This window comes from Bacillus sp. JJ664 (assembly GCF_036962205.1).
GTDB lineage: Bacteria > Bacillota > Bacilli > Bacillales > Bacillaceae_G > Gottfriedia.
Genome location: NZ_JBALMS010000051.1, coordinates 54,817 through 112,487 on the forward strand (window position 1 = coordinate 54,817; position 57,671 = coordinate 112,487).

At 33.8% G+C, this 57,671-nt stretch carries 45 protein-coding genes and 1 pseudogene (1 of these 46 running past the window's edge); 35 read left to right on the forward strand and 11 right to left on the reverse strand.

The features are described from left to right. Nucleotides 1–24 precede the first annotated feature (24 nt). Nucleotides 25–993: an agmatinase gene (gene speB / locus V7056_RS09525; RefSeq protein WP_499701377.1), complete on the reverse strand. Its 969-nt coding sequence runs from the start codon at nucleotides 991–993 to the stop codon at nucleotides 25–27. 381 nt (nucleotides 994–1,374) lie between these two features. On the opposite strand from speB, the gene V7056_RS09530 reads away from it, so the two are divergent. From V7056_RS09530 to V7056_RS09550, 5 genes are all read left to right on the forward strand, one after another. Then, on the forward strand, nucleotides 1,375–2,721 hold the full coding sequence (locus tag V7056_RS09530; protein ID WP_499701379.1) for an APC family permease: 1,347 nt from the start codon (nucleotides 1,375–1,377) through the stop codon (nucleotides 2,719–2,721). Between the two features lie 361 nt (nucleotides 2,722–3,082). After that, nucleotides 3,083–4,345, forward strand: a complete 1,263-nt coding sequence (locus tag V7056_RS09535) for a Glu/Leu/Phe/Val family dehydrogenase (protein ID WP_499701572.1) — start codon at nucleotides 3,083–3,085, stop codon at nucleotides 4,343–4,345. Nucleotides 4,346–4,366: 21 nt separating this feature from the next. Beyond that, a complete protein-coding gene (locus V7056_RS09540; protein ID WP_499701381.1) occupies nucleotides 4,367–4,654 on the forward strand; it encodes an SAV0927 family protein in 288 nt (95 codons plus the stop codon). Nucleotides 4,655–4,689: 35 nt separating this feature from the next. Continuing rightward, on the forward strand, nucleotides 4,690–4,938 hold the full coding sequence (locus tag V7056_RS09545; protein WP_499701383.1) for a biotin/lipoyl attachment domain-containing protein: 249 nt from the start codon (nucleotides 4,690–4,692) through the stop codon (nucleotides 4,936–4,938). A 251-nt stretch (nucleotides 4,939–5,189) separates the two neighbouring features. Beyond that, on the forward strand, nucleotides 5,190–7,325 hold the full coding sequence (locus V7056_RS09550) for a sigma-54 interaction domain-containing protein (RefSeq protein WP_499701385.1): 2,136 nt from the start codon (nucleotides 5,190–5,192) through the stop codon (nucleotides 7,323–7,325). A gap of 54 nt (nucleotides 7,326–7,379) precedes the next feature. On the opposite strand, the gene V7056_RS09555 is transcribed toward V7056_RS09550, so the two are convergent. Further along, complete coding sequence (locus tag V7056_RS09555) at nucleotides 7,380–7,514, reverse strand: hypothetical protein (protein WP_499701387.1); 135 nt, start codon at nucleotides 7,512–7,514, stop codon at nucleotides 7,380–7,382. A gap of 261 nt (nucleotides 7,515–7,775) precedes the next feature. Here V7056_RS09555 and V7056_RS09560 point away from each other — a divergent pair, with 261 nt between their 5' ends. From V7056_RS09560 to V7056_RS09585, 6 genes are all read left to right on the forward strand, one after another. Continuing rightward, nucleotides 7,776–9,269, forward strand: a complete 1,494-nt coding sequence (locus V7056_RS09560) for an aldehyde dehydrogenase family protein (protein WP_499701389.1) — start codon at nucleotides 7,776–7,778, stop codon at nucleotides 9,267–9,269. 25 nt (nucleotides 9,270–9,294) lie between these two features. Then, the gene (locus V7056_RS09565) at nucleotides 9,295–10,668 is read left to right on the forward strand and encodes a putrescine aminotransferase (RefSeq protein WP_499701390.1); all 1,374 of its coding nucleotides are present in this window, start codon (nucleotides 9,295–9,297) and stop codon (nucleotides 10,666–10,668) included. A 97-nt stretch (nucleotides 10,669–10,765) separates the two neighbouring features. After that, complete coding sequence (gabT, locus tag V7056_RS09570) at nucleotides 10,766–12,133, forward strand: 4-aminobutyrate--2-oxoglutarate transaminase (protein ID WP_499701392.1); 1,368 nt, start codon at nucleotides 10,766–10,768, stop codon at nucleotides 12,131–12,133. Between the two features lie 36 nt (nucleotides 12,134–12,169). Then, nucleotides 12,170–13,591: an NAD-dependent succinate-semialdehyde dehydrogenase gene (locus V7056_RS09575; protein WP_499701574.1), complete on the forward strand. Its 1,422-nt coding sequence runs from the start codon at nucleotides 12,170–12,172 to the stop codon at nucleotides 13,589–13,591. Between the two features lie 138 nt (nucleotides 13,592–13,729). After that, nucleotides 13,730–14,914, forward strand: coding sequence for a CaiB/BaiF CoA transferase family protein (locus tag V7056_RS09580; RefSeq protein ID WP_499701394.1), 1,185 nt, complete (start codon nucleotides 13,730–13,732; stop codon nucleotides 14,912–14,914). Between the two features lie 13 nt (nucleotides 14,915–14,927). Continuing rightward, on the forward strand, nucleotides 14,928–16,145 hold the full coding sequence (locus V7056_RS09585; RefSeq protein ID WP_499701396.1) for an acyl-CoA dehydrogenase family protein: 1,218 nt from the start codon (nucleotides 14,928–14,930) through the stop codon (nucleotides 16,143–16,145). A 53-nt stretch (nucleotides 16,146–16,198) separates the two neighbouring features. On the opposite strand, the gene V7056_RS09590 is transcribed toward V7056_RS09585, so the two are convergent. After that, nucleotides 16,199–16,684, reverse strand: a complete 486-nt coding sequence (locus tag V7056_RS09590; RefSeq protein ID WP_499701398.1) for an Lrp/AsnC family transcriptional regulator — start codon at nucleotides 16,682–16,684, stop codon at nucleotides 16,199–16,201. A gap of 224 nt (nucleotides 16,685–16,908) precedes the next feature. On the opposite strand from V7056_RS09590, the gene V7056_RS09595 reads away from it, so the two are divergent. The 10 genes from V7056_RS09595 to chbG all read left to right on the forward strand — a co-directional run bounded on the left by V7056_RS09595 (nucleotide 16,909) and on the right by chbG (nucleotide 27,631). Beyond that, a complete protein-coding gene (locus tag V7056_RS09595; RefSeq protein ID WP_499701400.1) occupies nucleotides 16,909–17,823 on the forward strand; it encodes a DMT family transporter in 915 nt (304 codons plus the stop codon). Nucleotides 17,824–18,075: 252 nt separating this feature from the next. Then, nucleotides 18,076–18,783, forward strand: coding sequence for a M48 family metallopeptidase (locus V7056_RS09600; RefSeq protein ID WP_499701401.1), 708 nt, complete (start codon nucleotides 18,076–18,078; stop codon nucleotides 18,781–18,783). Nucleotides 18,784–19,272: 489 nt separating this feature from the next. After that, nucleotides 19,273–21,216: a ribosomal protection-like ABC-F family protein gene (gene abc-f / locus V7056_RS09605; protein WP_499701402.1), complete on the forward strand. Its 1,944-nt coding sequence runs from the start codon at nucleotides 19,273–19,275 to the stop codon at nucleotides 21,214–21,216. 305 nt (nucleotides 21,217–21,521) lie between these two features. Then, on the forward strand, nucleotides 21,522–21,926 hold the full coding sequence (locus tag V7056_RS09610; protein ID WP_499701404.1) for a DUF1761 domain-containing protein: 405 nt from the start codon (nucleotides 21,522–21,524) through the stop codon (nucleotides 21,924–21,926). A gap of 261 nt (nucleotides 21,927–22,187) precedes the next feature. After that, nucleotides 22,188–23,117 (forward strand): DMT family transporter, encoded by a 930-nt coding sequence (locus tag V7056_RS09615; RefSeq protein WP_499701406.1) that lies wholly within the window; start codon nucleotides 22,188–22,190, stop codon nucleotides 23,115–23,117. A gap of 283 nt (nucleotides 23,118–23,400) precedes the next feature. After that, the gene (locus V7056_RS09620; protein ID WP_192603882.1) at nucleotides 23,401–23,706 is read left to right on the forward strand and encodes a PTS sugar transporter subunit IIB; all 306 of its coding nucleotides are present in this window, start codon (nucleotides 23,401–23,403) and stop codon (nucleotides 23,704–23,706) included. A gap of 21 nt (nucleotides 23,707–23,727) precedes the next feature. Further along, on the forward strand, nucleotides 23,728–25,044 hold the full coding sequence (celB, locus tag V7056_RS09625) for a PTS cellobiose transporter subunit IIC (protein WP_499701408.1): 1,317 nt from the start codon (nucleotides 23,728–23,730) through the stop codon (nucleotides 25,042–25,044). 218 nt (nucleotides 25,045–25,262) lie between these two features. Then, a complete protein-coding gene (locus V7056_RS09630) occupies nucleotides 25,263–25,586 on the forward strand; it encodes a PTS sugar transporter subunit IIA (RefSeq protein ID WP_499701410.1) in 324 nt (107 codons plus the stop codon). A gap of 12 nt (nucleotides 25,587–25,598) precedes the next feature. Next, nucleotides 25,599–26,930: a 6-phospho-beta-glucosidase gene (locus tag V7056_RS09635; RefSeq protein ID WP_499701412.1), complete on the forward strand. Its 1,332-nt coding sequence runs from the start codon at nucleotides 25,599–25,601 to the stop codon at nucleotides 26,928–26,930. Further along, entirely contained in the window at nucleotides 26,927–27,631 is a 705-nt protein-coding gene (gene chbG, locus V7056_RS09640) for a chitin disaccharide deacetylase (RefSeq protein ID WP_499701414.1), read from the forward strand. The genes V7056_RS09635 and chbG overlap by 4 nt, the downstream gene beginning before the upstream one ends. Nucleotides 27,632–27,770: 139 nt before the next feature. On the opposite strand, the gene V7056_RS09645 is transcribed toward chbG, so the two are convergent. The 4 genes from V7056_RS09645 to V7056_RS09660 all read right to left on the reverse strand — a co-directional run bounded on the left by V7056_RS09645 (nucleotide 27,771) and on the right by V7056_RS09660 (nucleotide 34,998). Continuing rightward, nucleotides 27,771–30,797 carry an efflux RND transporter permease subunit gene (locus V7056_RS09645; protein WP_499701416.1) on the reverse strand — a complete coding sequence of 1,009 codons (3,027 nt, stop codon included), beginning with the start codon at nucleotides 30,795–30,797 and terminating at the stop codon, nucleotides 27,771–27,773. A gap of 252 nt (nucleotides 30,798–31,049) precedes the next feature. Beyond that, a complete protein-coding gene (locus tag V7056_RS09650) occupies nucleotides 31,050–32,387 on the reverse strand; it encodes a (Fe-S)-binding protein (protein ID WP_499701418.1) in 1,338 nt (445 codons plus the stop codon). After that, complete coding sequence (glcD, locus tag V7056_RS09655; protein ID WP_499701420.1) at nucleotides 32,384–33,796, reverse strand: glycolate oxidase subunit GlcD; 1,413 nt, start codon at nucleotides 33,794–33,796, stop codon at nucleotides 32,384–32,386. The genes V7056_RS09650 and glcD overlap by 4 nt, the downstream gene beginning before the upstream one ends. A gap of 86 nt (nucleotides 33,797–33,882) precedes the next feature. Continuing rightward, nucleotides 33,883–34,998, reverse strand: coding sequence for a CdaR family transcriptional regulator (locus V7056_RS09660; RefSeq protein ID WP_499701422.1), 1,116 nt, complete (start codon nucleotides 34,996–34,998; stop codon nucleotides 33,883–33,885). 354 nt (nucleotides 34,999–35,352) lie between these two features. On the opposite strand from V7056_RS09660, the gene V7056_RS09665 reads away from it, so the two are divergent. After that, nucleotides 35,353–37,065, forward strand: a complete 1,713-nt coding sequence (locus tag V7056_RS09665) for an ABC transporter ATP-binding protein (protein ID WP_499701424.1) — start codon at nucleotides 35,353–35,355, stop codon at nucleotides 37,063–37,065. Between the two features lie 92 nt (nucleotides 37,066–37,157). Here the strand turns inward: V7056_RS09665 and V7056_RS09670 are convergent, their stop codons facing one another. Further along, on the reverse strand, nucleotides 37,158–37,937 hold the full coding sequence (locus V7056_RS09670; RefSeq protein ID WP_499701426.1) for a nitroreductase family protein: 780 nt from the start codon (nucleotides 37,935–37,937) through the stop codon (nucleotides 37,158–37,160). Nucleotides 37,938–38,537: 600 nt separating this feature from the next. On the opposite strand from V7056_RS09670, the gene asnB reads away from it, so the two are divergent. Continuing rightward, complete coding sequence (gene asnB / locus V7056_RS09675) at nucleotides 38,538–40,445, forward strand: asparagine synthase (glutamine-hydrolyzing) (protein WP_499701428.1); 1,908 nt, start codon at nucleotides 38,538–38,540, stop codon at nucleotides 40,443–40,445. Between the two features lie 180 nt (nucleotides 40,446–40,625). Here the strand turns inward: asnB and V7056_RS09680 are convergent, their stop codons facing one another. Then, entirely contained in the window at nucleotides 40,626–41,042 is a 417-nt protein-coding gene (locus V7056_RS09680) for a YhfM domain-containing protein (RefSeq protein WP_499701576.1), read from the reverse strand. 208 nt (nucleotides 41,043–41,250) lie between these two features. On the opposite strand from V7056_RS09680, the gene V7056_RS09685 reads away from it, so the two are divergent. From V7056_RS09685 to V7056_RS09700, 4 genes are all read left to right on the forward strand, one after another. Then, nucleotides 41,251–41,514: a hypothetical protein gene (locus V7056_RS09685; protein WP_499701430.1), complete on the forward strand. Its 264-nt coding sequence runs from the start codon at nucleotides 41,251–41,253 to the stop codon at nucleotides 41,512–41,514. A gap of 356 nt (nucleotides 41,515–41,870) precedes the next feature. After that, nucleotides 41,871–42,326: a helix-turn-helix domain-containing protein gene (locus V7056_RS09690; protein ID WP_499701577.1), complete on the forward strand. Its 456-nt coding sequence runs from the start codon at nucleotides 41,871–41,873 to the stop codon at nucleotides 42,324–42,326. Between the two features lie 506 nt (nucleotides 42,327–42,832). Further along, a complete protein-coding gene (locus V7056_RS09695; RefSeq protein ID WP_499701432.1) occupies nucleotides 42,833–44,959 on the forward strand; it encodes a HelD family protein in 2,127 nt (708 codons plus the stop codon). A 234-nt stretch (nucleotides 44,960–45,193) separates the two neighbouring features. Continuing rightward, the gene (locus V7056_RS09700) at nucleotides 45,194–45,664 is read left to right on the forward strand and encodes a DinB family protein (protein ID WP_499701434.1); all 471 of its coding nucleotides are present in this window, start codon (nucleotides 45,194–45,196) and stop codon (nucleotides 45,662–45,664) included. A gap of 164 nt (nucleotides 45,665–45,828) precedes the next feature. Here V7056_RS09700 and V7056_RS09705 read toward each other — a convergent pair whose 3' ends face one another. Continuing rightward, nucleotides 45,829–46,752, reverse strand: a complete 924-nt coding sequence (locus tag V7056_RS09705) for a bifunctional helix-turn-helix transcriptional regulator/GNAT family N-acetyltransferase (protein WP_499701436.1) — start codon at nucleotides 46,750–46,752, stop codon at nucleotides 45,829–45,831. Between the two features lie 192 nt (nucleotides 46,753–46,944). On the opposite strand from V7056_RS09705, the pseudogene V7056_RS09710 reads away from it, so the two are divergent. The 8 genes and pseudogenes from V7056_RS09710 (at nucleotide 46,945) to cydC (ending at nucleotide 57,068) form a co-directional block, all read left to right on the forward strand. Continuing rightward, nucleotides 46,945–47,505 (forward strand): annotated as a pseudogene (locus tag V7056_RS09710) (GNAT family N-acetyltransferase). A 195-nt stretch (nucleotides 47,506–47,700) separates the two neighbouring features. Then, nucleotides 47,701–48,411 (forward strand): spore cortex-lytic enzyme, encoded by a 711-nt coding sequence (sleB, locus tag V7056_RS09715; RefSeq protein WP_499701438.1) that lies wholly within the window; start codon nucleotides 47,701–47,703, stop codon nucleotides 48,409–48,411. 12 nt (nucleotides 48,412–48,423) lie between these two features. Further along, nucleotides 48,424–49,764, forward strand: a complete 1,341-nt coding sequence (gene ypeB / locus V7056_RS09720) for a germination protein YpeB (protein ID WP_499701440.1) — start codon at nucleotides 48,424–48,426, stop codon at nucleotides 49,762–49,764. A 180-nt stretch (nucleotides 49,765–49,944) separates the two neighbouring features. Next, nucleotides 49,945–50,820 carry a YitT family protein gene (locus tag V7056_RS09725; RefSeq protein ID WP_499701442.1) on the forward strand — a complete coding sequence of 292 codons (876 nt, stop codon included), beginning with the start codon at nucleotides 49,945–49,947 and terminating at the stop codon, nucleotides 50,818–50,820. Nucleotides 50,821–51,211: 391 nt separating this feature from the next. Continuing rightward, nucleotides 51,212–52,606, forward strand: a complete 1,395-nt coding sequence (locus tag V7056_RS09730; RefSeq protein WP_499701444.1) for a cytochrome ubiquinol oxidase subunit I — start codon at nucleotides 51,212–51,214, stop codon at nucleotides 52,604–52,606. Further along, on the forward strand, nucleotides 52,603–53,616 hold the full coding sequence (gene cydB / locus V7056_RS09735; protein WP_499701446.1) for a cytochrome d ubiquinol oxidase subunit II: 1,014 nt from the start codon (nucleotides 52,603–52,605) through the stop codon (nucleotides 53,614–53,616). Before V7056_RS09730 ends, cydB begins: the two co-directional genes overlap by 4 nt. Next, nucleotides 53,616–55,319: a thiol reductant ABC exporter subunit CydD gene (gene cydD, locus V7056_RS09740; protein WP_499701448.1), complete on the forward strand. Its 1,704-nt coding sequence runs from the start codon at nucleotides 53,616–53,618 to the stop codon at nucleotides 55,317–55,319. The genes cydB and cydD overlap by 1 nt, the downstream gene beginning before the upstream one ends. A gap of 12 nt (nucleotides 55,320–55,331) precedes the next feature. Next, the gene (cydC, locus tag V7056_RS09745) at nucleotides 55,332–57,068 is read left to right on the forward strand and encodes a thiol reductant ABC exporter subunit CydC (RefSeq protein ID WP_499701450.1); all 1,737 of its coding nucleotides are present in this window, start codon (nucleotides 55,332–55,334) and stop codon (nucleotides 57,066–57,068) included. 289 nt (nucleotides 57,069–57,357) lie between these two features. On the opposite strand, the gene V7056_RS09750 is transcribed toward cydC, so the two are convergent. Then, a protein-coding gene (locus V7056_RS09750; protein ID WP_499701452.1) for a hypothetical protein crosses the window boundary here: on the reverse strand, nucleotides 57,358–57,671 show its 3' portion. 136 nt of this gene lie beyond the right edge of the window; 314 of the gene's 450 nt are visible here — the last part of the coding sequence; its start codon lies off the right edge, out of view — the gene reads right to left on this strand; it ends in the stop codon at nucleotides 57,358–57,360.

Genomic DNA, 57,671 nt, shown 5'->3' on the forward strand with positions numbered 1-57,671 from the left:
TCCTTTTTCTTATTGAAAGTTAATCTATTCAGTTGTTGATTGACTGATGTCTTTATTTGCCTGTTGATTCAAATTCAAAGCTACAAGACTAGCAAAATCATGAATGATTGTTGCAGCTAATAATGATGTGATTTGTGACGGATCATATGGGGGTAATACTTCCACAAGATCAAATCCTATAAAATTAAAATCAGTTAAAGAACGTACCAATTGCAATGTTTCATAGCTATTTAGTCCACCGACCTCTAAAGTACCAGTTCCAGGGGCACATGAAGGATCAACAAAATCGATATCAAAGCTAAGGAAGCAAGGAATATCCCCAATTGTTTGTTTAACTTCTTTTATTACATCTTCAATTCCACGAGATTTCAGCTCTGGAGTTGTAATCACTTTGTAACCAAGGTCAGTGCTTGCATCGATATCACCAGGATGATTTAGTGTACCTCTAATCCCAATTTGAAAAACCTTGTCAGTTTGCAACAAACCTTCTTCATAAGCACGAATGAATGGTGACCCGTGCCAATATTTTTCCTCGTAATATGTGTCCCATGTATCAGTATGTGAATCAAAATGTATTAATGCTACTGGTCCGTATATTTTGCTTGCAGCACGAAGATTCGCTAATGTGACTGAATGGTCCCCACCAAGTCCGATAGGGATAATTCCTTGTTTCATTAAATCAAAAACAGCCTTTTCAATGAGTTCATAACTTCTATGAATGTTATGTGGAATAACAGATACATCTCCAATGTCGATTGCATTGCAATCTTCAAAAGGGTAAACCTTATGGATTGGATGATAAGGAAATAAAGTCATAGAAGCTTGTCGAATTGCTTGAGGGGCAAAACGAGCTCCTACTCGGAATGAAGCAGCAGTATCAAAAGGCATTCCGATGATTGCTAGTTTCGTATTTTCTCGTGATGAAGGTAATCGCATAAATGTACCCGATGTACAAAACTCTGGTTTTACTTCAGGGGATAGTGGATATTGCATAAATTAAATACCTCCATTAAAAGTTATATTTACATATTTAAGATATGCAAAATTCATGCCAGATTTAATAGAGGTTAAAATACAGATGTAGGCTCAGTCAAAAAGAGAGAAATCTATGAGTTACTGAATAACATATGCAAAATTGAATAATAACCAAAAGAAAAAAGTAAAAGATTTATTTGTTAAATACATCTTTTTCTACATGTTTTTTATGGTAATAAAGATTGTTTAAATCAGTTTGAAAAATTGGCATAAAACTTGCTTCACTAAGAATAGTTGTTTAAATATTCAAAAAAAGGAGGTCCTAACTGATACAATCAGAATTAGAAGAAATATGTTAATTCTGAAAGCGCTTAATTTAGGGAGAAGGGGATATGGTAGGTGGAAAATAAAACACAATTAAAAAGATCCTTAAAATTATGGCAATTAGTTATGATGGGGTTAGCTTATATGACTCCTATGGTTGTTTTTGATACATTCGGAATTGTTTCTGATATTACGAAAGGCCATGTGCCAAGTGCGTATATTATTGGATTAATAGGAATGTTATTTACAGCGGTAAGTTATGGCAAACTTGTAAAGGTATTTCCTGATGCTGGGTCTGCCTATACATACACCCAAAAAGCAATGAATGGTCATCTTGGTTTTCTTGTAGGATGGTCTTCATTACTAGATTACTTGTTTTTACCAATGGTGAATGCATTATTAACTCGAATCTATTTGAACGCACTTTTTCCAAATGTCCCTACTTGGATTTGGGTTGTAGTATTCGTAGCCATTGTAACTTTATTAAATATGAGAAGTATTAGTATGTTAGCAAATTTCAATACGTTTTTTGTTTTAATTCAGATTGCCATTATGGTTGTATTTATCATTCTCGTAATAAAAGGATTAAATGATGGAGAGGGTTATGGAGGATTTAGTTTAAAACCTTTCTATGATGTAGGGATGAATTATGGGTCATTAATTACGGGTGCGACAATTCTTTGCTTTTCGTTTTTAGGATTTGATGCTGTTTCAACTCTGTCAGAGGAAGCGATCAATCCTGCAAAAACAATACCAAAAGCAATTATCTATACAGCACTTTGGGGTGGGGTAATTTTTACTGTTACAGCATTTTTTATTCAGTTATTTTATCCAGATATATCAAGATTCAAGCACCCAGATGCTGCATCACCTGAAATTGCATTATATGTGGGAGGAAAACTATTCCAGTCTATCTTCTTATGTATTACATTAGTTAATACGCTCGCATCTGCATTAGCATCACATGCAAGTGTATCAAGATTGTTATTTGTAATGGGGCGGGATAATGTGTTTCCGGATAAATGGTTTGGGATTATCCATCCAAAATGGAAAACACCAGTATTTAACGTAATCTTTGTTGGGATTATTTCATTATCTGCAATTTTTTTCGACTTGGTAACTGCGACATCTTTAATAAATTTCGGTGCATTAATGGCATTCACATTTGTTAATCTTTCTGTCATTAATCACTTTTACATCCGAGGGAAAATGCGTACAGCTAAAGGATTTTTTAGTTATCTACTGATGCCGCTTCTTGGAGCAGGGGCAGTTGCTATTCTATGGTTTAACATTGAAAAAAGTTCTTTAATAATGGGGTCAGTTTGGTTTTGTATCGGATTAGGTTACTTAATTTATCTCACAAAAGCATTCCGAATTTCACCTCCTAAATATGAAGAAGATCAAGCTTTAAATTTATCATAGCAATGGTTTAAAACACGTTTTAATGATTAAAACGTGTTTTTTTATATTACAATAATCGGGCATTCAATATTGAATAAGTAACTATGCAAAAATGAATAATTCATGCATTTGTTCATATTTACATTCACTAGACTTTTCAATCATTTAGAAAAGAATGACGTTCTTTTTACTGCATTTCCTTGTAAATCTAATTTTTATTTTAGAGTTTTTAGCATTCTTTCAGGCTTTTAATATTACTGATCAATTTTCGTTTACTGGATTAACTTAAGTTGGCATGAGAATTGCTAATTAATTATTTATAAAAAATAAAGATGAGGTGTTCAATGTGAGCTCAAATTCAAATGGGGCTGTAGATAAGGAAATGGTAAATCAGCAAGTAGAACAGGATGATTCACTTCAAGAATTTAGGGAAACACTGCTTGAAGCAATCAATACAATGAACTATCCGAGACAAGTATTTGATTTTTTGAAATCTCCAATGAGATTTTTGGAGATTAGTATTCCTTTACAAATGGACAATGGTGAAACGAAGATTTTTCAAGGATATCGAGCACAACATAATGATGCACTTGGACCTACTAAAGGAGGAATTCGTTTCCATCCAGACGTCACACCTGAAGAGGTAAAGGCTCTAGCAGGATGGATGAGTTTGAAATGTAGTATTACCGATTTACCATACGGAGGCGCTAAGGGTGGAGTCATCTGTGACCCAAGGCTCTTAAGTATGTCAGAACTAGAAAGATTAAGTAGAGGCTATGTTAGAGCTGTAAGCCAAGTAGTCGGACCCACAAAGGATATTCCAGCACCTGACATGTATACAAATTCGCAAGTAATGGCATGGATGCTTGATGAGTATGACCATATTAGAGAATTTGATTCACCGGGTTTTATTACTGGAAAACCAATTACATTAGGAGGTTCAGTAGGCCGTGAAACAGCTACTTCAAAAGGAGTGTTTTATACACTTCAATTAATCAGTGAATTAAAAAATATTGATATTAAAAATATGAAAGTTATTATACAAGGATTTGGAAATGTAGGTAGCTATTTAGCTCAATATTTAGATGATGCTGGCGCAAAAGTAGTTGGTATTTCTGATGTTCTTGGAGGAATCTATGATCCAAATGGTTTAGATATCCCATATCTATTGGATAATAGGGATTCATTCGGAGTTGTTTCTAATTTATTTAAAAACTCGATCTCAAATCAAGAGTTATTAGAAAAAGAATGCGATGTCTTGATTCCGGCTGCAATTAGTGGAGTAATCAATTCACATAATGCTACTAAACTAAATTGTAAAATCGTGATTGAAGCTGCGAACGGTCCAACGACGAAAGAGGCGCATGAAACGCTTGATAAAAAAAACATTTTAGTCGTTCCAGATATTTTGGCTAATTCAGGAGGAGTAATTGTCTCTTATTTTGAGTGGTGCCAGAATATGCAAGGGTATTATTGGAATGAAGAATTGGTTGACCAACGTTTAAAAGAAAAAATAACTGATAGTTTTCTAAAGGTATATAAAACTTCTGAGAAATATCATGTAAATATGAAAATTGCTGCTTATATAGAGGGCATTCGTAAAATTGCGGAAGCTTGTCGTTTAAGAGGGTGGGTTAAATACTAATAATAAAGGGAGAGATATAGAATGATAGATATTATTTCTGAATCTACAGAAAGACAGTTTGTACATCACTATTGTTTATTAACAATGAATAATAGATACGATCTATCAATAGCCTTTTCCAATCACTTCTTTGGCAAATCAATGGTTACTTCAATTCAATCTGGTCAAATGATTCTTCTTTGTTCAGAGGACACTCATGCTGACCATTATTGGGCTCCAAAATTAGGAATCGCCGTAGAAGATGTTTTAGAGATACAAAATTTCTTTAGTTTAGTATTACAATCTAAACAGTTTAATGAACAATATTAATCATTCTTATGTCATTTTAGAAAGGAATGATCGTTATGTACTATGGTGTTGTAGTTAGTAATTGTCATGGGATTGTTGAGGAAACGCCCATTAATGAGAATTCAAGAATTTATGAATGGGAACCGTTGTTTTATATTAAAACTTCAGATGGACTAACAAAAATCATTCATCAAGGAATTAGCGGAGAAGTTGTTTCATTAGAGGTTACTAATGGGGATCAAGTCGTTCCGGGAATGGTACTTGCTTATGTGAAAGAAGACTTATATGTTTCCGGAAGTGATTGACTTCACGCCTTGAAAGACAAGCGTTTTCAATCGGCCTGAAAATCTAATTTTTTGTACTTTGTCTACCCACTTAAAGAAGATGTTAAATTCATCTTCTTTCTTTATGCTTATCTTAGTCTAATCGTTTTGTTCATTCTAAATGGCTAAATTCGTTATTAGTAATTTCTAATGATAGATTTTTATAAAAAGTTTAAAAATTCTGTTAAACTATGAGTGTACATATAAATACGGTTTTAAGGGGGGGCAAACGAATGATATCAATAAACGAGAGCCAGATTAGACCAGTTATTACATTAGATATTGATCAATTTAAGGAAAATGATGAGATAGATTTATCCTATATAAGTGAACCCTTTTTATTTTTAAACAAACAAAATAAAATAGTTTCCTATGTTCAATTAAACAATTTGAACCAAGGGAAAAATGAAATGCAAAATATAACATTATCAAAGCTAATTAGTTTTTCACAATCTATTAATAGTGTATGTCATTTAAATGGTCAGATTTCATTAACAGTTCTATTTCAAATTATTGGGGAGCCAATATCAATTGTCCAAGAAAATGCAGGCAAGCCAAGTGGGTATATTCGTCGTGAAGATATATTGGCAGAACTTTTTAAACAAGAAAATAAAAGTGTTGATTTGCTAAAGAGTATCTTAACCTCAATACCTATGGGAACATTTGTAGTAGATAAAGATAAAATTATCATTAATTGTAATGAAGCTGGCTTAAAAATGATCAGGTCTACATCTGAAAAAGTTATTAATACAAAAGCAGAACATATTTTTAGTCGTGAGCATATTGATAATGTTTTTACCACAGGAAAAACCATTCTTAACCATCTTCAAATTAATGATGACATGGGATTATTAGTTGATTATAGTCCTATTTTTAGTTTTGATCAGGAAGTTGAGGGCGTTATTATTGTCGTACAAGATCTACCAATGGTTGAAGAAATGGCCATGGAGATTGAATATATTAAAGATTTAAATAAAGATTTGAATGCAATATTATCGAGTATTTATGATGAAATACTTGTCGTAAATCATAAGGGAGAGTTACTTCGTTACAGCGAAAATATCATTCCTGGATTTTGGAATGTTGATCTAAAAGAGTTAATTGGAAAAAGTATTTTGGAATTTGGAAACCAAGGACTTTTCACGCCTTCAGTCACAAAATTAGTTTTAGAAAAAAAGAAAAAGGTTTCAATCGTTCAAGAGACAATGAATGGACGCAAAGTTTTGGCAGTAGGTAATCCTGTATTTGATGAAAATATGGAAATAGATAGAATTATCATTGCGTCTAGAGATATTACTGAAACTTCACGACTTAAAACTGAATTAAAAGAAATGAAGAAGATTTCAGAGCAGTATAAAAAGGAATTAGAGGATATTAAAAGTAAGGATCGTTTTATCAAAAAATTAATATATTGTAGTCCTAAAATGGAACAAATTATTAACCAGGCCAAAAAGATTGCTGACTTTTCTTCTACGGTCCTACTACATGGTGAATCTGGGGTTGGAAAGGAAGTAATTGCTCAGGCAATCCATCAGCTAGGAAATCGCTCTACTAAACCATTTTTAAAGTTAAATTGTGGTGCTATACCTGAAAATCTACTTGAAAGTGAACTTTTTGGATACATAAAAGGTGCTTTTACAGGGGCAGATCAAAATAAAGATGGTTATTTTAAACAAGCTGATCAAGGGGTATTATTTTTAGATGAAATCGGTGAAATGCCTTTACATTTACAAGTTAAATTACTTAGAGTTCTTCAAGAACAGGAAGTCATTCCAATTGGAAGTACAAAGCCAATTAAAGTAAATGTACAAATTATTGCAGCAACAAATAAAAGATTAGAAAAAATGGTTGAAGAACGAACATTTAGAGAGGATCTATATTACAGACTAAATGTTATTCCGTTAAACATTCCACCATTAAGAGAAAGAATAGAAGATATTTCATTATTGGCTTTCCACTTTTTACAGCAATTAAATGATAAGTATAATAAAAATTTCCATTTAACACCTGATGCTATAAATGTATTAGAATTTTACTCATGGCCTGGCAATGTCAGAGAACTTCAAAATATTGTTGAAAGATTAGTAGTTTCAGCTGAGGATCAAATTATTAATGCTGAGGATGTAAATCAATTTCTACCGAATAGTTATGATTTTAATAAATCAAAGCCAGTAATTAGTAAAGTAATGCCTCTTCAAGAAGCAATTGATCATGTGGAGGAACAATTAATTTTACTAGCAATGAAACAATATAAAACAACCACAAAAGCAGCACAGGTTTTAGGAATCAGTCAATCTTCAGTAAGCCGTAAATATCAAAAAATTGTAAATGAAAAAAATCAGAACAGTGAATATATACCATTTAATTAATTGGCATATATACAAATATAATTGCTAACAAAAAACGCACTTCGTGCGTTTTTTTTATTTCTCTAAATCACCTACTTTATTAATGTGGCTTTCAATTACCTTTGTCATACTAATCTGATCCTTAGTAATACTAAAACCCATAAATACGATGATGAGCCCAACAATAACACATGTCCCGACTAATAACATGGTCATTCCTCCTCTCATGGTTTTATAGCCTATGCAGTAAATTTTCTCAGTATGTCGGTTTTTATATGATCAATTTTTCTGTAGGAAATGAACAATGGAGTAGCTGACCCAGCTGCTATGCAAAAATTAATAGCATTATGCAAAAATGAATAATCCATAAACAAAACAAATATATAAACCCTTATAACTATTGAATATTGAAGTTGGCATACTTCTTGCAAAATATTAAATTGTTAAGAAATTAAGGAGGGTTTATACACAATGAACGAGATCAAATCCAAAACAATTAATTTAAAAATGTTTATTAACGGTGAATGGAAAGATTCTAGTAATCATGAAAAGCGCCCTGTTTTTAACCCAGCTAGTGGAGAAATAATTGCTTATGCTCCAGAAGGAACGATTGAAGATGCTAAAAATGCGATTGATGTAGCTCGTAAAGCATTTAATGATGGAATTTGGTCGGATCTATCAGCTCAAGAAAGAGCGACTTATCTATTTAAAATTGCAGACAAAATAGAAGAATATCAAGAAGAACTTACTTTACTTGAAACGTTAGATAATGGAAAAACTCTTCGAGAGGCAGGCTATGATGTGGCTGATGCAGCTGCATGTTTTCGTTACTATGCAGGATTAATTACAAAACCGGATGGATTTACTTACCACGTTGCCGATCCAATGCAGGCGATGGTTGTTCGTGAGCCAGTTGGGGTTTGTGGATTAATTGTTCCGTGGAATTATCCATTGTTAATGAGTGTATGGAAAATTGCACCAGCATTGGCTGCAGGAAATACAATTGTGTTCAAACCTTCTGAAGTAACACCAGTTACACCAAAGAAGTTATTTGAAATTTTTGAAGAAGTAGGAATTCCAAATGGTGTTGCAAATATGGTAATGGGTGCAGGACCTGTAGTTGGGAATGAGATTGCTTCAAACCCTGATGTAGATATGGTTTCTTTTACAGGAGGAACAAAGACGGGAAAACATATTATGAAAACTGCAGCAGATTCAATGAAAAAAGTATCGTTAGAGCTTGGTGGTAAATCACCAAATATAATTTTTGCGGATGCCGATTTTGAAACAGCAGTAGATTATGCTTTGTTTGGTATTTATGCAGGCGCAGGACAAGTTTGTTCAGCGGGTTCTAGGATTCTAGTAGAGGAATCTATTTATGAAAAATTTGTAGAAAGATTTGTAGAACGAGCAAAAAAAATAAAAGTAGGTCCTGGGTATGCTCCAGATACTGAAATGGGGCCACTAGTCAGTAAAGATCATCTAGAAAAAGTTTTAGGCTATATTCAATTAGGTCAAGAAGAGGGAGCACGTATTGCATGTGGAGGCAATCGAGTCGTGAATTTTGGCTTAGAAAATGGCTATTTCGTGGAACCTACTGTATTTGTAGATGTGGAGCAACATATGCGAATCGTTCAAGAAGAAATTTTTGGTCCAGTTGTTTGTATTCAAAAATTTAAGACTGAAGCAGAAGCATTAAAGCTTGCTAACGGTACAGTATATGGTTTAGCAGGTGCAGTATTTAGTAAAGATGGAGCAAAAGCGTTAAGAGTCATTAAAAAGTTACGATCAGGAATAACTTGGATTAACTCTTATCATCCAACTTATAATGAAGCACCTTGGGGTGGTTATAAACAAAGTGGGGTGGGCCGTAGTTTAGGAACATTTGGCTTAGAAGAATTTCAGGAAATTAAACAAATCAATATCAATTTACAAGTAGAACCGATTGGTTGGTTTGCAGAATAAAAAACACACAATAGGAGTGAATAAAATGAGTATTAATTTAAAGAATGAACTAAAGAGTAATGAAGGTAAAAATGTAACCGAGTACATTAATAAAGTTTTAAGTTTAATAGAAAAGGAGACTGTAACTGAAGAGGACGCTGCGTGGATTACGAAAGAAACAGTCGATGGATTTAGAGAGCATGTAAATCCAGGCTTCCTGGCATATCGTAAAACTGTTACAGAGGGTGGACAATTTGCATCAGTAGAATGGTCTGATAGTGGCTCTTGTTTTAAAGATGTAAACGGTAAGGAATATATCGATTGTCTTGGGGGATTTGGAATTTATAATGTAGGACACCGACATCCAAAAGTGGTTAAGGCTGTTACAGATCAATTAAAACGACAAGCACTTCATAGCCAGGATTTATTAGATCCATTGCGTGCGATGTTGGCAAAAATCTTAGCAGATATTACACCTGGGGATTTAAAGTACTCATTCTTTACAAATAGTGGAACAGAAAGTGTGGAAGCAGCACTAAAGCTTGCAAAAATGTATAGTGATCGTTCAACAATCATCTCGACTACGCGAGCATTTCACGGAAAAAGCTTAGGTGCACTTTCTGGAACGGCTAAAGGAATGTTCCGTAAACCGTTTTTACCACTTATTCCTGGATTCCGTCATGTTCCATTTGGTGACATTGATATGATGAGAAAAACATTTGAAACTTGTTCGTTAGTAGGAGAGGATGTAGCTGCTGTTTTGCTTGAACCAATTCAAGGAGAAGGTGGAATTATTCTTCCTCCACAAGACTATTTAAAAGAAGTTCGCGAGTTATGTGATGAGTATGGAGCACTTTTAATTTTTGATGAAGTTCAAACTGGAATGGGCCGCACTGGAAAAATGTTTGCAGCAGATTTGTATGAAGTTGTGCCAGATATCATTTGTCTTGCAAAAGCATTTGGTGGTGGCGTAATGCCAGCTGGTGCAGTTGTTGCAAAAGAAAAAGTATTTAAAAGCTGGTTCCCAAATCCTTTTATGCATACCACAACATTTGGTGGAAATCCTTTAGCATGTGCTGCCGCGATTGCAACAATTAGTGTCTTACTTGAAGAAAAATTACCTGAAAGAGCAGATGTGGTTGGGTCATATTTCTTAGATGCGTTAAGAGAAGCTGCACAAGGACATGAAGATAAAGTTTTAGAAATTCGAGGACAAGGATTAATGATTGGTATTGAATTCCATCAAGATGAAATTGGTTACGAAGTGTCAAAAGGGATGTTTGATAAAGGCGTTTTAGTTGCAGGTACATTAATTAACTCAAAGACCATTCGTATCGAGCCTTCTTTAAAAATTAGTTATGAAGAAGTAGAAACAGTCGTTAAAACATTTAAAGAAGTATTAGATCAATTAAAGGCTTAATCTTATAAATTCGGCATGTCATGACTTTCATAGCATGGCATGCTTTCGTTACAAACAAATTTAACTTATTTTATATATTCGATAGGATGGTGTAATCATGGGGGATCGGAAATTTGTCAAACTCCAAACGTCAATTCCCGGGCCAAAGTCTAAGGAGTTATTTGATCGAAGAACAAAAGCTGTGCCTAAAGGTATTAGCAACAACTGTGAAGCCTTTGTAAAAAAGGCGAGAGGTGCTCTCGTTGAAGATATCGATGGAAATATTTTTATAGATTTCGCAGGAGCAATTGGGACTTTGAATGTAGGACATTCTCATCCAAGAGTTGTCAGAGCTCTTCAAGGTCAGGCTGGGGATTTTATTCATACAGGGTTTAATGTCATGATGTATGAATCTTATATTCAACTTGCTGAGAGGCTTGCAGACATTTCACCTGGTCAATACGAAAAACAAGTAGCTTTTTTTAACAGTGGTGCAGAGGCAGTAGAAAATGCAGTCAAAATTGCAAGAAAGTACACGAAGCGTCAAGGAATCATTTCTTTTACTAGAGGATTCCATGGTCGAACGTTAATGACAATGACGATGACTAGTAAAGTGAAGCCGTATAAGTATGGATTTGGACCTTTTGCTCCAGAAGTTTATAAGGCTCCATATCCTTATGTTTATCGACGTCCAGATCAAATGAGCGAAAAAGAGTACAGTCATTTTATCATTGATCAATTTGAGCAATTCCTGATCGCAGAAGTTGCCCCTGAAACGATTGCGGCTGTAGTAATGGAACCAATTCAAGGAGAAGGTGGCTTTATCGTTCCGGATATAGATTTTGTTAAAAAAGTTAGAGAAATCTGTAAGAATTACGGAATTTTATTCGTAGCAGATGAAATTCAAACTGGATTTGCGAGAACCGGTAAATATTTTGCAATAGAGCACTTTGGGGTAGAGCCTGATTTAATCACGATTTCAAAGTCGATGGGTGCTGGCGTACCAATTAGTGGCGTTATTGGTAGGAAAGAAATAATGGAGTCAGCGGATATTGGAGAATTAGGTGGCACTTACTCTGGTAGTCCACTGGGATGCCGAGCAGCTTTGGCTGTGTTAGATATTATTGAAGATGAGGGATTAAACGAACGAGCTTTCTTGATTGGTGAAAAAGTTAAAGAGAAAATGCATACTCTGGCAAATCAATTTGAACAAATTGGAGATATTCGAGGAATTGGCGCAATGTGTGCGATGGAGATTGTTAAGAATAAAAAAAATAAAACGCCAGATAAAATTGCAGTTGGAAAAATTGTGAAAGAAGCAAATAATAGAGGCTTAATGTTATTAAGTGCAGGAATATTTGGGAATGTCATTCGTTTACTAATGCCATTAACGATTACTGAAGAACAGCTCGAAGAAGGATTAGATATTTTAAGAGAATCAGTTGAAGCTGTATTATTACCTGAATATCATTTGGAGGTAAACTAAATGAGCCAAATAAAAGAAAAATATGAAATTTACCCTATGTATATAGATGGTTCATGGGTTGGAAATGATCATGAATTTTTCACTAAAGTCACAAATCCTGCAACCGGAAAGATTGTAGGCGCAATTCCTACAGGTGGCACTTATGAAGCAAAACAAGCAGTAGATGCGGCACATAAGGCTTTTAAAGCTTGGTCAAAAAAGACTGCTGAGGAGCGATATCACCTTTTAATGAAATGGTATCGACTAATTGATGAGAATAAGGAAGAGATTGCTAGATTGATGACAATCGAACAAGGTAAACCATTGAAAGAAGCTTTAGGAGAAGTCCTCTATGCAAATGGATTTATCTCGTGGTATGCAGAAGAAGGGAAGCGTATTTACGGTGAAACAATTCCTGCATCTCACCCAAATAAGCGAATTTTAATCAGGAAAGAACCTATAGGTGTTGTTGCGGCAATTACACCTTGGAATTTCCCAGCAGCAATGATTACACGTAAAGTAGCGCCTGCCTTAGCAGCAGGTTGTACAACTGTGATTAAACCAGCAACACAAACACCTTTAACAGCATTGAAATTGGCAGAACTTGCACATGAAGCAGGTATTCCAAAAGGTGTTATAAATGTAGTAACTGGCAAGTCATCAGAAATTGGTGATGTATGGTTAAAAGATCCTAGAGTAACGAAAATAACATTTACTGGATCAACTGAAGTAGGGAAAACACTTATGAGAAATGCATCAGAGAATGTGAAAAAAGTTTCTCTTGAGCTAGGTGGCAATGCTCCATTTATTGTAATGGATGATGCAGATCTATCAAAGGCAGCAGCAGGATTGGTTCAATCAAAATTCCGAAATGCAGGTCAAACCTGTATTTGTACAAATCGGATTTATGTACAAGAAAATGTTGCTGAGGAGTTTACTCTACTTTTTACGAAGGAACTTGAAAAGTTAAAAGTAGGAAATGGATTAGATGAGGGAAGCGATATTGGTCCATTAATAGATTATGCAGCCTTAGAAAAAGTACAGATGTTAGTAGATGAAGCAAAGAAAAACGGTGCAAAAGAAGTATATAGTGGCAATAAGCCATTAGAGGAAAATGGTTATTATTATGCACCAACTATTTTGGTAGGAATAACGGATGAAATGGCATGCATGAAAGAAGAGATATTTGGTCCGCTTGCACCAATTTCTACATTTAAAACTGAAGAAGAAGTAATTGAACGAGCAAATAACTCCGTCTATGGATTAGCAGCTTATGTGTATACAGAAAACTTAAGCCGTTCATTTAGGATTACTGAAGCATTAGAATATGGAATTATAGGTTTAAATGATGCGTTACCATCTGCAGTACAAGTACCTTTTGGCGGCTATAAGGAAAGTGGTCTTGGAAGAGAAGGCGGCCATTTTGGAATTGAAGAATTTTTAGAAGTTAAATATATTTCGATAGGGTTAGAAATGTAGTGAAAATCTATTATTACCATTAACTCTTTTTTAGACGAATTATAATAAAAAGATGATGTAAGCCAGTTAAACTTTCAAATCTACATGGATATGGATTGTTTGACTGGTTTATTAAGTAGTTAAATAGAGGTGAAAAAATTGCCTGGAGCATTGCACGGAATAAAAATTATTGATTTAACGAGAGTGTTAGCCGGACCCTTTTGTACTATGATTCTTGGGGATCTAGGGGCAGAGGTAATAAAAATAGAAAGTATTCATAATGGTGATGAGACAAGGGGATGGGGTCCACCTTTTGTTGAAGGTGAAAGTGCGTATTATTTATGTGCTAATCGAAATAAACAAGGTATTACGCTGAACCTAAAAAGTGACAAAGGAAAAGAAATCTTTAAAAAGCTTATTTCCGATGCGGATGTGGTAGTACAAAACTTTAAACCTGGAACTTTGGAAAGATTAGGGTTAGGTTACGAAGATTTAAAAAAGATAAAGGAAGACATTATCTTGGCATCTATCAGTGGATTTGGTAGTACAGGAGCTAATGCAAATCTACCTGGATACGACTATATCATCCAAGCAATGTCAGGATTAATGAGCATTACTGGAGAAAAGGAATCACAACCTACAAAAGTAGGTGTTGCCATATCAGACGTTTTAACAGGGTTATTTACTTGTATAGGTATTCTAGCTTCACTACAGCATAAACATGTGACTGGAAAGGGACAGGAAATTGATATTTCTTTATTCGATTCTCAACTAGCTTCTTTAGTAAATGTTGCTAGTAATTATTTATGCAGTGGTGTTGTTCCCGAACGCTTGGGCAATTATCACCCAAACATCGTTCCATATCAGGTTTTTTCCGCAAGTGATGGTGAAATCGTTATTGCAGTTGGAAATGATGAGCAGTTTAAGAGATTCGCTACACTTATTGAGGAACCAGTTTTATTAGAGGAGCCATTTAAGAAGAATTCAGGCAGATTACAATACAAAAAACAAATTGAAAGTTTAATAGCAAATAAAATAATACGTAAAAGTAAAAGTGAATGGAAAGTACTTTTAAATCATAATGGTATCCCAAACGGACCAATCAATCATGTTAATGAGGCTTTGCAGTCTGAACAAGCTAAATCTAGAAATATGATTATGGATGTTAATCATCCTTTAATAAAAGACTTAAAGCTTGTAGGGTCGCCATTAAAATTATCTAATACGCCAATTGAAATTTTGAGACATCCACCTTTGCATGGTGAACACACAAACGAAATAATGATAAAACTTGGTTATTCCCAATCAGAAATAGATGAAATGAAACAAAATCAATCAATTTGAGGAGGAATGTATAATGGATTTTTCATTATCTGAAGAACAAATTAGTGTTAAAAAGGTAGTAAGGGCTTTCGTAGACCGTGAAATTATTCCGTTTATAAAGGAATGGGATGAAAAAGGGCATTTTGAAACAAAAGTTTTAAAACAACTTGCAGAATTACAACTATTGGGAGTATGTATTCCTGAACAATATGGTGGAGTAGGAATGGATTATAATACTTTGGCGATAGTTTGTGAAGAATTAGAACGAGGCGATACTGCATTCAGAACAGCTGTTTCAGTACATACAGGTTTAAATAGCATGACATTATTACAATGGGGGAGTGAAGAACAAAAGAGAAAATACCTCGTTCCACAAGCTCAAGGTAAGAAAATTGGAGCATTTGGACTAACTGAACCAAATGCAGGATCAGATGTTGTGGCTATGTCTACAACTGCTGTAAAAGATGGGGATTATTATATTCTAAATGGATCTAAAACATGGATTTCGTTATGTGATGTTGCAGACCACTTTTTAATTTTTGCTAAAACTGATCATGACTTAAACCATAAAGGCATATCTTGCTTTATTGTAGAGAGGACATATGAAGGTGTTTCTACGAAAGCAATAAAAGGGAAAATGGGAATTAGAGCTGGAAATACAGGTGAAGTATTTTTAGATGATGTAAAAGTACCAGCGGAGAACCTTTTAGGCTTTGAGGGAGAAGGGTTTAAAATTGCTATGTCAGCACTTGATAATGGAAGATTCACAGTGGCAGCTGGAGCATGTGGTTTAATACAAGCATCACTTGAAGCGAGTATAAAATACTGTCATGAAAGAAAAACGTTTGGAAAAGAAATTGGAAATCATCAACTTGTACAACAAATGATTGCTAAAATGTCTTCGAATCTTGAAATCTCTCGTTTATTAGTTTATAAATCTGGATGGCTTAAAAATAACGGAAAACGTAACACAAAAGAGACTTCACTTGCAAAATGGATTTCATGTAATGCTGCAAATGAAGCAGCAAATGATGCGGTCCAAATTCATGGTGCATATGGATTTTCAAATGAATTTCCTGTTGAACGCTATTTAAGGAATTCAAAAGCTCCAGTAATCTATGAAGGAACAAGGGAAATTCATACAATTATGCAGGCTGAATATGATCTAGGTTATAGAGAAGATAAAATGTTAAGAAAGATGCTTCCTTCATGGCCATTTGAAGAGGCAAATGTAGAGACAGTTAATTCTTAAATTTTTATGTAGAAAAGGCAACTTACCAATCTTGGTAGGTTGCCTTTAAGTTTTTACTTTTCTCCTAAGTGTAAAGGTAGTGTGGTAGAACATTTAATTTCTCTTAAAGCTAAACTAGTTTGAATTCTAGTGATGCCAAGTTTATTTAGTTTTCGGATAAAGCTCTCCAACCCTTTTCGATCTTTATTGGCGACTTTTAATAAATAGTCATATTCTCCAGTTAATAAGTGACACTCCAATACCTCGGGCATCGCTTCTAATGTTTTCTCAAGTACTGCTAATTCATCTGCTTGATGGATATTTGTGTTAATAAAAATAAAACAAAGTAAATCAAAGCCTAGCTTTTCTTGGTTTAATATAGAGACTTGTCGTTTTATATAACCTTCACTTTCTAGTCTCTTTACCCTTGCATGTGTAGCGGGTGGAGACAAATTAACATACTTGGCTAGTTCAGTATTACTAGTTTGAGCTTCCGTTTGTAGCTTATCCAATATTTTTAAATCCACTTCGTCTAACACTTTACTTTGGAAAGTTTCCACCTTCATCAACTCCATTTCAATTATTCTGTCATCGACTCGAATTGCACATAGCAAACTAATTTTATTCAATAATATCATGTTTAAACTTTATTTTATTTTAAATTTTTATCGTTTTACAAAATATTTCATGTGTGATGATAAAATTATGTAAGGATTGTAGCTAAAAGCTTTAGATCAATTAGGTTATAGGAATTATAGATAAAGATCGAGTGGAGGAATGGCATGTGCCGATATTTTATATGCTTTTATTATTATTAACTAGTTTAATATGGGGAGGAAATTTTGTAGTTGGAAAAACGCTCGTTAGTCATGCTTCTCCAATAACTTTAACAACATTAAGGTGGGCAATTGCAATTTTGTTTCTTTTTCCATTGGTATTATGGAAAGAAAAGAAGTTTTTTCCTCCGCGTAAAGCCATTCTGCCATTAATTATAATGGGAATTACAGGTGTTGCACTGTTTAATCTTTTTCAATTTTGGGCTTTGGAGAATACTTCTGCGACAAATGTTGGGTTGATCTCAACTTTAAATGCAATCTCAATCGCCATTTTTTCATCCGTATTTTTAAAAGAGAGATTAAATGTATTACAACTATTTTCTATGCTTTTATCGTTTTTAGGAGTAGTACTTGTTCTGACAAAAGGAGATATGAATCTATTATTTTCAATGAAGTTTAATGTAGGCGATTTGTTTATGCTCATTGCCGTGTGTATTTGGGGATTATACTCAGTTTGCAGTAGATGGGCAACTAAGACCGTATCACCAATAATGGCTACTCTTTATTCAGGGGTATTTGGACTGATTCTTATTATTCCTTTTAATCTTACTGATTTTACAATTTCAAAAGTTGATACTGCATTTGTTGTATCCATTCTATATACAGGTGTGATCTCGACTGTCCTGTGCATGATTTTTTGGAATATTGGTGTTCAAAAAATAGGTGCAATCACAGCGGGTATTTTTTTAAACTTCAATCCAATTTTCACGGCCATTTTAGCGTTTTTCATATTAGGTGAAAAACTGTCCTGGATTCAGGTGATTGGGAGTGTTATCGTAATTATAGGATGTTATTTATTCACATACTTTAAAACTCATAGGATTTTAAAAAATAAAATTGTTTTAAAGGATGCAGTGTCATAAACAAAGATGAGTTATTTATGGTATTAGCTGATGAATGATTACTAGATTTTAAGGAAAAAACCGCAATTTTAAAGCCTAATGAAACTTTATAAATCTCAGCAAGAGTTATCCATAGAACAAGAGCAAAGTAAACAACAGTCAATCTTTGATTTGAAGATAAAAACGCTGATACGGTAATAGTAGAATAGTTCTCTAACTTACTGGTTATAAATGATTGTAGATTAAGGTATTAACGGTACAAAAGGTGATGTCATGATACATACTTACTTAAGTGAAACAATTAGTTTTGAGATCAATTTCAAAAAGCGTAAATCCATAGGAATTTATATAGATATTTATGGGAATGTTGAAGTTCGTGCGCCAAAAGGGACAACAGAAGAGAGTATAATTAATTTAATAGAAGAAAAGTGGGCATGGATTTTAGAAAGTTCAAAAGAGATGAGGGACCGTTTCGAAGGTCCTCAAAAGAAAGAATATGAGTACGGTGAAAAGTTTCTTTATTTAGGAAATAGCTATCCAATTCAAATTTTTCTAGACGAAACCGAAAGTCAAGACTACGTAAAGTTTGAAGACGGTACGTTACGAATATTTGTGAAGGAACTTGAAGATGAAAAAATTAAGCAAGCTCTGAAACGATTTTATTATCAGCAGTGTAAATCATTAGTAGAAAGTGGAATCAAGTTTTATCAGAGTAATTTTAAAGTAAAACCTACTGCTATTCGTATCACTGATAGTAAAAAAAATTGGGGAACATGTGATTCAAATCGCCAATTAACATTTAATTGGAGACTTGCAATGGCTCCACAAAAGGTGATTGAATATGTAATCGTTCATGAAATGTGCCATATGGTTCATATGAATCACGACAGATCTTTTTGGAGACTCGTGGGTAAAATAATACCGGACTATAAGGATCGTGAATATTGGCTAGCGATCTCAAATTGGAAAATGACTGTATAGCGTCTATTTACAAATAAATAGAAAAGTGAGATAATATAAAAAATTTCGAGGAGGGAAGTAAGTTTATGGAACCAACAAATTGCTAATATTAATTTATTTAAAAATTAATATGAATTTTATAATGAGTGAAAATTAACCTGACTATATAGGTTTATTTGTTATGCTCTTTATGGAATTAAGGCAATTTAGAAGGTAACTTACTTACTAAAATTGAGATTATAATTTTATTGGATATTTCTATTTAGAAATTTCTAATCAGGACGATTATATAAGCCTGGTCTATAGTATACGGCATCAGTATGTGATTTTTTACGCACGTGATATGCTGAAAATACTGTGGAAAATTATATTCAAATGAATTTTAAGACTGTAAGAAGACATCATCTTCTTATGGTCTTTTTTGCTTTGAAAATTAAATAGTAATGAAGTTCTTCTTTATCCTGTCCATGAAATGCGTAACAAGATTATGGATGAAAGAAGGAATTTTGTATGTTTGAATTAAAATTAAATGGAATCAAAAAATTTATGGACGCTACACTTGTTCTTGAAAATATAAGTTTTGAAGCCTATGAAGGAGATAAAATCGGAATCGTAGGGGTAAATGGAAGTGGTAAAAGTACAATTCTGAAATTAATCGCAGGAATTGAACCGATGCATTACTATCCTGGATACCCTCAAACTTCGAGTTACGGATATGATGAAGGGTTAATAAACATGTCTAGAGGCGCCACATGTGCTTACCTTGAACAAATGCCGGTTTATCCTCAAGGTTTAAAAGTAATTGATGTATTAAATTTAGCATTTGAGGAAATTGATTCAATTGAGTTACAAATGCGTGAATTGGAAGAAAAGATGAGGAATTTGGAAGACGTAGCTTTGGAAAAAGCATTAAAAAAATATAGTGACTTAGTTCTGCTATTTGAGGTTAAGGGAGGATACGATCGAGAAGAAAAATTAAGCAAGGTTTGCACCGGTCTGAAATTTGGTGAAAGCTTTTTAAATAAACATTTTGATTTATTAAGTGGTGGAGAAAAAACGACAGTAGTGCTTGGAAAGCTCTTAATGAATGTTCCTGATATTTTATTGCTCGATGAACCAACAAATCATTTGGATATGGATTCAATAGAATGGCTTGAGGGGTATTTAAAGAACTATAAAGGAATTGTACTGATCGTTTCGCATGATCGATATTTTCTTGATAATGTAGTCAATAAAATTGTAGAAGTCGAGGACATGGAAGCCATTTCCTATAAGGGGAATTATTCATCCTTCGTAACTCAAAAAGAGGAAAATATGAGGATTCAATTTGAGCATTTTAGAGAACAGCAAAAAAAGATTAACGCCATGGAAAAGACTGTAACTGATTTAAGAGACTGGGCCATGAGAGCTGATAATAACAAGTTCTTTAAAAGAGCTGCCAGTATCCAAAAGAAACTCGAAAAAATCGACAGAATAGATAAACCAGTGTTTGAAAAGAAAAATATGAAATTAGATTTTAAAGCAACAGAACGATCTGGAAAGGAGACAATTAAAGCAATAGGGTTATCAAAAAGCTATGAGGATAAAGTCATCTTTAAGGATACAAACTTAATGGTTCAATTTGGCGAAAGAGTTGGACTCATAGGATCAAATGGCTGTGGAAAAACGACATTTTTAAGAATGCTATTAGGTGAAGAGCAACCTGACACTGGAGTTGTGGAGTTAGGTGCGAATGTGAAGGTGGCATATTTACCACAAAAGATCGCATTTGAAAATGAAGATTTCACCGTACTTGAATGCTTTCGAGAAGATATTTCAATAGTCGAAGGAAAAGCACGAGAGTATCTATCAAAATTCATGTTCTTTAAGAAAAGTGTCTTCAAGAAAGTAAAGAATTTATCTGGCGGTGAAAGAATTAGGTTAAAGCTTGCAATGCTGCTTTTTCAGGATATAAATCTATTAATACTTGATGAACCTACCAATCACCTGGACATAGATTCAATCGAAACATTTGAAGAAGCACTTGATGATTTTAAAGGAACAATATTTTTTATTTCACATGATCGCTATTTTATAAACAAAGTTAGTGACCGAGTGATCGCTGTTGAGAACAAAGCTTTTAAAAGCTATCTTGGAAACTACGATGATTATAGAAATGAAAAAGAACAATTAATACAGCAGGTACAAGAGACAAAAGAGTCACTAAAAAATAATGAAAAAAACAAGAAGCCCACTAATCACCATAAACCAATTAAAAATGAAGTAGTCGAGGCCAAAACTTTAGCTAAAATTGAAAGCCTTGAAACGAAAATTAAAGAATTAGATTTAGCTATGCTAGCGGAGCAAATGGATTATGATGAGCTTAATAAGCTTTTTTGTAAAAGACAGGATTTAAATAATGAACTAGATTTAATTATGGATTTATGGTTGAATAGTCAAGTTAATGAAAGTTGAAAGAACCCTAGAACCTTGATATAGTCAAAATGAAAAGCTTAGAGGAAGGTCCTCTAGGCTTTGATTTTGATTCTAGTATCACATGATCGAGTGTTCATTGATCGAGTAGCAGATCATGTTTATGTAATTGAGCATCAATCATTAAAATATAGCAATTAATCTTAAAGAAGCAGGGAAATATTCTTTGCGTCTTTTGGAAAAATGTATCATAAAAAAAGTATTAATATTATTAAACCTATTGAAATGAACCGATACTAAAAGGGATTAATAAAATAAGAGGTTTTAGGGGATAGGAGGAAAAATTTATGTTAATCGATTGGGATAGTTTCAACTATCTACCGGTAATTATTGGTGGAATTGCATATATGATGTATGGTGGAATTTATTATTCAGTAGTGTTATCAAATAAGAAGAAGAGCAATCAGAAGGATATTTTAGCAAATCAAAGCATTGGTTCATTTAAATATATTTACTCTGTTATCATTGCATTTATCATTTCGTTTTTTTTATCAATTTTGATTCAATCAACTGGTTCTGAAAATGTATTAGTTGGATTAGGTATCGGATTTGTTGTCGGTTTAATAATTACGTTAGTATATGTTAAAAATTCTCTATTTGGATTGATGTCTAAAAAATCATTATCGGTGGCAATTGGAGATCATCTAGTTATTTTTACACTACTAGGTTTGATTCAAGGATTTTTTATGTAGTAAGAATAATTTTAGTGATTCCTCAAGAAGTGTTTCAAATTGAAGCACTTTTTTTTTTTAAGTACATTAGATTATTTATTCCAAGAAAAAATTAAAAATTTATTGATGAATTCGTATTCATAAGAGCTTGGAATGTGTTATATTGATACGTATAATAAATTTCCTTTCAGAAATTTTCTGTCCAAATTTAACATTGAATAAGCGAGAGAGCATCATTCTGGTGATCTCTTTTTTCTGTAATTATTCGTTATATAGAAAGAAGTGGAGAAGTTGAAAAAGCAACATATTTATCTCATCCTATTTTGTATTATGGTAGTATGGGGATTAAATGTTATTGCCACAAAGATTTTAGTGGCAAATTTTATGCCAGTTACGATGACAGCATTTCGTGTTTTTACAGCTGGAATCAGTGTGTTTATTATTCTTTTTTTAGTCAAAAAAGTTCGTAAACTTACAAAAAGGGAGTTTAAATACGTCTTTTTTGCAATGTTGCTTAATGTAGTTGCTCATCATTACTTTTTATCGATTGGGCTATCTCAAACATCAGCTTCTAACGGAGGGCTTATTCTTGGAATGGGTCCACTTTTAACAGCGTTATTATCTGTTTTCTTTTTGGGAAGTGTAATGACTTTCGTTAGGATTTTAGGTGTGCTTTTTGGATTTGCTGGTGTTGCATTTATTGTTTTGCAAAGCGGTGGAGGCTTCCATGGTGTATCTCATGGAGATTTCTATGTTTTCCTAGCAATTTTGGCTCAAGCTGCAAGCTTTGTTTTAATTAAAAAGGTTTCAAGTACATTGGACCCGCGCTTAATGACAGGCTATATGCTTGTGATGGGATCGATTATCTTATTTGGAATCAGTCAAATTGTTGAACCGAATGGAATGGCAAGCATGCTCCATCATTCATCTGGAATATGGGCAGTTTTCTTTTCATCTGCAATTATCGCAACTGCGATTGGACATATGCTTTATAACTATGCACTTGGTGAAGTTGGAACAACTGAAGCATCTGTCTTTATAAACTTAAATCCGTTCTTTACTTTAATTGGTGCAGCGCTCTTTTTAGGTGAGAAAATTGTGTTAACACAAGTCATTGGATTTGTCTTAATTTTAGTTGGCGTTGTGTTTGGTTCAGGAGCTTTCGAAGAAATTTCGCGAAAAATGAAAAGAGATCAAGAGATGCATGTATAAATGGATATATAATAAATTAGTAAAAGAGAAATCATTTAATGATTTCTCTTTTTTTGTTTTTTAATCGTTGTTACTTATTGTTTTTATTGAATTAAGTTAATGGGATAAAAAATTATTTTTAATTTGTCCTAATATTTTGAAAAGTGAATATATATTTATTGAGATTAATTTCTAAACAGAGAGGGGTCATTTAAACCTAGTTATTTTACTAGGAATAGAAAGAGAATGACAATTTGGCTACTTTTTGAAAGCGTTTTCTAATGCGCAGAAAAGGGGGGATTGAATGAACATATTATTATGTTGTGCAGCTGGGATGTCAACGAGTTTGTTGGTTACCAAAATGGAGGCTGCTGCTAAATTAGAAGGAATTGAAGCTAAGATTTGGGCGGTTAGTGCAAATGAAGTGAAAAATCACCTTGATGATGCGGATGTCCTACTAGTAGGGCCACAAGTTCGTTACCTACTTCCTCAATTAAAAAAGACCGGTGAGGAAAAAGGAATTCCAGTAGATGCCATTAATCCCGTTCATTATGGGATGTGTAATGGTGCGGAGGTTTTAAAATTTGCAAAGAATTTAATAGGTTCATAATTCAATATAGGGGTGATTAGTGTGGCCAAATTTACGCAAATGTTAGAAGAGAAGGTAATGCCAGTTGCTGGCAAAATTGCGGGTCAAAAACACTTACAAGCTTTACGTGATGGACTAATTTTAACGATGCCTCTCATTATTGTTGGATCTATTTTCTTAATTTTAGGCTTTATTCCAATAGATAGTTATCCACAATTTATGGCAGATACATTCGGTGCTGACTGGTTAACGAAGCTACTTTATCCAGTAAATGCTACGTTCGATATTATGGCCCTCATTGCAGGATTCGGGATCGCTTATCGACTCGCAGAACATTATAAGGTGGATCCGTTAAATGCGGGTGCAGTTTCAGTTGCAGCTTTCATTCTTTCTACTCCATATTTTACAATGTTTACGCCAGAAGGAGCAGATGCTGCTATTCATGTTGGTGGCGTATTACCGATGGCCTTTTTAGGTAGTAAAGGATTGTTCGTTGCTATTATTATTGCCTTATTTTCTACTGAAATTTATCGCTGGGTTATCCAAAAAAATATTGTAATTAAAATGCCAGATGGTGTACCACCAAGTGTAAGTAAATCATTTGTGGCGTTATTCCCAGCATTTTTAGTCATCCTTGTCGTATGGGTTATTCGATTACTGATTGAAAAAACTTCATTCGAAACTTTACACAATGTCGTTGGAAAGCTTTTACAAGAGCCGTTAGGTGCTCTAGGTGGAACTTTAGTTGGTGGATTAATTGCTGTTCTGTTAATTCAACTTTTATGGTCAACGGGCTTACACGGTGCAAGTATCGTTGGTGGTGTAATGGGTCCAATTTGGTTAGCAGCAACTGATGCAAACCGTTTAGCTCTTCAAGCTGGTAAAGAAATGCCAGAAGTTATTACACAACAGTTTATTGATATCTTTATTTATATGGGTGGATCTGGCGCGACATTTGCATTTGCCATCATGATGTTACTATTTGCTCGAAGCCAGCATGCTAAGCAATTAGGTAGACTATCGATTGGGCCGGGTATCTTCAACATTAATGAACCGATTACCTTTGGTGCTCCTGTTGTAATGAATCCACTGTTATTAATGCCATTTATCTTAGCGCCATTGGCATTAGTAGTTACCACTTATATCGGTATGACTACAGGCTTTGCTCCAAAAACTTCAGGAATTGCTATCCCATGGACTACTCCTCCTATTATTGGTGGATACCTTGCGACTGGTGGTAACTGGAGAGGTGCTGCAATGCAATTAATTAACCTTGCTGTATCATTTGCAATTTACTACCCATTCTTTAAAATGTGGGATAAACAAAACTTTGAAGCAGAAAAATCAGCAGCTAACTAAGAATAAAATACAGGAGCTTGCCCTATGGCAAGCTCTCGGTGTGTAAACAAAATAAAATTTTTAGACTGAATGAAATTGCTTGTCTTACGAGTCGTGAAGATAGATGAGGGCGGCAACATGCAAGCTTAGAAGGCGAGCGTTTTTCGACGGTCTGGGAGAGTGCCCTATGGCATGTTGACATTATGAATCTTTTAATCTAATAGAAGGCGGGAATTCAGGTGACAAAAGAAGAATTGTACAACCTTTCCTTTCAATTAATACTGCATAGTGGTAATGCTAGAAGCTTTGCAATGGAAGCAATTTATGATGCAAAGGATTTACATTTCGAATTGGCGCAGGAAAAGCTTTCAGAGGCTGATCGAGAATTTAGTCAAGCACATCATTTTCAGACCCAGCTTATTCAAGCTGAAGCTGGAGGAGAGGATTTCGACATTCCAATTATTTTAATCCATGCACAAGATCATTTAATGACAGCAATGACGTTAAAAGATTTAGCAAGAGAAATAGTGGATCTTCGTAAGGATATGAATAGTCAATCATAAGGAGGTTACATAATGAGTAAATCAATTAAAATCACGACGATTGGTGGAGGATCCAGTTATACACCAGAGCTTGTAGAAGGTTTTATCAAACGATATGATGAACTACCATTACGTGAGCTTTGGCTTGTTGATGTTGAGGAAGGAAGAGAAAAGCTAGAAATTGTAGGTGATTTGGCTAAACGTATGTTTCAAAAAGCGGGGCTACCGGTGGAAGTGCATTTAACGTTAGATCGAAGAGCCGCATTAAAAGATGCTGACTTTGTAACAACTCAATTCCGTGTTGGTTTACTTGAAGCAAGAGCAAAAGACGAAAGAATTCCTTTGAAGTATGGGGTTCTTGGTCAAGAAACAAATGGTCCAGGAGGTTTATTTAAAGGTCTTCGGACGATTCCAGTTATTTTAGATATCGTAAAGGATATGAAAGAGCTTTGTCCAGAAGCATGGCTTGTTAACTTTACAAATCCTGCTGGCATGGTGACTGAAGCTGTCCTGCGTTATACAGATCACCATAAAGTAGTTGGATTATGTAATGTTCCAATTGGTATGGAAATGGGAATTGCTAAGCTTTTAAACGTAGAACATTCACGAGTTCGTATTGACTTTGCGGGTTTAAATCATATGGTTTATGGATTAGATGTATATGTAGATGGAGTGAGTGTAAAAGACAAAGTAATCGATTATTTAACTCATCCTGAAAATTCAAGCTTTGTTAAAAATATTCAAGGATATGGTTGGGAGCCAGAATTTATTAGTGCATTAGGTGTTCTACCATGTCCATACCATAATTATTATTATAAAACGCGAGAAATGGTTGCAAAAGACCTTAAGAGTGCTGAAACTGATGGCACACGTGCTGAAGTCGTTAAGAAACTGGAAGATGATTTATTTGAACTTTACAAGGATCCGAATCTTTCAATTAAGCCACCGCAGCTTGAAAAACGTGGAGGAGCTTATTATAGCGATGCAGCTGTGAGATTGATTTCTTCCATTTATAATGATAAAGGTGATATTCAGCCAGTTAATACCAAAAATAATGGTTCGATTGCGAGTATTCCAAATGATTCTGCAGTGGAAGTTAGCTGTGTCATAACGAAGGATGGACCAAAACCAATTGTGATGGGAGATTTACCTGTTGCTGTGCGTGGACTTGTTCAACAAATTAAATCGTTCGAAAGAGTTGCTTGTGAAGCAGCCATTGAAGGGGATTACAATAAGGCTGTCCTTGCGTTAACAATCAACCCACTTGTAGCTTCGGATAAAGTTGCAAAACAAATTGTTGATGAGATGTTGGAAGCGCATAAGGCACATTTACCTCAATTTTTTAATGAGGTGAAAACGCGATGATTAAATTAATTGTAAATGCTGATGACTTTGGTTATTCAAAGGGTATTAATTATGGGATTATAGAGGCTCATAGAAATGGAATCGTAAACTCTACGACGATGATGATGAATATGCCTGGTGTAAGTCATGCCGTGGATTTAGCGAAAGAGAATCCTGATCTAAAAGTTGGAATTCATCTAGTTCTCACTTGTGGAAAACCACTATTAACAGATGTACCGACTCTTGTTGATCAGGGCGGATTCTTTAAAAAAAATCGAGATATTCTTGAATCAAATATATCACTTGAAGAACTTGAAAGAGAATGGACAGCACAGGTTGAAAAATTTTTAGAAACCGGACTGACATTAACGCATATCGATAGTCATCACCATGTTCATACTGTACCTAGGTTTTTACCTGTAGTTCAAAAACTATCAAAAAAGTATAACTTAAGTGTACGACGGGTTTCAGATCTTGCACTTGAAGGTGTACCACCATATAGTGATGTATTTCTTCATGAATTCTATGGTGAAGGTGCGACTTATGACTATTTCGAAAAGATAGTATCGCATGTCCAAGATGGGCAGACTGTCGAAGTTATGTGTCATCCAGGATATCTTGATCATGAGGTATTAAATAACTCTTCATATGCAAAAGATAGGGTTACAGAGGTGGAAATCCTAACTTCTATTAGACTCCCAAACCAATTTGTTTTAGCGTAATCTACAAAAATATGAAAAGTATAGATAAATATAGACAATAGCAAAAGAGGCATATACACATGTTTCTTTTGCTTTTTTTATTAGGTTGCATATGAAAAAAATAAAACCAGCCCTTTTAAAAGAACTGGTTTTTGTGACGTTAGACTGTAGCTGATTTATTAGTTTCTTTATTGTTACGTTGTTTTTTTGATTTTCTAAAATGTAATAATTCATATACTACTGGAATGACAATTAACGTTAATAGAGTTGAGACTGTTAACCCACCAACAACTACTACTGCTAAACTTTGAGATACGAGACTGCCAGTTTCTGCTTTTTTAAATAATAGTGGAAGCATCGCACACACAGTTGCGACTGCAGTCATTACGATTGGTTTCATACGTGTAATCGCCGCATCTATGATTGCTTCTCTTAAAATCATGTGTTTTTCTTTTTGTTTTACGCGATCTAATAATACAATCGCATTTGTAACAACAATACCGATTAGCATTAGTGCACCTAAAAGGGCTGTTGGTTCTACTGCAATTCGGCTAATAACTAGACCAAGAACAGCGCCAATAGCAGCTAGTGGTAATGAGCACATAATTGCAATAGGGGCACGGAATGTTTTAAATGTAATAATCATAATTAGGAAGACTAATCCAATTGAAACAAGCATGATCATATATAAATCAGAGAAGTCTTCTGATTGCTGAGCAAGTGCTCCTCCAATATAAATGTTCACATCATCTGGAATATCCATTCCTTTTACTTTCTTATCTCCAAAAATAACTTTGTTTATATTTAGATTAATTTCTGATAGTTTATTAGGCTTCACTTCAGCGGTTACACTTAAATAAGTATCGCCATCTTTGTGAAATAAATTAGTAGGTTTTTCTTCTTCTTTTAATGTAGCAATCGATGAAACTGGAACCATACCTGTTTTCGTCATTACTGGAATATTATTGATATCGTTCTTTGATTTTGGTTCTAAAATCGGTTCAAGATATACACTCGTCAATTTATCATTAATCGAAACTGTTCCTAGTGGTGTTCGATTTAGCATAGCAAATAGTTGCCCAGATAATTGCTCGACATTACCTTTAGTAGGATCGACGTCTAATGAATAGACAGTCTTTTTGTCTTCTTGATTTGTTGTTACTTTCTCAACACCATTTATATCTACTAGTTTCGTTTTTATTTCACTTGCTGTTTTTTCTAGAGCGTTTAGATCGTTTCCAACAATATCAATTGTAACTTGTGTTTTAGCACCGCCAAACATAGTCGTTGCTGCGGCAAGTAACTCTGCATCAGAATATCCATTCTTTTGAGCATTGATTTTTTTTACAATCTGATCCGTGTCCTTTTTATCTTTTAAAGTAATATAGTAAATTGCTTGGGTAGGAGAGCGTACATCTCCATATTTTGCAGCATCTTCATTACTACCTAATTGTGTGAAAACGCCTTTTACTTCTTTTTGGTCTAAGATGAATTTCTCTAATTTAAGCGTATTTTCTTTTACAGATTCGACTGGTGTATCACTAGGATAAGTTAGTGTTGTTTGTACAAAGTCTGCAGAAGAGTTATCTGTAGCACCTTTAGGCATAACAAAATAAGTACCGATAGATCCTACGAATAATAGTAATGAGACTACGATTACGACCCATTTATGATTTAAAGACCAAGTAAGTAATTTTTTATATCGAACTGATGGCTTATGTTCAGGTAATTTAGCATTTTTAAGAAAGAATGCACCTAATACTGGAACAACAGTCAGTGCAACAAGTAATGAAGCTAATAATGAGTAAGTAATTGTTAAGGCGAATGGCAGTACAAAATCTTCTAGACCAGTGCTGATGATTCCAATTGGTAAAAATACTGCAACAGTCGTTAAAGTAGATGCTGTGATCGCGATTCCAACTTCTTTCGTAGCATCTATGATCATGTCTACTGAAAAACTTTCCTTTTGCATTCTTCTAAAAATATTTTCAATAACAACGATACTATCATCAACTAGTCGGCCAACTGCTACGGCTACACCGCCTAATGTTAATACATTTAATGTGATTCCAGATTGTGAAAGTAAAAATAATGTTAAACATAGTGAAAGCGGAATAGACACAATTGTAATCAGTGTGGAACGAATATTTCTTAAGAAAATCATGATGACGATCGTTGCAAACAATGCACCTAGTAATACTTCTTTAATCATTGCATGTACTGATGTTTTTACCATATCTGCAGTTGCAATCATTACTGAAGAATGTAAGTTATCATATTTCTTATTTAATTCTTTTGTTGCTTCTCTTACTTCCTTCGTAATACTTACCGCGTTTGAATGGCTATCTTTTGTAACAATTAGCAATAACCCGTCCTGACCATCGACTCTTGTAATATTCTGTTCAGGCTTTTTTATTTCTACATTGGCGATTTCACTTAATTTTACATTCTCACCAACTGAAAGATTTTTTAACTTGTCGAGTTGATCAATTTTTCCAACAACGTTTATATTACTAGTTTTTTCATTTATGATTTTTTCTCCAACTGATATCGTTGAATTTTGTCCACGAAGAATACCCATAACATTTTCTAAAGATACTTTCTTCTGTGCCATTTTAGCATTATCAATTTTTACAGAAACAAATGATTTTTCTGTTCCGTAAGTTTGAACATTTGCTACACCTTTAATGTCTTTAAATAATGGGATTAATTTTTTATTTGCAAAATCGATATTATTTGGAGTTAATCCATCGTCAAACGTTACAGAGACGTCAGCGATCGGAATCATTGAAGTATTTAGTTGAACGATAGTCGGTTTACTTACAGCTTGAGGTAAATTAATGTTACTTAATGATTCTTGAACTTCTTGTTTTGCATCTTTCATGATTGTACCTGATTCAAAATACAAATCAATTTTCGAAAAACCGTTACTAGTACTTGAGTAAATATGTTTCTTACCTTTTACTCCAGTCACTGCGTTCTCAATCGGAGTCGTTACCTGTTCTTCCATTGTTTTAGAATCAGTACCTTGCCCCATTACAATGACTGACACAACTGGTTGGTCTGCAGCTGGTAAAAATTCCATTGGAAGTTTGGTATAGCTTAAGATACCAACTAATAAAATGAGAACTGATAAAAAAGTTATGGCCGCTTTATTGTTAAAGGCCCATTTTGTAAACCAAGACATGAAAAACATCCCCCTTTTTTGGTAAAAATAACCAGTAGCACAAAGTGAATCGTAACACAGTAAAATTAAAAACAAAATAGACTTCAGTCTGAATTTACAAAATATTTACGGGCAAAAATCGACATCGACATAAATATTGTTACTCGGGAATATGATAAAACACTCCAATACATTAACAAAACTATGGACTTCTATTAATTTATGAAAAGCAAAAAAATCTCCTTTATAGTGTCTAACTATAAAGGAGTTTTTTTATTGATGACCATCATACTGTGCTGCTTGTAAAAGTAAATCAACTATATGAACGACTTCAGTTCTATGGGCCTGTTGTTCTCTTTCAACTCCAAGTTTCATTTGCAGTAAGCAACCCGGATTTGCTGTAACGATTGTAGTTGCTTGAGAATGTTTCACTTGTTCCATCTTATAGTCTAGAATCTGCATGGACATTTCGGATTCAACAATATTATATATACCAGCTGATCCACAGCAACGGTCTGCATCCTTCATCTCATGATATATAATGTTTTCAATCGATTGTAATAGAATTCGTGGAGCGGAAGCGGTTTTCATCACATTTCTTAAGTGACAAGAATCTTGGTAAGTAATAATTTGAGTAGGTAACTTTAATTTTACTTTTTTATGAAACTCTACTTCTACTAAAATTTGAGATATATCTTTTAATTTATTTTTAAATGATTGTGCGCGGTCCTTCCACATCGGATCATCTTTAAGAAGGTGATCATAATCAATAAGAAATCCACCACAACCACCTGCATTTGTAATGATATAGTCTACTTCAAGATTTTCAAATGCTGCAATATTTTTTTTAGCCATTTCCTTTGCAATGTCTTTTTCACCACTATGTCCATGTAACGCACCACAGCATGCTTGATCATTTGGAATGACAATCTCACAGCCTGCTAACTGTAAAAGCTTCATAGTAGCATTATTTGTTTCCAAGAACATTGTATCCATTAAACAACCTGAGAAAAATGCTACTCTACTTATTTTAGATTGCATAGGTGGTAAATAATTAGGGCGTGATTTCATTTGTTTCATTGAAGGAACAGTTGGTAATACTTTCTCCATTGCTGATAAATTAGTAGGGATTAGCTTCATAACACCTGATTTTCTAGCAATTTTTTGTAAGCCTGTTCGCTGATATAAACCAAGAAGTCCAACTGCTAATCTCATCCGATTTTGGTGAGGAAATAAATTTTTAAAAACAAACTTACGAACAACTCGAGTAGGAAGTGAGTGTTGTTTGTGTTGTGCAATAATATCTCTTGCTTCTTCTAGTAGATGACCGTATTTTACGCCAGACGGACAAACAGGCTCACAAGCACGACAACCAAGGCAAAGTTCTAGTGTACGTTCAACATCTTCATCGGGTTCGATTAAGCCGTCTGTTACTGCCTTCATTAGTGCAATACGACCTCTAGGAGAATGTGATTCTTTTTGTCCTGATTCAATATAAGTTGGACAGCTAGGTAAACAAAATCCACATCTCATACAGTTTAATAACTCATCTTCGTTCATTCTTGCTTTAAATTGTTCTTGAAGTTTTTGCTGTTCTTGTAGTGTTGTCATTTTGACACCACCATTCGTTTTCTAGCATCTTTTGCAAATACTTTTCCGGGATTCATAATGTTATGAGGATCTAATGCTGTTTTAACAGCTAGCATAGCATGAATACCTTCTTTTCCTAATTTCAATTCGAGATAAGGTGCTTTGACGATTCCAACGCCATGCTCTCCAGTAATGGTTCCACCTAATTCAATTGCTTTTTCAAAGATCTCGGCAAATGCCATTTCAACCCTTTCCATTTCTTCATGGTCCCTGGCATCAGTTGGGCAAGTAGGATGTAGATTTCCGTCACCAGCATGGCCAAATGTACAAATTTTAACACGATACTTTTGTGCGATTTTATTTATTGCTTGAACCATATCTGCTATTTTTGATCGAGGTACTGTAGCATCCTCTAATATAGTTGTAGGTCTTAATTGAGCAAGTGCCGAAAGCGCTGAGCGTCGAGCTGTTCTTAAGGCAATTGCTTCAGCTTCGGTTTTTGCTACACTCACTGAAATGCATTTTTCTTTTTCACAAACGTTCTTTATCAATTCTATGTCTCTATTCACAACTTCTTCTGGACCATCTTGTTCAATTAATAACACTGCTTTTACGTCAGTTGGTAAACCGATTTGAGCAAAATTTTCTACAACCTCTAAAGTCGGTTGGTCCATAAATTCTAGTGAGGTAGGAATAATTTTGTTAGCAATAATTTTTGAGACTGTTCTAGCAGCATCTTCTAAACTGTCGTAAAGAGCTAGCATTGTTTTTTTCGACTCAGGCATAGGTATTAATTTTAAAGTAGCTTCAGTAATAATTCCAAGTGTTCCTTCAGATCCTACGAATAAACGAGTAAAATCATAACCAGCTACATCTTTAGCGAGTTTTCCACCAGTTCTGATGATATCTCCATTGGCTAAAACAATTTCAAGCGCAATGACGTAATCTCTTGTTACACCGTACTTTAAACCACGTAGCCCACCTGAATTCTCATTAATATTTCCACCGATTGTAGAAATTTTCATTGAGCTTGGATCTGGTGGATAAAACAATCCTTTTTCTTCTATTGTATTGATCATATCAAGCGTAATTACGCCCGGTTGAACGGTAATCGTTAAATTCTCTTCATCGATTTCAAGTATCTTATTTAAATGCTTAAATAGTAGAACGATTCCACCATTGGTGGGACATGTGCCACCACAAAGATTCGTACCAGAACCTCTTGGAACAATTGGAATTTTGTTTTCGTTACAGATTTTAATAATTTCGGATACCTCTTTTGTCGAACGAGGACTGATGATTGCATCTGGCAACGATTGAAGATTTGGTGTTGCGTCGTAGGAATAAACAAGTCTCTCCATTTTAGAATCATCAAAGTTTGCTTCACCTACAATTGCAATTAACCTTTGGGCAATTTCTTTAGACACCATTAATATTCCCTCCCTATTATCTTATCTAAAGTATAAATAGAAATAGGTCGTATTTACTATGGAGAATTCTATAGAAAAAACACCTGTTATAGGTGTTTTTTTGTAGAATCATCCAATAGGTTAATGCCGATATAAAATTTACTTAAATCATGGATTTCTCTTGGGTTTAAGTTGGTTAATTCAGTAATCTTATTTAGACGATATAGAAGTGTATTGATATGAATATGCAATGATTGTGCAGTGTTTTTTAATGATTGATTATGTTTAATGTATTCTTCAATTGTAATAAAAAGTTCTTTTTCGTTAATGATAGGTGCAATCGTTCTTTCAATAAAAGTACTTTTCGTTTCGTTTGATAGATCTTGCAGGATTAAATCAATTGTGAGATCTTCATCAAATACAATTGAATTCGTTTTACTTGATACTTTTAGTGCTCGAACTGCTTGATGATAGGATTTACTCAATTGTTTAGGGTGGGTTGGTTGACCCACACCAGTCGCAATTTTTAAGTGTAAGCGACTTTGTACGTAATACAGGATAGATTCGACAAGCTTAAGATTTTGCGATTTTGTAGAAGATTGCTCAACTCTACATAATACAACTAGACGATTATTTCCCCAGCGAATAAATAATTCATCACTTTGTCTGTTATTCCAATCGAAAATAATTTGTCTAGTATCTGAAAGCTTACTTTGATGCTCCCATTCAAAAATAAGTACTTGTCTTTGAAATGTTAAATCAATATTAAGCATTTGAGCACGCTCATAAAAAGATTCATCCCATTCATCTTGCTGGATCCAATCAAAAACGAATGCCTCAAGACCTCGTTGTGTGAGTTCGATTTGATCAGTATAATAATTTTCACTAATGAGTAGTTCAGTCATTCGTCTCAACATTTCTCCAAAAGGGGAAATTAAATCTGGCTCACCAGTTATTCCGATTACACCGATGATTTCATTTTGAAAGAAGACAGGTAAATTGATCCCAGCCTTTACACCTTTTAATCGTTTTTCATCTTCCGTTGTGATAATAAAAGTTGTTCCTTGCTTAATGGCAATCAATGCACCCTCGTGAAAAGTACCTGTTCGAGCTTGATCCGTACTTGCAATAATGACTCCATCCGTATTGATTATAATAATATCCTCATGGATTAGTTTTCTAACTTCATTAATTATTTTTGTAGCCAGTTCATCTAAGATCATGATGTTGTCTCCTGTCACGATAGTTAGTGTAATTATAAATAAAAATGTATGTAAAATAAAACATTTCTTTTACAAGGAAAATTGCATATTCAATGCCTTTTGTTTTTAAAACGGCAAAAAAATCAATACATAAAATTGGGATTCTACAGAGATTCTTTATACTGTCATAATGCTCAATGAATAATCTCATAATCTAGTTTCTACTATTAAATAATAAATTAGTTCATTCAATTTTTAAATTTTCCATTTCTCTACATTTTAGATGATTATATAGCGCACTTACTTTACATGTGATAATGTAATAACATCTACCAAAGTATGAAATTTAACCGAGATGGGGTGTGTAGTATTTCTATGGTAAGACGGTTTTTCAAATATTATATACCACACAAAAAACTATTTTATATAGACTTTTTTTGTGCGGTGTTTGTTGGATTAATGGAACTTGGATTTCCACTTGCTGTCTCGTGGTTTATTGATCAGCTTCTACCTGAGGGGAATTGGAGTTTAATCATTGCGGTAAGTGTTGGACTTCTAGCACTCTATTTAATTAGTTCGGGAATGCAATTTGTTGTTAACTACTGGGGACATAAATTAGGGATTAATATCGAGACTGACATGCGACGTGAGTTGTTTAATCATGTACAGCGTCAGTCATTCCGTTTCTTTGATAATACAAAGACTGGACATATTATGAGCCGAATTACGAATGACTTAATGGATATCGGAGAATTAGCGCATCATGGACCTGAAGATTTATTCATTGCGATCATGACGTTTATCGGTGCATTTTGGATTATGCTTGCAATTAATGTGAAATTGGCACTAGTAGCAATCATCATTGTACCGTTTCTTGTATGGTTGATTTCATATTCAAATATGAAAATGAATACTTCTTGGAGTCAAATGTACGGAAATATTGCAAATGTAAATTCCCAAGTGGAAGATAGTGTTTCAGGGGTTAGAGTTGTCCAATCATTTACAAATGAGCAATACGAAATGAAGCGTTTCAACAAAAATAATCAATTTTTCCGTAAAACTAAATTGAGAGCTTATAAAGTAATGAGTTGGAATCTGTTAGGAATCTATGTCTCAACTCGACTAATGACGCTTGCCATCTTAGTTTTTGGAGCATGGCTTAGTTTTACAGGAATATTATCTTATGGTGAGTTAGTTGCCTTCATATTGTACTTAAACATTTTATTTAAGCCAATCGATAAAATCAGTGCGTTACTTGAACTATATCCAAAAGGGATGGCAGGTTTTAAGCGATTTACAGAACTGATGGATTCAGAACCAGATATTGAAGATGTACCAGATGCAATCGAAGTTTCATCTTTAAAAGGAGATATTCGTTTCCAACATGTTACTTTTGGTTATGAGAACAAACGCACGATCTTAAATGATATGTCATTTTCGATTGAAGCTGGGAAAACAGTTGCTTTTGTTGGTCCATCTGGAGCAGGTAAAACAACGATTTGTTCATTGATTCCACGTTTCTATGATGTATTAGAGGGATCAATTTCAATTGATGGAATTGATCTTCGTGAAATGACAAAGAAATCACTGCGTTCAAATATTGGTATTGTTCAACAAGATGTTTTCCTATTTACAGGTACTTTGAGAGAAAATATTGCATATGGAAAATTAGGAGCATCTCAAGAAGAAATAGAAGAAGCTGCTAGAAAAGCTCATCTGACAGATTTAATCGCTTCATTACCAGATGGGTATGAAACGCAAATAGGTGAAAGAGGATTAAAGCTTTCTGGGGGTCAAAAGCAGCGATTGGCGATTGCTAGAATGTTCTTAAAAAATCCGCCAATTTTAATATTAGACGAAGCTACTTCAGCACTTGATACTGAAACAGAAGCAATTATCCAAGAAGCATTAAATGATCTAGCAAAAGATCGAACAACTCTTATTATTGCACACCGTTTAGGTACGATAAAAAAAGCTGATCGTATTCTTGTCATTACTGATGAAGGAATTGCAGAAGATGGTACACATAAAGAGCTACTTTCTCAAGAGAATGGGATTTTTGCAAAATTGCATGCACACCAACATTGATTATGATATTGCGTTAAACTAACAATAAAGTCGATTTCCAAATATGGAAATCGGCTCTTTTTTTGCGAATATGTACTTAAATCATACAATCCTCATTCATTATTCATGTAATTTTGTTTCTCCAAGTAATCTAAAACAGTCTTTGAATATTGATGATGAGATTCTTGCGTATATTTGGCAATGGTATAAATTTGAGCTAAATTCTTTAACCCTAATTGTTCTGTCATTTCTTTTAGCTTGGGGATGTCCATATAGCGTTTCCAGCCCTTTTCATCTCTGTCTTTGTAGATTTTAAGGATTTCTTCATTTGAGTAATCATTGTACTGTTCATAATGAACTAACCCGTGACGTGGAAGTCGATCGCGCAATGGTGGATTTTCTTTTGGATAGCCTAATGAATAACCTACAATTGGCACAACATTTGGTGGTAAATTAAGGATCTCACCAATCTGATTACAATTTGCGAGTGTAGAGCCCATATAACAAAGACCTAGTCCAGCATTCTCTGCCGCCAAAGCACAGTTTTGTGCTACCAAAGTTGCATCAATCGTACCAATCATAAAACTCATAAAATTATCAAAATGTACTGGTGCATCGTTTAGTGTAAGCCATTTTCTCATTCGATTAAAATCTGCACAAAAAGTTAAAAGTATGGGAGCATCAATAACCATTGATTGATCCATATGAGCGGTATATAATTTTTTCTTCAGTTCTTTGTCTTTCGTGACAATAATGGAATAAGATTGCATATTGCCACTAGAAGAAGCACGAATACCAGCATCTAATATTTGTTCCAACAGTTCTTGACTGACATCCTTATCCTCATATTCTCGTATTGATTTGTGCCCATGTAAAACATCATTTAATTCCAAAACTATCACTCCCCATAAAAGGTTTATTAGAAATAAAAAGAAAATCATATCCAATATCGAGAAAAATTCTCTTTTTTCGACATAAATTCTGAATAATCAAATTATAGTGCAAGATGAATATAAAATCCATTTTTGTTTATTGTTCTTTTCTGAAGTATCGTTGCTTTTTTGACTGAAATAAAGACAGAAGTTGATTACAACGGAAGGCGCGAGATTCCTGTGGGAGATGAGGGAAGGGTGAGACCACGCAGGAGGACCACAGGACGTGGGTCATGCATGCGTTGTGACAGCACGGACGTCGTGGTTTTAGCAAGCAATCCATTCCGCCCCACGGAAAGGTTGCATCCGGGAGTAGTAATCAACTAACACATTTTTTGTCCTAATAGATTAATGCATTCAATTAAAAATAAATTTCTCCTATCTCGAAAGTATTATTTTATTAATAAAATATTTAAAACAAAGATTATAGTTATAGAAATGACACAACTTGTTTCATAAAGTTTACAACTTTACCTTATTTGTTTATCGTTTCGAAACATTTAAAAACTACCCTTATTAAGAAATAGAGCAATTTATGAATGATAAATGGGGTAGATAAAAATGTGTGGATTCATTGGAATTTTATCTTCAAGTAGGAATGATAAAATAAATAGAAAATCAATAAAAGAATATAATAGAATAATTAATCATAGAGGACCTGATGATGAAGGATATTATCATGATGAATTTTTATCCCTCGGATTTAAGCGATTAAGTATTATAGATATCGAAAATGGTCACCAACCATTAAATTCCTTAGATCATAGATATTGGATTGTTTTTAATGGAGAAATTTATAACCATAAACAGTTAAAGAAAGAACTTGAAAAATTAGGATATGAATTTGAAACTAACTCTGATACTGAGGTGCTACTGTATGGATTTATTGAGTGGAAAGAAGAAGTGTTACATAAACTTCGAGGGATGTTCTCATTCTTAATATGGGATTCTATTACACAAACCTTATTTGGAGCACGAGATCCATTTGGAATTAAACCTCTCTACTATTATGAAACTGGAAATGAAATAGTATTTTCCTCTGAAAGTAAAGTTATTGGTAGAGTAGTAGAGGATTTAAATGTTAATTCATTAGAATTAGATCCAATTGCATTACAGCATTATTTATCATTTCAATATGTTCCAGAACCAAATACAATCTATTCTGAAGTAAAGAAAATTGAACCTGGTACTTATTTCATAAAAAAACTGTATCAAGGAATCATGATAAAACCTTATTGGAAACCATCCTTTACTCCAGCAGTACATTCCAAAGAAGTTTTGATCAAAGAGATTAGAGATGTGCTAATAGATTCTGTAGCTATGCACATGAGAAGTGATGTTCCTGTAGGTGCATTTTTGTCGGGAGGTATCGATTCAACTGCCACCGTTGCAATTGCTCGTCAAATTAATCCTAAACTTAAAACATTCTCAGTAGGATTTGAAAATAAAGGTTTTAGTGAAATCGATGTTGCTAAGGAGTCTGCTTTAGCGTTAGATGTTGAAAATATTCATCGGTTTATTACCCCAAGAGAATATATTGAAGAATTACCAAAAATCATTTGGCACTTAGATGATCCCTTAGCAGATCCGGCCGCAATCCCACTGTATTTTGTGGCTAAGGAAGCTAGAAAGCATGTAACAGTAGTACTTTCTGGCGAAGGGGCAGATGAATTATTTGGTGGCTATAATATATATAAAGAGCCCAACTCTTTAAAAATGTTTGAATATCTCCCAACTAATTTAAAACGTGGGTTGAAACATTTGTCTACGATTATGCCAATTGGAATGAGAGGTAAGAGTTTTATAGAAAGAGGAAGCACCCCTTTGGAAGAAAGATATATAGGGAATGCAAAAATATTTGAGGAAAATGAAAAGAAGAAAATCTATTTAAATCATGATAGCTCAGTGAAATACAGTTCAATATTAGAACCTTACTATAACTTAGTTAAGCAGGAACCACTCGTCAATCAAATGCAATTTATTGATATGCATACGTGGCTAAGAGGAGATATTTTAGTAAAAGCTGATAAAATGACAATGGCAAACTCGATTGAACTAAGAGTTCCTTTTTTAGATACTGAAGTATTTAAAGTTGCCTCTAAAATACCTGTCTCTTTAAAGATCTCCAATGGTACAACAAAGTATTTATTTAGGGAGGCAATGCGAGGAATCGTTCCTAATCATGTCATTGATCGGAAAAAACTCGGATTTCCCGTTCCAATTAGTCAATGGCTAAAAAACGAAATGTATGATTGGGCAATTAACCTTATACATGAAAGTCAAACAGAATACTTAATTGATAAATTTTATATGATGACTTTATTAGAAGAGCATTGTCTGAATAAAAAAGATAATAGTAGAAAAATATGGACTGTATTACAGTTCATGCTATGGCATCAAGTATTTATTGAAAAGAAATTTACTTTTGAAGATAAAAAGGAAGAAGTTAAATATAGTCAAATGACATAAAAAGTAAAGGGTAAGTACGAGTAAAGTAACTATAAAATTTATGGATTAGGTAACTAGGAACACTAAATAAACTTTGATTGTATTATGTAAAATTGATGGGCTGCTTCTGCAGTCCTTTTTTATATGAAAAGGTAGGAGAGAATGACCTTTTTTAACTGATTACCTATTTGCTGAAGCTTATCATTTTCTGCCAGTAAGTATTTTAAATAATTCTGCTGAGCTCTTCTTGTCTAATTGAACATATTCACTTGAAACATTTATGGCAAGTTCTACTTGATCTTGATTAGGACTAATCCAAAGCTCATGTAACACTGCTTTTGCCTGGATTTCTGGATTTTTAAACTCAAAAATAAATCTGTAATCGGCGATGCGTGCCATATCAACTTTTGCATGTTCCCAATCAGCCTTATCTAATATTTCTCTTACCTGTTGAACTTTATCATTATTCGTTACTACTTTAAATTCCTCATAATCCTTTGTCTCAGCAATTCGCTTTTCAACAATTATATTTTGTTCTTCACTTCCAGTTTGGTTTGAACAACCTGTTATAAAAATAGAGATGATGACAATAATCGTAATTAAATATTTCAAATTGATCCCCCTTATATATGAAGAAATTGATATAATGGAAATGACATTTTTTTCCTTTTATTTAGCATATCATAAGAGGTATACAGCCGGAGAATAAATGTTGGTAAAAACTCAGTGGAGGGTTAACATTTTACATTGAACCTCAACAAAGGATATTTAAGATCACCATTTTTTTCAAAAGGAAAGCGAAAAGTTTAAAGATTGGGGATTTTTTATGATGAGATTAGATCTGTTTATAACATTTATTGTATTCGGTGCTTATATAAACTTACTCTCAGAGATTGTCGCAGAATTCTTCAATTATTCACATATACTGATGTATGGACTGTCTGGGGGGATTATCGCTGGTTTCATTTTGTTAATGATAAAAAATATACCTGGGATTTCCCGTAAGACAATGAATATGAAATTAGCTTTAGTAATTATTATGATTAATGGTGGGATTTTTGGAATTATAGGGAAATATTTTGGTCTATAAAAATATTGTTTGGTACCGAATAGCCCACGGAGTTATTAACCACATACTTATCTGTATGTGGTTTTTTAGTTTCATATTTAGTAACATAAAAACAAATTGTGAGTTTAGTATAGTATGAAATATTAATAATGGATTAAATGTGAAAAACAGTATAACAAAAAAGAAATTACAAAATGTAGTTGAGATTTTTTTCTATGTTTTGTGTAATGAACTTTTGAAAATAAGGACCAATAAAATATAGTTTGGACTAGTTTTTTTATTAGCAACTATAGGTTGCACCTTGATGCGCCTATAACTATCTTTACTTTTGCCATGCACTCTATCAATACTGGAAATAAGGAAAGGTGATGAATAAAATGATTTTTAGCGAACGATTAAAAAAGGAACGGGAAAAAAGAGGTTGGTCACAATCGGATCTTGCTGAAAAAATTCATGTTAGTCGTCAATCAGTTTCAAAATGGGAAACTGGTAAGAACTATCCGAGTATCGAAGTTATTATTAATTTGAGTGATCTATTCAGTATTACGATAGATGAAATGTTAAGGAGTGACGATGAATTGAAAGAAAAAGTAATCCGAGATAGTAAGAAATTGGCGTATCCGAAATGGAAAATGTTCTTTGATAATGTAGTTCTAATAGGAATCATCTTATTAGTAGCGAAATTAATTATTATAGGATTAAATCATTTTTTTGATGCAAATATAATTATTTCAAAAGGCTTACCAAAAATTCTATCCAATTTTTTACCATTAGCTTTAATGGTGATTGGTAGTATTGGTTCGGAACAGTTGAAAAATAAATATGTTGATTAGTTGATGAAGGGTAGCCAATGCTATCCTTTTTAGATAGGAAAGGATACTGATCCGAAAAGAGTTTTTCAGTTCAGTTCATTTCAAACAAGAACCTCTAGAGATTGAGGATCCTCAGTTTGTATTCATTGATGATGAAAAAAAAACGATTGAATCTTTAGTGGGTTTAAATGATCGTATATCAAATATAGAAAATATAAATCGTTATGTTTTAATGGTCGAAGATGGAATGGAATTACTTCATAGGAAGAGCGTCTAAAACTTTTTTTTACTCAGAAAGCGAACCAACCAATTATGAAAATGATGAGAATTGGAAGCCTTTAACTGAGGAATAATTATGTAATGTTCAACTAACAAAAATTGAAGAAAAAGAGTTGCTACGGGAGCTCTTGATTCATGTATTCTTACAATTTCTGTTAATATTCTCTTTACTTTACGCTCGTCTCTTTGATACAATATCATTCCGTCTGAAAATTCGGTGTTCTATTTAAGTAAGGAGGTTAGGAAAAATGGAAACACAAGCATATGAAGAAGAACTTCAGCAGTTAAATACAATTATGAACGAAATTGACCGGCAGTTAAAGAAGCTTGAAGGTGTCCCTATTTATGCAGGGAGTGATGTAACAGAACAAGTATTAGAAGGGATACGAGAAACAAATCGTAGAAACCTTCGGATCGCCATAAATGAGCCATACTTTGGGCGAATGGATTTTCAAGAAGAAGGCAAGGAATCTGTGCCACTTTATATTGGGAAAATTGGTGTTTCTGACATAACGACTGAAGATCCGATGGTTATTGATTGGCGTGCACCTGTTGCTAGCATGTTTTACTCATTTACAGGAGGAGACGATCTCGCTTATTATGACTCTCCTGAAGGAATCATAGAAGGCTTAATTTATCTTAAGCGAAATATTGTCATCCGCAAAAAAAATCTTCAGCGCGTTGTAGATACATATATAAAAGGCAGCCAAAATGAATCCGTTACTGATGATTTTCTACTATATCGATTAAGCGAAAACAAAGATAACCGTTTAAAGGATATTGTTTCAACAATTCAATCCGAACAAAATGATATTATTCGTTCATCCAAAAAAACTCCATTAATCATTCAAGGAGTTGCCGGAAGCGGTAAAACAACCGTTGCCCTGCATCGTCTTGCTTACCTAATTTATCAATATCGTGAAACAATACGTGCAGAAAAAATGATTATATTTGCACCAAATAACATGTTCCTCAATTACATTTCTAACGTACTTCCTGAGCTGGGAGTAGGTGGTATTCAACAAACAACATTTACAGATTGGGCTTTAACAATATTAGACTATGAAGTAACTGCTAAAGATTCTTCAGAGAATATAGAAAAATGGTTCAATACTGGTGTCGATCGCCCTGAAATAAACGAAACTACACCTGGCAAGTGGAAAGGCTCAACTCACTTTAAAGACTACATTGATCATTGCATTGAAAAATATGAAACATCAGCTGTTCCTGACAGAGATTTTGAACCATGGAACAATATAAAAATCGAAAAAGAAACACTTCATCATTGGTTTAGTTACGAATACACGCATTATCCATTAGCTAAACGAAGAGAACGGATTGTAGCACGGATAAAAAAATGGATTGATGGTGAACTCAAAAATATAGAAGAAACGAATATTAAAAAAGATCGAAAGAAAAAAGCAACTCAGTATCTAACATCCTATATGAAGCAATGGCCTAAGCATACTGCTCTTTCATTCTATAAATCCTTGTTTGTACTAACTGACAAATCATCGGCAGACAGTATTCCTGCAGAGATTTTGAAGACGACCGCAATGAACTGCAAAAAGAAAGAAGTAGACCTAGAGGATCTCGCTCCGCTTGTCTATATTCACAACCGTCTGTATGGCATCGAGGCCCAGCACAAATATCATCATGTTATTATTGATGAAGCGCAGGATTTTTCACCTTTTCAAATTGCATTATTAAAGCAGATGGCGCAAGGGAACTCATTTACCATCCTGGGAGACTTATCGCAAGCTATTCATGAGTATCAAGGTATTAAAAGCTGGGACGAATTCTTAGAGATTTTCAATCATGATCAAGTTAAATATTACGAATTAAGCAGGAGCTATCGTTCTACAATGGAAATCATTCGCTTTGCTAATGAAATTATTTCAAAAGCAGATATCCCTGTTAGCCTAGCTAATCCTGTATTTAGGAGCGGCGAAAAAGTAAAAATGGTCGAAGTAGATGACACGAACAGGATTAATTTGATTATCAAATCCACCGAACAGCTTCAACATAATAAAATGGATACAATTGCAATCATTGGTCGTACAGAAAAAGAATGTGCAATGTTACATGACGCACTGACAGAAGCAGGTGTGTCTGCTACCTTTATTCACTCAAAACAACGCAAATATGAAGGTGGCATCTCAGTCGTTCCAGTATACCTTGCGAAAGGACTTGAATTTGATGCTGTATTACTTATGGATGTAGACAATCAACATTACGAAGCTACAAATCAAGACGCAAAGCTGCTCTACGTTGGATGTACACGTGCTCTACACGAGCTATGGGTACTATATTCTGGGCGTAAATCTCCTCTGATTGAGGACATTGATCTACAGCTATACACGAATACGATTTAATTAAAACGATCCTCTAGTCGGACATGTTTATTAGACGTTCCTTCTCAAAAAGAGTCACAAATGTGTGGCTTTTTTTCATGTAAAATAGTTTTGCTTTTTGTGCAGACTGAGGAATGAGTTTATCTAGAGTGTTAGAAAATGCAGGATGTTTCGTTGTAATCTAGAAATTTTATAATGTGATTTATTATGATTCTTGAATTTTTTTAATTAATAGTGTGTAAGGAGGAGATTACTTTGAATCGAATTGCTCTGCTTATAAACGTACTAGATTCAACGTATGATAAGGAAAGTTGGTATGCTCCACTCAAAAATGCCATTGAAAGAGTCACTGCTGAACAGGCGACTTGGAGACCGAACGGTGAAGCTACTAAAACAATATGGGAGAATGTTAATCATCTTATTTATTACAAAGAGAGATTTGTTGCGAACATGGAAGGCCGTGAATGGACACTTAATCTCGATGGTGATCAAACCTTTTATCTCACAGATCAATCAAAGGAAGAACAAGAATGGAAGAAAGTGGTTGACCGTGTGGAAAAAGCTCACAATAGTTTAAGAGATTTATTAAGTAAAACTTCTATTGAAGAGCTCGATAAACATTCTATTGAAAGCAAACTACTGGATATTTTTCTTCATGATGCTTATCATACTGGGCAAATTATTCAGATTAGAAAAATGCAAGGGTTATGGCCGTCTCATCGTTGATTGAACGAAGAATTAAAATAGATCATTAGTACCTCAAAATTTCTACTATACTTAGTACAAAAAGGCATTGCTTCTGAGCAATGCCTTTTTCTCAAAATGATTATGAAATGTTTTCTTCCCATAAACCTAATGGGCAAGTACCCTAAATTGCAGCTTTAAATAAATCAAAGTGTAAGATCTAAATCCCATCTTTCTTCAATTAACATTGTATCTGTCCATTCATCATTAGGTTTTTCTTCAGTTAATGTAAATTGATACTTTTTATAGAGATGGCGAGCTGCTTCTAATGTGCTAATTGTCCATAAAAATACATGATCGTACTTCTGCTTAATACAAAATCCAAGAGCTGCCTCAATTAGACTTTTTCCGATACCCATCCCTTGATAGTTTTCATCTAGAATAAACCATCTAAGTTGTGCAATTTGATCACTGAATTTAGTAATTGCAATTGAACCTACGATTTCTCCGTTTACTTCAGCAACCCATAATTCTCCACCATCATTATTTAAGAGGAAATCTGTTAATCCCTTCATCACGTAATATTCAAAAAATTCGCCAAATTGATAAGTTGAGCTATATATTTTTCCATGTAGATAAGCAACGTATCCTACATCCCCAGGTGAAAAAGAACGAATACTGACTTTAGGTTTGAGTGCTTTACTATCTGTGAAAATTTCTTCAATTGTTTCCATAGAAGTAACTAGTTTAGAAAGGCTATGCTCAGTTAAGTTTTTGATCATCATATCTACGCCACTGTTTGCATTTTGCACTAAGTCATTATAAATAGTGGTACCATGCTCTGTTAAAAATAAACTATATTGACGTTTGTCTTTAGGGGATTGCTTTTTAATCATAATCTTTTCATCTTCAAATCGTTGAATAATACGGCTTAAATACCCACGGTCAATCCCTAAGTTTTCTTGAATTTCTGTTGCGGTACAACCGTTTCTATAATGAATTTCTGTAATGACCCGAGCTTCTGTTAAAGGAAAAGGTTTATGATAAATCTTTTGGTCAATCTTACCTAATACATTTGCGTAAAATCTGTTAAATTTACGAATTTTTTCTACAACATGAATAGTACCCATAAAAACCACCTTAATATTTTGAATTTTAAATTAATTACTTATAATATATTATATTTAGTTGACAAAATCAACTAAATTGAAATATTTTATTTCTATCTCACTATGTAAAAAACAAAATCGATTATAATCTTGAATCAGGAAGTTTATGGTATGTAATATGTTGACTACATTATTTGGGGTGGAGAGTACTGAATGAATATCAATGTTATTTTTAATGAGCTACATGTATTGAAGTCAGAAAGAATCGTATTAAATTAAATTGAAGTTGAGCATTTGGAGTCCTTATTTGCAATTTATGATAATGAAGCAGTTTTTAACTACTGTGGTATTATTCCGAAGCATAATAAGGAAACTGTAAAGAAAATGATTGGACATTTCGAGCGTGATTTCGGAAAAAAAACGAGAGTTAAGTGGGGAATATTTACGAACGATGCGTTAGTTGGAATTATTGAAGCTTTTGATTTTAATCAAAAAGTGAATATGGTGACAATAGGATATTATTTAGCTGAAGAATATTGGGGAAGCGGAATTGCAACAGAAGCGGTAAGTGTACTAATGGAATTTTTAATTAATGAAGGAAACGTAAATAGAATTCAGGCAGAAGTAATGCCACAAAATGAACTATCTAAAAAAGTTTTACTGAAAAATGGATTTCTAAAAGAAGGTACACTTAGACAAGCAGCAATGTGGTCAGGAAAAGGTGTAGTAGATTTAGAAATATATAGTATCTTAAAAGAGGAATATCTGAAATAAATAGAGTTAAATAGAAGAATTTATAATCAACATCCTAATCATAAACAAGATCTCAAGATGCAAATTGAGGTCTTTTTTTGTACTGTTTATTAAAACTCTACCGAAAAATCAAAAGCTTTATAAGGTAATTACATAAATTGGTAATGTTTTGAAAAAAATACTTTTACATAGATTCATAATTTGAAGGAGGATAAAATGCGGAAACAATTTTTAAAAGGTCCGTTGATTTATTTCATTATTTTCGTTTTGTTTTTTGTAGACAATGATCAAATCGTAAAGGTAAGTGCATTTTCAAATCAAGTGATTCAAATGGGCGCAGTTGGTGAAGACGTAATAGAACTTCAATCACGACTGAAATATAACGGCTATTATACAAGTAAAGTAGATGGTGTTTTTGGTTATAACACATACTGGGCTCTAAGAAACTTTCAAAATAACTTTGGACTACCAGTAGATGGGATTGCTGGTGCTAAGACAAAGGCAATGCTAGTGAAAGCAACAAAATATGAAAAAACTGGCACGAGTGCTGGTTCAAATGTACCAAGTGGGTATTCGCAAAATGATATTCAGTTAATGGCAAATGCAGTATACGGGGAGTCTCGAGGTGAGCCATATATTGGGCAAGTTGCAGTAGCAGCGGTCATATTAAACCGAGTTGGAAATTCAGCTTTCCCTAACACAGTATCGGGTGTGATTTTTGAACCAGGTGCATTCACTGCAGTAGCAGATGGTCAAATCTATTTAACTCCAAATGAAACTGCTAAGAAGGCTGTCTTAGATGCAGTAAATGGTTGGGACCCAAGTGATAATGCACTTTATTATTTTAATCCTAAAACTGCAACTAGTGCTTGGATTTGGAGTCGCCCACAAATTAAAACAATCGGAAATCATATTTTTTGTAGATAGGAGGTAGGTTCTATGTTGAAAGGAATATTAATTGGTGTGTTATCAATTGGTCTAATTGGTACAGCTTTTTGGGGTTATTCCGAACATAATGAAAAAAGAGCGGTTAAGATTCAGGCAGAAAATAACTATCAACGAGCATTTCATGAACTAACTTATGAAGTAGATTTACTTCATGATAAGATTGGTGACACTTTAGCAATGAAGTCAAAAACATCATTATCTCCTGCATTAGTAGAAGTTTGGGGTCTCACATCACAAGCGCATTCAAATGTGGGACAACTTCCTTTAAGATTATTACCTATTAATAAAACAGAAGAGTTTTTAAGTAATATTGGTGATTTTAGTTATCGGACTGCTGTTCGCGACCTTGACAAGGAGCCACTAAGTGAAAAAGAGTATGATACACTTCAAAGACTATACGAAAATTCTGCTGAAATTCAAGGTGAGTTAAGAAAAGTACAGCATTTGGTCTTTGAAGATAAATTAAGATGGATGGATGTAGAACTTGCATATGCAAAAGAACAAAACCCAAAAAATAATGTCATAATTGACGGATTTAAATCAGTAGAGAGTAGCGTTGCTTCTTACTCGGATGCAAATATGGACCCGGCGCTTACAAACTTCAAAGTGAATCGCAATAATCTTGCGAATGTAAAAGGTGAAAATATTACGAAAAGCCAAGCAAAAGAAATTGCGAAGAAGTTTCTTGAATTAAATGGTTCGGAGAAAATAAAAGTTAGTCATACCGGAGAAAAGCTAGAGGATCGTTATTATAGTTTAGAAATTACAGATCCAAAACAGAAAAATGAAATATATATGGATATTACGGAAAAAGGTGGCTACCCACTTTGGGTGATTAGTGATCGTGAAATAGGAAAGCAAAAAATTGATTTAAATAAAGCTTCTTTAAATGGATTGAAATTTTTAGAGAGAAATAAGTATCCAAATATGGAGCTTTTCCAAAGTTCACAGTATGACACAATCGGCGTCTTCACGTATGTTTCAAACATTAAGGGTGTTAGAATCTATCCGGAATTAGTTACAATGAAGATTGCCTTAGATGATGGAAGTATCGTTGGATTTTCAGCTAAGAACTATTTAGCAGCGTACACAAAAAGAAAAATTCCAGAACCTAAAATTTCTATTGAGGAAGCACGCAAAAGCGTTAATTCTAATATGAAAATAATGGAGGAAAGAAAAGCAATCATTTTAAACAAATTAAATCAAGAAATACTATGTTATGAATTTCTTGGCATAAGGGGTAATGACACCTACCAAGTCTTTATTAATGCAAACACAGCTGTAGAAGAACAAATTAAAAAACTGAATAATGTAGTAGAAAATTTTGATTAATACGATTGGAAACCTTAGGACACATAACTAAGGTTTTCTTTTTTTGCAAATAACCTAATGAAGTTTTATAAGAGATTCTGATTGATTAAGAATTAGAAAAGAATAAAATGAGAACTTCCTGCGAACATTAACTATATGTTTTATTTGGAAAAGAAAAAAATACTCAGGACGGAACTGTATATGACAGAAATAAATCCTAAAAATCGAAAATCAAAAAAAGTAAAGATTTTAAAGAATGCAATAGCAATGTGTGTTGGGGCAATTCTCGTAGCAGTAGCATTAGAAATTTTTTTAGTACCTAATGACGTTATTGATGGGGGTATTACAGGAATTTCTATTATGATTTCAAACCTAACAGGTTTACCATTAGGAATTTTTATATTTGTTTTAAATATTCCTTTTTTCTATTTAGGTTATAAGCAAATAGGAAAAACTTTTGCGTTTTCAACTATTTTCGGAATCATTGTACTATCGTATTTTACGTCAAGATTTCATCCTGTACCTCCGTTTACAGACGACATCCTCCTTGCAACAATTTTTGGAGGAATTATTCTTGGCATTGGAGTTGGACTTGCGATTCGATATGGTGGAGCGTTAGATGGAATTGAAATATTGGCTATCATCATCAATCAAAAGATTCCTTTTTCAGTCGGTCAAATTATATTGATCTTCAACCTATTTATATTAGGAACAGCAGGTTATGTTTTTACATGGGATCGAGCAATGTATTCAATTTTAGCCTATGTTATTGCATTTAAAACGATTGATATTGTTGTAGATGGATTAGAACAATCAAAATCTGTTTGGATTATTAGCGACAAAAGTATTGAGATAGGTGAAGCAATATTATCAAGATTGGGTCGTGGTGTTACATATATTAATGGTGAAGGGGCTTTTTCTAGGGATGATACAAAAGTAATCTTTTGCGTTGTCACTCGACTAGAAGAAGCAGAAATCAAGGATCTAGTTGATGATATTGATCCAACTGCATTTTTAGCAATTGCAGATATTGCTGAAGTACGAGGCGGTCGATTTAAAAGTAAAGCAGCACATTAAAAAATAATTTGGATGGATTGGAGTTTATCAATTTAAAGTAACTGAATCAAAGACCATTTCGCTAATCGTGGAATGGTTCTTTTAATGTCCTTAAAAGATCTAGCAACATTAGTAAAACCTATATTCAAGATTAATTGATTAATTACTATGCAATATGGAAATTTAAAATTATCAACAATTTTGTGAAGGATGTCACAAATTAGACAATGAACTGACAAAAAGTAGACATATAATATGGAGGCAATACGAAATATCAGAAGTAAACTATACATAAGAACATAAATGGTTAAAGGATTCTAATTGAAGAAAATTTTCTCTAACGTTGTTCTAATTATTTTAGTTAAACTTATGATACTTTGTGAAAAAGTTTCATAATAAAGGAGGATGTATTGTGAGCGTGTTAGAACTTGCACGATTGCAGTTTGGTTCAACTACAGTTTTTCACTTTTTATTTGTACCACTTTCAATCGGTTTAGCATTTATGGTTGCATGTCTAGAGACATTGTACGTTTATCGTAAAAATGAAACTTATAAAAAATTAACAAAATTTTTTGGGCACTTATTTTTAATTAACTTTGCTGTAGGTGTAGTTACAGGTATTATTCAAGAATTCCAGTTTGGCATGAATTGGTCGGAGTATTCACGTTTTGTAGGTGACGTTTTTGGTGCACCTTTAGCAATTGAAGCACTATTAGCATTTTTTATGGAATCGACATTTCTAGGGATTTGGATATTTGGATGGGATCGACTTCATAAGAAAGTACATTTAATGTGCATTTGGTTAGTATTTTTTGGTACGTTGATGTCTGCGTTTTGGATATTGGCGGCAAACTCATTTATGCAAGAACCTGTCGGCTTTACGATCAATAACGGTCGTGCAGAAATGAATGATTTCTTTGCACTTATTACAAATCCTCAGCTTATAGTTGAGTTCCCACATACAATTGCTGGTGCCTTAGCAACTGGTTCATTATTTGTTGCAGGTGTTAGTGCATATAAAATTTTAAAAAAGCAAGAAACTGAATTATTTAAAAAGGCATTTAACCTTGGAATGATCGTCGCTTTAGTTGCTGGTATTGGAGTAGCGTTTAGTGGTCACTCACAAGCTAAGCATTTAATGGAGTCACAACCAATGAAAATGGCCGCAAGTGAAGGTCTATGGGAAGATAGTGGAGACCCAGCAAGTTGGATGATTTTTGGCTTAATAGATTCGAAAAATAAAGAAAATAAGTTTGAAGTAGAAGTTCCTTATTTATTAAGTTATCTTGCCTATGAAAAGTTTGAAGGTAAAGTACCAGGGATGAATTCATTACAGGCAGAATATGAGAAATTATACGGTCCAGGTAACTATATTCCACCAGTTAATACGACATTCTGGAGCTTTAGAATTATGGCTGGAGCAGGAATGGTAATGATTTTGATGTCATGCCTAGGCTTACTGTATAGCTATCGTAAGAAATTAGAGTCAAAGAATTACTTCCTAAAGGCAACGATATTTTTAATCTCTTTACCGTTTATTGCAAACTCTGCAGGTTGGATTATGACGGAAGTAGGACGACAACCATGGACGGTGTTTGGATTAATGACAACTTCTGCTTCTGTTTCACCTAATGTTACAAAAGGATCATTAATCTTTTCCTTAATAACGTTTACAACAATGTATGCAATTTTAGCAGCGGTTTTAATTTACCTCTTTGTTAAGGAAATAAAGAAAGGAACGGATCACGGTGTAAAAGATAGTGAATCGAACGTTGATCCATTTGCAAGGGAGGCTTCAATCCTATGATTGAACTAAATGAATTATGGTTTTTACTTGTAGCAGTATTATTTATAGGCTTCTTTTTCTTAGAGGGTTTCGATTTTGGAGTAGGTATATCTACAAAGTTACTTGCTAAAAATGATACAGAGAGAAGAATTTTGATTAATACAATCGGTCCGTTTTGGGATGCGAATGAGGTATGGTTATTAACTGCAGGAGGCGCGATTTTTGCAGCCTTTCCTCACTGGTATGCGACGATGTTTAGTGGGTACTATATTCCATTTGTATTCGTATTGATGGCTTTAATTGGTCGTGGAGTCGCATTTGAATTTAGAGGTAAAGTTGATAGTCCTAAGTGGGCAAAAACTTGGGATTGGGTCATTTTTATAGGAAGTTTATTACCACCATTTTTATTTGGCGTGTTGTTTACAAGTATACTACGTGGAATGCCAATTGATAAAAATATGAATATTACTGCTAGCTTTTCAGACTATGTAAATACTTATTCAGTAGTTGGCGGAGTAACAGTTACCCTTTTATGTTTACTTCATGGTGTGTTGTTCTTAACGTTAAAAACAGTAGGAGATTTAAGGTCTCGTGCACGAGCATTTGCTAGTAAATTAATATTACCTGTTCTTATTTCATTAATCATATTTACTGTTTTATCATATTTCGAGACTGATTTGTTTACAGTTAGAGCTCATATTACAGTACCACTAATTTTATGTATCGTTGTAGCATATCTATTTGCGTCATTCTTTATCTCTAAACAGAGAGATGGCTGGTCATTTGCAATGACAGGTTTAGGTATTGCATTAACAATCAGTACTTTATTTACTGCATTGTTTCCAAGAGTGATGGTGAGCTCAATAAAAAATGCATATGATTTAACTGTTTATAATGCATCTTCGGGTCCGTATTCATTAAAAGTTATGACAATCGTTTCGTGTACATTATTACCATTTGTACTCGGATACCAGATTTGGAGTTACTATGTGTTTAGAAAACGTGTAGACGAGAAGGATTTGACATATTAATGGGAAAAAATCTGCTTAAGTATAATGGAATGTCGAAATTACTCATTCTATTAGTCGCGTTAACTGTTGTACAAGGGACGGCCATAATCGTTCAAGCATATATGCTTTCAAAAGCAATTGTTAGTTTATTTAATGGGAAAAGTAGTAGCGAAATATTTTACGCTACTATTTTCTTCATAATCGCTTTTGTATGTCGTTATATCATTAATTCAATAAAACAAAACTATTCTGAACGTTTTGCTGATCTTGCTGTCAGTGAATTAAAAATGAAAGTTCTTGATAAGCTTTTTAAGCTCGGCCCTAGATTTACTAAAAAAAATGGGACTGGAAATATCGTTACATTAATAATGGAAGGGTCAGTACAATTAAAACAATATTTAGAGATTGTTCCTGCTAAAATGATTAACCTAGCAATTATTACTCCACTGGTTGTATTATATATTTTCTTTGTTGATAAGCTTTCCGCCATTATTTTAATCGTTACTTTTCCAATTTTAATTGTATTTATGATCTTATTAGGGTTAGCCGCCAAGAAGAAAGCTGATAAACAATGGAAGGTTTATCGACTTTTATCAAACCATTTTACTGACTCATTAAGAGGTCTAGAGACTTTAAAATATTTAGGGATTAGTCGTAATCATATTCATCAAATTGATCAAGTGAGTGAGCATTATCGTAAAGCAACTATGAGCACTTTAAAGGTTGCATTTTTATCGTCATTTGCACTCGACCTTTTTACGATGCTTTCAATTGCTACAGTTGCAGTATTTTTAGGGTTGCGATTAATTGAAGGTGAAATTCTTTTTAGTCCAGCACTAACAATTTTAATTCTTGCACCTGAATATTTTTTACCTGTACGTGAAGTAGGAACGGATTATCATGCAACTCTGAATGGTCAAGAAGCAGGTAAAGCGATGCAAGCTGTTTTAGAAGAACATGAATTTAAAGATTCAATAGATACAACGATTGAAGATTGGAAAAGTGATAGTTTTCTTAAATTAAATGATATTACGTTAGAAATTGATCAAGATACTCCAGTCGTGTTAAAAGATATAAACGTGAGTTTTAATGGCTTTCAGAAAATAGGAATTGTAGGTGAAAGCGGTTCAGGTAAATCGACGCTTATTGATTTGATTGGTGGATTTTTAGAACCTACAAAAGGCGTGATGAAAATTTCAGGTAAAGAATTTTCTCATCTGCAATTAAAAGATTGGCAAAAACAATTACTCTATATTCCGCAACACCCCTATATCTTTTCTAAAACTTTAAGTGAAAATATTCGTTTTTATCAACCTAATGCGTCAATGGAAGAAGTTGAAAAAGCATGTGAAGAGGCTGGCTTATCATCATTGTTAAACGAATTACCTAACGGTTTAGAAGAGAAAATTGGAGAAGGTGGAAGGAGTTTAAGCGGTGGTCAAAACCAACGTATTGCGCTAGCGAGGGCATTTCTAGAAAAGAGGAAAATCCTACTTTTAGATGAACCCACAAGTCATCTTGATATTGAAACAGAGTTTGAGTTAAAAAAAACAATGCTTACTTTGTTTGAAAATAAATTAGTCTTCTTAGCAACACATCGACTTCATTGGATGAAGGATATGGATCTGATACTAGTTATGAAAGAAGGTATTTTAGTAGAAGTTGGTACACATAAAGAATTAATGACTAAAAATGGGTACTACTATCACTTAATTACTAGTTAGAAGGGAAAATGAATGTTTAATAAAAATGATTGGGTATTACCATATATAAAAGAAAATCGACGCTTATTTTTGGTGGTAATCGTCATCAGCGCAGTAACTGTTTTTTCGGCTGCTGCCCTTATGTTTATGTCAGGCTTTTTAATTTCAAAAGCGGCAACGAAACCAGAAAATATTCTAATGATATATGTTCCAATTGTTGCAGTCCGAACATTTGGTATTTTAAGGTCAGTATCAAAATATATTGAAAGATTAATTGGGCATCATACAATTTTAAAAATTTTATCTCGAATGAGAACAAGATTATTTAGTGTTCTTGAACCTTCTGCACTTAAGATTAAATCAAAGTTTAAAACTGGGGATATTTTAGGGATATTATCTGATGATATAGAATATTTACAGGACATCTATTTAAAGACAATATTTCCAGGTATGGCTGCACTGTTTATATATGCAATTTCTATTATTGCGCTAGGATTTTTCTCCATTCCATTTGCAATATTAATAGCTTTCGTGTCATTTGTATTAATCGGGATTCTTCCATTTATTTCGTTATTAGTGGAAAAAGCTAGATCACAAAAGATTAAAAGTGAGAAGAACACGCTATACAAAAGTCTTACCGATGCTGTAATGGGGATTAGTGATTGGATGTTTAGTGGTCTTCAATCTAAATACATTCGAGAATTTGAACATGGTGATGAAGTATTAAGAAAGCTTCAATTACAAGAAAAAGCTTTTAGAAGAAAACGAGATTTATTAGCTCAAATGATAGTAGGGATCCTTGTTTTACTAATGTTATATTGGGTCGGAAATGAGAGTCATGTTGGGGATATGCCAAGAACTTTAATCGCTGCATTCGTTTTAGTTCTTTTTCCTCTAACTGAGGCACTTATTCCATTATCTAATTCAGTTGCAAGTATGACTATATACAATGACTCAATTAATCGTTTAGAGAGTATTGAGGAAAATCAAATAGAATCTACTTCACTAGCGTTTACCGGGGAAATGAGTGAACAAGTAAATATAATGTTTGAGGATGTTAGCTTTGAATATCTTGAGGGAGAAAGTATCTTACATCAGATCTCATTTAAATTGGAACCAAATACAAAAACAGCATTATTAGGCCCGAGTGGCTCAGGAAAATCAACCATTTTAAAACTAATTGAAGGTGTAGAAGTACCAAATGAGGGAAGCGTTACACTTAATGAAATAAAGAGTGATTTATATGGAGAAAACATAGCCAAGATTGTGTCAGTACTTAATCAAAACCCGTATTTATTTGATACAACAGTATTGAACAATATACGGTTAGGGAATCCAAAAGCTAGTAATGAAGAAGTAAAAAGAGTGGCTAAAATGGTAGAGCTTCATGATTATATAGAATCCCTTCCACATGGATATGATACGCCAATGCACGAAACTGGTATGAGGTTTTCAGGAGGTGAACGACAACGAATCGCCTTAGCAAGAATCTTACTTCAAAATACGCCAGTTGTCATATTGGATGAACCAACTGTTGGCTTAGATTCAATTACAGAAAGAAAATTACTCAATACTATTTTTCATGTGTTAGAAGGTAAGACAGTTCTTTGGATCACCCATCATTTAATCGGTGCTGAAATGGCAGATAATATTTTGTTCTTAGACAAAGGCAAAATAATGATGAATGGAACACATAATGAGCTTTATTTGAATGAAGATAGATATCGTAAGTTATTTGATCTTGATCGTCCATATAGTGGGAATGACTGAAGTCAGTAATAGTTAACTGATTTGCAGACTTAAATTGTGCTAATACGCCAAGGTGGTTCTTCGCCTGCTATAAGTATAGGGCATCTAGATTGGAAATCTGTTAAACAATTAGACGAAAAAAACAAAAAAGATGATCCTTCCTACATTAAGGATCATCTTTTTCATTGTGACGAGTGACCTAAAGTGAGATACGTGCGAGGAGGATCGGTTGTTTATCCGCAAAAAGGGAGCGGATTATTTATCATACTTTACATATAAAAAAGACCAAATTTTTATATTTTGGTCTCGGTTATTCAGGAGGAATAAAAGTCATGTCAGCTGCATCCTGAATTTCATCATCAATAACCTTTGCGGATCCTAATATCTCAAGAATACTACCAAACAATTGTATATTATCTGCAAGAAGCAAATTCTTGTGTATATTGATGATTCTATTTGGGTCAGTCTCGAATAATTCTTTAGTGACTCCAATCGCACTTGCAAACTGTCCAATTGTACCAATTAAAAGTCCAGACAAAATTTCATTTTTACCTTCAAATTCAGCTTGAGAATTTGGAGCTTCATCTAGAGCAAATAGCTGTTCTGTGCTCGTCGTTTCTAAAA

Bases quoted from the DNA above. Each gene is read 5' to 3' on its own strand.
- speB (WP_499701377.1), bottom strand. From the start codon at position 993: ATGCAATATCCACTATCCCCTGAAGTAAAACCAGAGTTTTGTACATCG.
- V7056_RS09535 (WP_499701572.1), top strand. From the start codon at position 3,083: ATGGTAAATCAGCAAGTAGAACAGGATGATTCACTTCAAGAATTTAGG.
- V7056_RS09540 (WP_499701381.1), top strand. From the start codon at position 4,367: ATGATAGATATTATTTCTGAATCTACAGAAAGACAGTTTGTACATCAC.
- V7056_RS09545 (WP_499701383.1), top strand. From the start codon at position 4,690: ATGTACTATGGTGTTGTAGTTAGTAATTGTCATGGGATTGTTGAGGAA.
- V7056_RS09550 (WP_499701385.1), top strand. From the start codon at position 5,190: ATGATATCAATAAACGAGAGCCAGATTAGACCAGTTATTACATTAGAT.
- V7056_RS09555 (WP_499701387.1), bottom strand. From the start codon at position 7,514: ATGTTATTAGTCGGGACATGTGTTATTGTTGGGCTCATCATCGTATTT.
- V7056_RS09560 (WP_499701389.1), top strand. From the start codon at position 7,776: ATGAACGAGATCAAATCCAAAACAATTAATTTAAAAATGTTTATTAAC.
- V7056_RS09565 (WP_499701390.1), top strand. From the start codon at position 9,295: ATGAGTATTAATTTAAAGAATGAACTAAAGAGTAATGAAGGTAAAAAT.
- gabT (WP_499701392.1), top strand. From the start codon at position 10,766: ATGGGGGATCGGAAATTTGTCAAACTCCAAACGTCAATTCCCGGGCCA.
- V7056_RS09575 (WP_499701574.1), top strand. From the start codon at position 12,170: ATGTATATAGATGGTTCATGGGTTGGAAATGATCATGAATTTTTCACT.
- V7056_RS09585 (WP_499701396.1), top strand. From the start codon at position 14,928: ATGGATTTTTCATTATCTGAAGAACAAATTAGTGTTAAAAAGGTAGTA.
- V7056_RS09600 (WP_499701401.1), top strand. From the start codon at position 18,076: ATGATACATACTTACTTAAGTGAAACAATTAGTTTTGAGATCAATTTC.
- abc-f (WP_499701402.1), top strand. From the start codon at position 19,273: ATGTTTGAATTAAAATTAAATGGAATCAAAAAATTTATGGACGCTACA.
- V7056_RS09610 (WP_499701404.1), top strand. From the start codon at position 21,522: ATGTTAATCGATTGGGATAGTTTCAACTATCTACCGGTAATTATTGGT.
- V7056_RS09620 (WP_192603882.1), top strand. From the start codon at position 23,401: ATGAACATATTATTATGTTGTGCAGCTGGGATGTCAACGAGTTTGTTG.
- V7056_RS09635 (WP_499701412.1), top strand. From the start codon at position 25,599: ATGAGTAAATCAATTAAAATCACGACGATTGGTGGAGGATCCAGTTAT.
- chbG (WP_499701414.1), top strand. From the start codon at position 26,927: ATGATTAAATTAATTGTAAATGCTGATGACTTTGGTTATTCAAAGGGT.
- V7056_RS09645 (WP_499701416.1), bottom strand. From the start codon at position 30,797: ATGTCTTGGTTTACAAAATGGGCCTTTAACAATAAAGCGGCCATAACT.
- V7056_RS09650 (WP_499701418.1), bottom strand. From the start codon at position 32,387: ATGACAACACTACAAGAACAGCAAAAACTTCAAGAACAATTTAAAGCA.
- glcD (WP_499701420.1), bottom strand. From the start codon at position 33,796: ATGGTGTCTAAAGAAATTGCCCAAAGGTTAATTGCAATTGTAGGTGAA.
- V7056_RS09660 (WP_499701422.1), bottom strand. From the start codon at position 34,998: ATGATCTTAGATGAACTGGCTACAAAAATAATTAATGAAGTTAGAAAA.
- V7056_RS09665 (WP_499701424.1), top strand. From the start codon at position 35,353: ATGGTAAGACGGTTTTTCAAATATTATATACCACACAAAAAACTATTT.
- asnB (WP_499701428.1), top strand. From the start codon at position 38,538: ATGTGTGGATTCATTGGAATTTTATCTTCAAGTAGGAATGATAAAATA.
- V7056_RS09685 (WP_499701430.1), top strand. From the start codon at position 41,251: ATGATGAGATTAGATCTGTTTATAACATTTATTGTATTCGGTGCTTAT.
- V7056_RS09690 (WP_499701577.1), top strand. From the start codon at position 41,871: ATGATTTTTAGCGAACGATTAAAAAAGGAACGGGAAAAAAGAGGTTGG.
- V7056_RS09695 (WP_499701432.1), top strand. From the start codon at position 42,833: ATGGAAACACAAGCATATGAAGAAGAACTTCAGCAGTTAAATACAATT.
- V7056_RS09705 (WP_499701436.1), bottom strand. From the start codon at position 46,752: ATGGGTACTATTCATGTTGTAGAAAAAATTCGTAAATTTAACAGATTT.
- sleB (WP_499701438.1), top strand. From the start codon at position 47,701: ATGCGGAAACAATTTTTAAAAGGTCCGTTGATTTATTTCATTATTTTC.
- ypeB (WP_499701440.1), top strand. From the start codon at position 48,424: ATGTTGAAAGGAATATTAATTGGTGTGTTATCAATTGGTCTAATTGGT.
- V7056_RS09725 (WP_499701442.1), top strand. From the start codon at position 49,945: ATGACAGAAATAAATCCTAAAAATCGAAAATCAAAAAAAGTAAAGATT.
- cydB (WP_499701446.1), top strand. From the start codon at position 52,603: ATGATTGAACTAAATGAATTATGGTTTTTACTTGTAGCAGTATTATTT.
- cydD (WP_499701448.1), top strand. From the start codon at position 53,616: ATGGGAAAAAATCTGCTTAAGTATAATGGAATGTCGAAATTACTCATT.
- cydC (WP_499701450.1), top strand. From the start codon at position 55,332: ATGTTTAATAAAAATGATTGGGTATTACCATATATAAAAGAAAATCGA.